Annotated in this window: 49 protein-coding genes (1 of these 49 running past the window's edge); 28 read left to right on the top strand and 21 right to left on the bottom strand. The window is 62.1% G+C overall.

Annotated features, from left to right (window positions below; translation table 11 throughout):
- Positions 1-596, bottom strand: partial view of a DeoR/GlpR family DNA-binding transcription regulator gene (locus A3722_RS21560; RefSeq protein ID WP_067628842.1) — the 5' portion only. The gene continues 172 nt to the left of window position 1, outside the view; only the first 596 of its 768 coding nucleotides appear in the window; it begins with the start codon at positions 594-596; the stop codon falls past the left edge of the window.
- Positions 597-792: 196 nt separating this feature from the next.
- Between A3722_RS21560 and glpD the strand changes: the two genes are divergently transcribed.
- The 9 genes from glpD to A3722_RS21515 all read left to right on the top strand — a co-directional run bounded on the left by glpD (position 793) and on the right by A3722_RS21515 (position 11,125).
- Entirely contained in the window at positions 793-2,406 is a 1,614-nt protein-coding gene (gene glpD / locus A3722_RS21555) for a glycerol-3-phosphate dehydrogenase (RefSeq protein WP_236627495.1), read from the top strand.
- A 13-nt stretch (positions 2,407-2,419) separates the two neighbouring features.
- A complete protein-coding gene (locus A3722_RS21550) occupies positions 2,420-3,505 on the top strand; it encodes an ABC transporter ATP-binding protein (RefSeq protein WP_067628791.1) in 1,086 nt (361 codons plus the stop codon).
- Positions 3,505-4,590 carry an ABC transporter ATP-binding protein gene (locus A3722_RS21545; RefSeq protein ID WP_067628792.1) on the top strand — a complete coding sequence of 362 codons (1,086 nt, stop codon included), beginning with the start codon at positions 3,505-3,507 and terminating at the stop codon, positions 4,588-4,590. The genes A3722_RS21550 and A3722_RS21545 overlap by 1 nt, the downstream gene beginning before the upstream one ends.
- Positions 4,587-5,459, top strand: coding sequence for a carbohydrate ABC transporter permease (locus A3722_RS21540; RefSeq protein WP_067628794.1), 873 nt, complete (start codon positions 4,587-4,589; stop codon positions 5,457-5,459). Before A3722_RS21545 ends, A3722_RS21540 begins: the two co-directional genes overlap by 4 nt.
- Entirely contained in the window at positions 5,459-6,346 is an 888-nt protein-coding gene (locus A3722_RS21535) for a carbohydrate ABC transporter permease (RefSeq protein WP_067628796.1), read from the top strand. The genes A3722_RS21540 and A3722_RS21535 overlap by 1 nt, the downstream gene beginning before the upstream one ends.
- Before the next feature lie 13 nt (positions 6,347-6,359).
- On the top strand, positions 6,360-6,632 hold the full coding sequence (locus tag A3722_RS21530; RefSeq protein WP_007121386.1) for a DUF2160 domain-containing protein: 273 nt from the start codon (positions 6,360-6,362) through the stop codon (positions 6,630-6,632).
- Between the two features lie 85 nt (positions 6,633-6,717).
- Positions 6,718-8,415: an ABC transporter substrate-binding protein gene (locus A3722_RS21525; RefSeq protein ID WP_067628797.1), complete on the top strand. Its 1,698-nt coding sequence runs from the start codon at positions 6,718-6,720 to the stop codon at positions 8,413-8,415.
- 77 nt (positions 8,416-8,492) lie between these two features.
- Positions 8,493-9,989, top strand: coding sequence for a glycerol kinase GlpK (gene glpK / locus A3722_RS21520; protein ID WP_067628799.1), 1,497 nt, complete (start codon positions 8,493-8,495; stop codon positions 9,987-9,989).
- Positions 9,953-11,125, top strand: coding sequence for an iron-containing alcohol dehydrogenase (locus tag A3722_RS21515; protein WP_082849579.1), 1,173 nt, complete (start codon positions 9,953-9,955; stop codon positions 11,123-11,125). The genes glpK and A3722_RS21515 overlap by 37 nt, the downstream gene beginning before the upstream one ends.
- A gap of 36 nt (positions 11,126-11,161) precedes the next feature.
- Here A3722_RS21515 and A3722_RS21510 read toward each other — a convergent pair whose 3' ends face one another.
- The 7 genes from A3722_RS21510 to A3722_RS21480 form a co-directional block, all read right to left on the bottom strand.
- Positions 11,162-12,556 carry a M20 family metallopeptidase gene (locus tag A3722_RS21510; RefSeq protein ID WP_067628801.1) on the bottom strand — a complete coding sequence of 465 codons (1,395 nt, stop codon included), beginning with the start codon at positions 12,554-12,556 and terminating at the stop codon, positions 11,162-11,164.
- A complete protein-coding gene (locus A3722_RS21505) occupies positions 12,553-14,142 on the bottom strand; it encodes a gamma-glutamyltransferase (protein ID WP_067628802.1) in 1,590 nt (529 codons plus the stop codon). Before A3722_RS21505 ends, A3722_RS21510 begins: the two co-directional genes overlap by 4 nt.
- Before the next feature lie 4 nt (positions 14,143-14,146).
- Positions 14,147-15,142 carry an ABC transporter ATP-binding protein gene (locus A3722_RS21500; protein ID WP_067628805.1) on the bottom strand — a complete coding sequence of 332 codons (996 nt, stop codon included), beginning with the start codon at positions 15,140-15,142 and terminating at the stop codon, positions 14,147-14,149.
- Positions 15,139-16,137 (bottom strand): ABC transporter ATP-binding protein, encoded by a 999-nt coding sequence (locus A3722_RS21495; RefSeq protein WP_067628807.1) that lies wholly within the window; start codon positions 16,135-16,137, stop codon positions 15,139-15,141. Before A3722_RS21495 ends, A3722_RS21500 begins: the two co-directional genes overlap by 4 nt.
- Positions 16,138-16,140: 3 nt before the next feature.
- On the bottom strand, positions 16,141-17,043 hold the full coding sequence (locus A3722_RS21490) for an ABC transporter permease (protein WP_150120255.1): 903 nt from the start codon (positions 17,041-17,043) through the stop codon (positions 16,141-16,143).
- Position 17,044: 1 nt separating this feature from the next.
- Entirely contained in the window at positions 17,045-17,962 is a 918-nt protein-coding gene (locus tag A3722_RS21485; RefSeq protein ID WP_067628809.1) for an ABC transporter permease, read from the bottom strand.
- Between the two features lie 114 nt (positions 17,963-18,076).
- On the bottom strand, positions 18,077-19,594 hold the full coding sequence (locus tag A3722_RS21480; protein WP_067628811.1) for an ABC transporter substrate-binding protein: 1,518 nt from the start codon (positions 19,592-19,594) through the stop codon (positions 18,077-18,079).
- A 165-nt stretch (positions 19,595-19,759) separates the two neighbouring features.
- Here A3722_RS21480 and A3722_RS21475 point away from each other — a divergent pair, with 165 nt between their 5' ends.
- Positions 19,760-20,542: an IclR family transcriptional regulator gene (locus tag A3722_RS21475; protein ID WP_067628813.1), complete on the top strand. Its 783-nt coding sequence runs from the start codon at positions 19,760-19,762 to the stop codon at positions 20,540-20,542.
- Positions 20,543-20,580: 38 nt separating this feature from the next.
- On the opposite strand, the gene A3722_RS21470 is transcribed toward A3722_RS21475, so the two are convergent.
- The 6 genes from A3722_RS21470 to A3722_RS21445 form a co-directional block, all read right to left on the bottom strand.
- A complete protein-coding gene (locus A3722_RS21470) occupies positions 20,581-22,644 on the bottom strand; it encodes a catalase (protein WP_067628814.1) in 2,064 nt (687 codons plus the stop codon).
- A gap of 101 nt (positions 22,645-22,745) precedes the next feature.
- Positions 22,746-23,792 carry a glycosyltransferase gene (locus A3722_RS21465; protein ID WP_067628817.1) on the bottom strand — a complete coding sequence of 349 codons (1,047 nt, stop codon included), beginning with the start codon at positions 23,790-23,792 and terminating at the stop codon, positions 22,746-22,748.
- A complete protein-coding gene (locus A3722_RS21460) occupies positions 23,789-24,352 on the bottom strand; it encodes a class I SAM-dependent methyltransferase (protein WP_067628818.1) in 564 nt (187 codons plus the stop codon). The genes A3722_RS21465 and A3722_RS21460 overlap by 4 nt, the downstream gene beginning before the upstream one ends.
- Positions 24,352-25,050, bottom strand: coding sequence for a PIG-L deacetylase family protein (locus tag A3722_RS21455; protein WP_067628819.1), 699 nt, complete (start codon positions 25,048-25,050; stop codon positions 24,352-24,354). The genes A3722_RS21460 and A3722_RS21455 overlap by 1 nt, the downstream gene beginning before the upstream one ends.
- Positions 25,047-26,135: an acyl-CoA dehydrogenase gene (locus A3722_RS21450; protein WP_082849578.1), complete on the bottom strand. Its 1,089-nt coding sequence runs from the start codon at positions 26,133-26,135 to the stop codon at positions 25,047-25,049. Before A3722_RS21450 ends, A3722_RS21455 begins: the two co-directional genes overlap by 4 nt.
- A gap of 173 nt (positions 26,136-26,308) precedes the next feature.
- Complete coding sequence (locus tag A3722_RS21445) at positions 26,309-26,938, bottom strand: glutathione S-transferase family protein (protein WP_067628821.1); 630 nt, start codon at positions 26,936-26,938, stop codon at positions 26,309-26,311.
- Between the two features lie 134 nt (positions 26,939-27,072).
- Here A3722_RS21445 and A3722_RS21440 point away from each other — a divergent pair, with 134 nt between their 5' ends.
- Entirely contained in the window at positions 27,073-27,576 is a 504-nt protein-coding gene (locus A3722_RS21440; RefSeq protein ID WP_067628822.1) for a CinA family protein, read from the top strand.
- Positions 27,573-29,636, top strand: coding sequence for an NAD(+) synthase (locus A3722_RS21435; RefSeq protein ID WP_067628824.1), 2,064 nt, complete (start codon positions 27,573-27,575; stop codon positions 29,634-29,636). Before A3722_RS21440 ends, A3722_RS21435 begins: the two co-directional genes overlap by 4 nt.
- Positions 29,637-29,642: 6 nt before the next feature.
- Here the strand turns inward: A3722_RS21435 and A3722_RS21430 are convergent, their stop codons facing one another.
- The gene (locus tag A3722_RS21430) at positions 29,643-30,863 is read right to left on the bottom strand and encodes an MFS transporter (RefSeq protein ID WP_067916452.1); all 1,221 of its coding nucleotides are present in this window, start codon (positions 30,861-30,863) and stop codon (positions 29,643-29,645) included.
- A gap of 256 nt (positions 30,864-31,119) precedes the next feature.
- Between A3722_RS21430 and A3722_RS21425 the strand changes: the two genes are divergently transcribed.
- The 3 genes from A3722_RS21425 to A3722_RS21415 all read left to right on the top strand — a co-directional run bounded on the left by A3722_RS21425 (position 31,120) and on the right by A3722_RS21415 (position 37,063).
- The gene (locus A3722_RS21425) at positions 31,120-32,289 is read left to right on the top strand and encodes an efflux RND transporter periplasmic adaptor subunit (RefSeq protein WP_067622747.1); all 1,170 of its coding nucleotides are present in this window, start codon (positions 31,120-31,122) and stop codon (positions 32,287-32,289) included.
- A complete protein-coding gene (locus A3722_RS21420; protein ID WP_067622744.1) occupies positions 32,286-35,405 on the top strand; it encodes an efflux RND transporter permease subunit in 3,120 nt (1,039 codons plus the stop codon). Before A3722_RS21425 ends, A3722_RS21420 begins: the two co-directional genes overlap by 4 nt.
- A gap of 92 nt (positions 35,406-35,497) precedes the next feature.
- Entirely contained in the window at positions 35,498-37,063 is a 1,566-nt protein-coding gene (locus A3722_RS21415) for a phospholipase D-like domain-containing protein (protein ID WP_067622741.1), read from the top strand.
- Here the strand turns inward: A3722_RS21415 and A3722_RS21410 are convergent.
- From A3722_RS21410 to A3722_RS21390, 5 genes are all read right to left on the bottom strand, one after another.
- A complete protein-coding gene (locus tag A3722_RS21410; RefSeq protein ID WP_067622738.1) occupies positions 37,060-38,322 on the bottom strand; it encodes an OpgC family protein in 1,263 nt (420 codons plus the stop codon). The two genes, A3722_RS21415 and A3722_RS21410, sit on opposite strands and share 4 nt — an antisense overlap.
- A complete protein-coding gene (gene mdoH, locus A3722_RS21405) occupies positions 38,309-40,114 on the bottom strand; it encodes a glucans biosynthesis glucosyltransferase MdoH (protein WP_067622735.1) in 1,806 nt (601 codons plus the stop codon). The genes A3722_RS21410 and mdoH overlap by 14 nt, the downstream gene beginning before the upstream one ends.
- Positions 40,115-40,119: 5 nt before the next feature.
- Positions 40,120-40,308: a hypothetical protein gene (locus A3722_RS21400; protein WP_067628129.1), complete on the bottom strand. Its 189-nt coding sequence runs from the start codon at positions 40,306-40,308 to the stop codon at positions 40,120-40,122.
- Positions 40,305-41,804, bottom strand: a complete 1,500-nt coding sequence (locus A3722_RS21395; RefSeq protein ID WP_150120203.1) for a glucan biosynthesis protein — start codon at positions 41,802-41,804, stop codon at positions 40,305-40,307. The genes A3722_RS21400 and A3722_RS21395 overlap by 4 nt, the downstream gene beginning before the upstream one ends.
- A gap of 397 nt (positions 41,805-42,201) precedes the next feature.
- Positions 42,202-43,230, bottom strand: a complete 1,029-nt coding sequence (locus tag A3722_RS21390; protein ID WP_067916450.1) for an Ldh family oxidoreductase — start codon at positions 43,228-43,230, stop codon at positions 42,202-42,204.
- A 105-nt stretch (positions 43,231-43,335) separates the two neighbouring features.
- Here A3722_RS21390 and A3722_RS21385 point away from each other — a divergent pair, with 105 nt between their 5' ends.
- From A3722_RS21385 to A3722_RS21330, 12 genes are all read left to right on the top strand, one after another.
- Entirely contained in the window at positions 43,336-44,853 is a 1,518-nt protein-coding gene (locus tag A3722_RS21385) for an aldehyde dehydrogenase (NADP(+)) (RefSeq protein WP_067624954.1), read from the top strand.
- Between the two features lie 244 nt (positions 44,854-45,097).
- Positions 45,098-45,904 carry an ABC transporter substrate-binding protein gene (locus A3722_RS21380; protein ID WP_067624957.1) on the top strand — a complete coding sequence of 269 codons (807 nt, stop codon included), beginning with the start codon at positions 45,098-45,100 and terminating at the stop codon, positions 45,902-45,904.
- Between the two features lie 60 nt (positions 45,905-45,964).
- A complete protein-coding gene (locus A3722_RS21375) occupies positions 45,965-46,630 on the top strand; it encodes an amino acid ABC transporter permease (RefSeq protein ID WP_067624959.1) in 666 nt (221 codons plus the stop codon).
- Between the two features lie 13 nt (positions 46,631-46,643).
- Positions 46,644-47,297, top strand: a complete 654-nt coding sequence (locus A3722_RS21370) for an amino acid ABC transporter permease (protein ID WP_067624962.1) — start codon at positions 46,644-46,646, stop codon at positions 47,295-47,297.
- Positions 47,290-48,012: an amino acid ABC transporter ATP-binding protein gene (locus A3722_RS21365; RefSeq protein ID WP_067624965.1), complete on the top strand. Its 723-nt coding sequence runs from the start codon at positions 47,290-47,292 to the stop codon at positions 48,010-48,012. Before A3722_RS21370 ends, A3722_RS21365 begins: the two co-directional genes overlap by 8 nt.
- Complete coding sequence (locus tag A3722_RS21360; protein ID WP_067624968.1) at positions 48,012-49,235, top strand: NAD(P)/FAD-dependent oxidoreductase; 1,224 nt, start codon at positions 48,012-48,014, stop codon at positions 49,233-49,235. The genes A3722_RS21365 and A3722_RS21360 overlap by 1 nt, the downstream gene beginning before the upstream one ends.
- An 8-nt stretch (positions 49,236-49,243) precedes the next feature.
- On the top strand, positions 49,244-50,245 hold the full coding sequence (locus A3722_RS21355; RefSeq protein ID WP_067916445.1) for a 4-hydroxyproline epimerase: 1,002 nt from the start codon (positions 49,244-49,246) through the stop codon (positions 50,243-50,245).
- 16 nt (positions 50,246-50,261) lie between these two features.
- Positions 50,262-51,959 carry a cis-3-hydroxy-L-proline dehydratase gene (lhpI, locus tag A3722_RS21350; RefSeq protein WP_067628402.1) on the top strand — a complete coding sequence of 566 codons (1,698 nt, stop codon included), beginning with the start codon at positions 50,262-50,264 and terminating at the stop codon, positions 51,957-51,959.
- Positions 51,952-52,983, top strand: a complete 1,032-nt coding sequence (locus tag A3722_RS21345) for a trans-3-hydroxy-L-proline dehydratase (RefSeq protein WP_067916437.1) — start codon at positions 51,952-51,954, stop codon at positions 52,981-52,983. Before lhpI ends, A3722_RS21345 begins: the two co-directional genes overlap by 8 nt.
- A gap of 202 nt (positions 52,984-53,185) precedes the next feature.
- The gene (locus A3722_RS21340; RefSeq protein WP_067625843.1) at positions 53,186-54,802 is read left to right on the top strand and encodes a peptide ABC transporter substrate-binding protein; all 1,617 of its coding nucleotides are present in this window, start codon (positions 53,186-53,188) and stop codon (positions 54,800-54,802) included.
- A 92-nt stretch (positions 54,803-54,894) separates the two neighbouring features.
- Entirely contained in the window at positions 54,895-55,812 is a 918-nt protein-coding gene (gene oppB, locus A3722_RS21335) for an oligopeptide ABC transporter permease OppB (protein ID WP_067625840.1), read from the top strand.
- Between the two features lies 1 nt (position 55,813).
- Complete coding sequence (locus tag A3722_RS21330) at positions 55,814-56,686, top strand: ABC transporter permease (protein WP_067625837.1); 873 nt, start codon at positions 55,814-55,816, stop codon at positions 56,684-56,686.
- A 51-nt stretch (positions 56,687-56,737) separates the two neighbouring features.
- Here the strand turns inward: A3722_RS21330 and A3722_RS21325 are convergent, their stop codons facing one another.
- A complete protein-coding gene (locus A3722_RS21325; RefSeq protein WP_037955014.1) occupies positions 56,738-57,298 on the bottom strand; it encodes a recombinase family protein in 561 nt (186 codons plus the stop codon).
- Positions 57,299-57,432: 134 nt separating this feature from the next.
- Between A3722_RS21325 and A3722_RS23695 the strand changes: the two genes are divergently transcribed.
- A partial coding sequence (locus A3722_RS23695) for a DUF4158 domain-containing protein (RefSeq protein WP_150120574.1) occupies positions 57,433-57,671 on the top strand: 239 nt, incomplete at its 3' end.

Here is a 57,671-nt window from a genome sequence, read left to right as displayed (position 1 = left end):
GACTGCGCGATGATACATTGGCTGACCCCCACTTCTTCGATGTCGAAGTCGAGCAGATCACCATCCGCGTCCATGGCCGAACAGCCGATCACCGCGATGTCGAACTTGAACTGGCGGATCGTTTCGATTGTCAGATTGCCGACCAGCCCACCATCCATGCGGCGCAGCGCCCCGCCCGTGAGCACAATGCGGCATTCGGGATTGTCGACCAGAATATTGGCGACATTCATGTTGTTCGTCACCACCATCAGATCGCGGTGATGCAGCAGAGCGCGGGCCACCGCCTCGGTGCTGGTGCCGATATTCAAAAAGACCGAGCAGCCGTCGGGAATATGTTCGGCACAGGCGCGGGCAATGCGATTCTTGGCTTCTTCGTGCAGATTGCGCCGCTCGGCATAGCCGATGTTGCTGGCCCCCGAAGGCAGCACCGCGCCGCCATGCACCCGCTCAAGCTTACCACTATCGGCCAGTTCCGTAAGGTCACGGCGGATGGTCTGATGGGTCACGCCGAAATGTTCGGCCAACCCGTCAACGGTGACTTTGCCTTCGCGCCGGGCGATTTCAAGGATGTCGGGATGGCGGAATGTCTGTGAAATGGGTGTCGCTCCTGCCTGCTGTTGGCGCATTATCTCCAGTGTTTTGGCTAACGCAAGCAATCGCGCAGCAGGTTGTGGTTAGCATGTTCGATATACTGGTGAAACGAACATAAACGAAAATAAAACTTGTGCAGATGAGAGTCGTTTCGTAACACTGCCCCCAATTGGACAGTCTGAGCTGGGGGAGGGCCGGATTTTGAACCAACAGCCCGAGAGCCATGTGCCCGCTGCCCCGGTCGATCTTTTCGTCATCGGTGGGGGCATCAACGGCGCCGGGATCGCGCGCGACGCCGCAGGACGGGGTCTGAGCGTGACCTTGGCCGAGATGAACGATCTGGCCTCCGCGACCTCTTCGGCCTCGACCAAACTGTTCCACGGCGGGCTGCGCTACCTTGAGTATTTCGAGATCGGCCTCGTGCGCCACGCGCTGACCGAGCGCGAAGTGCTGCTGAAAGCGATGCCACATATCTCTTGGCCGATGCGTTTCGTGCTGCCCTATCACCGCGACATGCGGTTCGAGGGGGACACGCCGACCTCCAAATTGCTACGGCTGTTCATGCCTTGGATGCGGGGCCGCCGCCCGGCTTGGCTGATCCGCTTGGGCCTGTTTCTCTATGACAACCTCGGTGGTCGCGAGATCCTGCCCGCCACCCGCAGCCTTGCGCTGCGCGGCACGCCCGAAGGGGCACCGCTGGAGGATCGCTTCGAGAAAGCCTTTGAGTATTCCGACTGCTGGATCGAGGATTCGCGCCTTGTGGTGCTGAACGCCCGCGATGCGGAATTGCGCGGCGCACGCATCATGACCCGGACCAAGGTGATCTCGGCCGACCGCAATGCCGAAGGTTGGGCTGTCACGGTGGAGCATGGCGCCGATGGTCAGCGCGAGGTGATCCAAGCGAAGATGCTGGTCAACGCGGGCGGCCCGTGGGTGGGTGAGATCATCCACAACACCGCGCGGCTGAACTCCTCCGAAGGGGTGCGGCTGGTGCGCGGCAGCCATATCGTGACCAAGCGGCTTTACGATCACGACAAATGCTATTTCTTCCAAGGCACCGATGGGCGGATCATCTTCACGATCCCCTATGAGCAGGATTTTACCCTGATCGGCACCACGGACGCGGATCACCCTGATCCATCCGTCACCCCGGAATGCACCCCCGAAGAGCAGGATTACCTGATCAACTTCGTGAACGGCTATCTCAAGCAGGACATCACCCGCAAAGATATCGTCTGGACCTATTCCGGCGTCCGCCCGCTTTATGACGATGGGGCCAGCAGTGCCACGGCGGCCACGCGGGACTATACGCTCAAGGTGGACGAAACCGGCGGCGCGCCGATCCTCAATGTCTTTGGCGGCAAGATCACCACATACCGCAAACTGGCCGAAGACGCGCTGGATCTGATCGCCCCGCATTTCGGCGGGCTGTCGGATCATTGGACCGCTGGCGTGGCGCTGCCCGGCGGTGATTTCCCGGTGGACGGTGTCGCGCAGTTGATCGCGCGGCTGAATGCGGATTATGACTTTCTTGATGAAAGCTGGGCAGCACGGCTGATCCGCGCCTATGGTACCGATGCATGGGCGATGATGGGCGCGGCGAAAACGCTCGCGGATATGGGCGAGCATTTCGGCGCGACTCTCACGGCGGGTGAGGTCGCGTGGCTGATGAACAAAGAGTATGCTCTCAGCGCAGAGGACGTCGTTTGGCGCCGCAGCAAGTTGGGCCTGCGAATGGATGAGGCGCAGATCGCGCGTCTTGATGAATGGATGCAGATGCGCGCGGCGAAACAAGCCGCCTCTGCGGCGGAATGAGGGGAGGACGAACGTGAGTTTGATCCTAAAAAACGTGTCGAAAACGGTGGGCGGTCAAACGCATATCCACCCGACCGACCTGACCTTGGAAAAGGGCACGATGAACGTGCTCTTGGGGCCTACGTCTGCGGGCAAGACCTCGCTGATGCGGCTGATGGCGGGGCTTGATGTGCCAAACACGGGCCAAGTGATCTGGAACGGCGAAGATGTCACCGGCATGCGCGTTCAAGACCGCAAAGTGGCGATGGTCTATCAGCAGTTCATCAACTACCCCTCGATGACCGTCTATGACAACATCGCCTCGCCGATGAAGCTGGTCGGTAAATCCAAAGACGAGATCGACCGCGCGGTGCGCGAAACCGCCGAGCTGATGCAGCTAACCCCGATGCTTGACCGCAAACCGCTGGAACTTTCGGGCGGTCAGCAACAGCGTTGCGCCTTGGCGCGGGCGCTGGTGAAAAACGCAGGTCTCGTGCTGCTGGATGAGCCGCTGGCGAACCTCGATTACAAACTGCGCGAAGAACTCCGCGCCGAGATTCCGCGCATCTTTGAACGCGCCGGGTCGATCTTTGTCTACGCCACGACAGAGCCGGAAGAGGCGCTGCTTTTGGGCGGCAACACCGCGACGCTTTGGGAGGGCCGCGTCACGCAATTCGGCCTGACGCCAAGCGTCTACCGCCGGCCCGAGAATGCCACAACGGCGCGTGTTTTCTCTGACCCGCCGATGAATTTTCTCAGCATGACCAAATCGGGCAACACGCTGCGGTTTGACGGCGGTGAAATGCCCGCGCCTGCCACGATGGCAAGCCTGAAAGACGGTGAATATACCGCCGGTTTCCGCCCCAACCACCTGACACTCGCAGCGCAGACCCCCGGCGCGATCGGCTTTGACGCGAAGCTGAATGTGACCGAGATTACCGGGTCGGAGACCTTTATCCACCTCGACTATCACGGCGCGAAATGGGTCGGGCTGGTGCATGGCATCCAGCACTTGCAACCGGGTCAGCCGCTGCCGGTCTATCTGGATCCGGCGCATATTTATCTCTTTGACGCGAACGGGGCGCTCGTCTCTGCCGCGCCCTATGCGGAGGCGGCATAATGGCCAAGATCACGCTTGATAACCTTGCGCATTCCTATCTGCCGAACCCCGGCCATGAGGATGATTTCGCCCTCAAGGAATTGAACCACGACTGGATCGACGGCGAAGCCTACGCCCTTCTGGGCGCGTCGGGCTGTGGCAAGTCTACGCTGCTCAATATCATATCGGGCCTGTTGCAGCCTTCGCAGGGCCGCATTCTGTTCAACGATGTGGACGTGACCCACGCCCCCACGGCCGAGCGCAACATCGCGCAGGTGTTCCAGTTCCCGGTTGTCTACGACACGATGACGGTGCGCGATAACCTCGCCTTTCCGCTGCGCAACCGGGGCGCGGATGCCTCTTATGTTGCAGATCGCGTGCAGCAGATCGCACAGATGATCGGCATGGAAGACGAGTTGAACCGCAAGGCGCGCGGCCTCACGGCGGATGCCAAGCAGAAGATTTCACTGGGCCGGGGCATGGTACGCGAAGACGTGAACGCCCTGTTGTTCGATGAGCCGCTGACCGTGATCGACCCGCATATGAAATGGGAATTGCGCACGCAGCTCAAATCGCTGCACCACGAATTTGGCCACACGATGATCTATGTGACCCACGACCAGACCGAGGCGCTGACCTTCGCCGATAAGGTTGTAGTGATGTATGATGGCCGGGTGGTGCAGATCGGCACGCCGCAAGAGTTGTTCGAGCGGCCCGCGCATACTTTCGTGGGCTATTTCATCGGCTCGCCGGGGATGAACCTGTTTGATGCGCAGATCGCGGGCAATGCCGCGCAGGTTGCAGGCACAAGCATCAACTTGAATAAAACTTACGCCCCCAAGGGCGGCAAAACTCAGCTGGGCGTCCGGCCCGAGTTTATCCGCCTTAACGGCGAAGGGCTGGGCCTGCCTGCCAAGGTGACGCGCGTCGAAGATGTGGGCCGTCACAAAATCATCCGTCTCGACGTGGCAGGCCAGCCGGTCAGCGCCATTGCGGAGGAAGGCGCCACGGTGCCAAGCGAAAACACCGCGATCAGTTTCGATCCGGCGGGCATCAATGTCTATGCCGATGATTGGCGCATCAGCGCAGAGGGAGAGGCCGCATGAACAAGACCGTCAACCAAAAGGCATGGTTCCTTGTCCTGCCGGTTCTGATCCTCGTGGCCTTTTCGGCTGTGATCCCGCTGATGACCGTGGTGAACTACTCGGTGCAAGACACCTTTGGCCGGAATGAATTTTTCTGGGCCGGGCTTGAGTGGTTTTCCGACATGCTCGACAGCGACCGGATGTGGGATGCGCTTGGCCGACAGTTGATCTTCTCGGGTGTCATTCTGGCGATCGAAATTCCGCTGGGCATCTTTGTTGCGCTGAACATGCCGAAAAACGGGTTCTGGGCGAGCTTCTGTCTTGTGCTCATGTCCCTGCCACTGCTGATCCCGTGGAACGTGGTCGGCACCATCTGGCAAATCTTTGGCCGCGTCGACATTGGCCTTTTGGGCTACACGCTCGACAAGCTCGGGATCACCTATAACTACACCCAAGACATTACCGCCGCTTGGATTACCGTTGTGGTTATGGATGTTTGGCACTGGACCTCGCTGGTTGCGCTCTTGGCCTATGCCGGGCTGCAATCCATCCCGGACGCCTATTATCAGGCCGCCAAGATCGACCAAGCCAGCCGTTGGGCCGTGTTCCGCTATATCGAACTGCCCAAGATGGCAGGCGTGCTGATGATCGCCATTCTGCTGCGCTTTATGGACAGTTTTATGATCTATACAGAGCCGTTCGTCGTGACGGGTGGCGGGCCGGGCAATGCCACGACCTTCCTGTCCATCGACTTGGTGAAAATGGCCATCGGCCAGTTTGACCTCGGCCCCGCAGCGGCGTTCAGCCTGATGTATTTCCTCGTTATCCTGTTGATTTCATGGGTGTTCTACACCGTGATGGTCAACCTCGACAAAAGGGATGGTGTGTGATGACCGACACAACCGTGCAAGCCCCCGGTGCCGCGCCCATTCCGGGTGACGTGACCACCGACAAACGCGCCCGCCGCAGCCGCTTTCGGCCCAAAGGGTCTGTGGTGGTGATGACCCTCTACCTGCTTTTCCTGCTGCTGCCGATCTACTGGCTGATCAACATGAGCCTGAAGACCAACGCAGAAATCTTGGGGAGCTTCTCGCTCTATCCGCGTGATTTGACGCTGGCGAACTACGCCAAGATCCTCACCGATCCGAGCTGGTATATGGGCTATGTCAACAGCCTGATCTATGTTGTGCTGAACACCGTGATCTCGCTCGCTGTGGCGCTGCCTGCGGCCTATGCTTTCTCGCGCTACAGCTTCATGGGCGACAAGCATCTGTTCTTCTGGCTGCTGACCAACCGCATGGCCCCTCCGGCGGTCTTCGCGCTGCCGTTCTTCCAGCTTTATTCCTCCGTCGGGCTGTTCGACACGCATATCGCCGTGGCGCTAGCACATTGCCTGTTCAACGTGCCGCTGGCGGTCTGGATTTTGGAAGGCTTCATGCGCGGCGTGCCGAAGGAGATCGACGAGACGGCTTACCTTGATGGTTACTCTTTCCCGCGCTTCTTCATCCGTATCTTCACCCCGCTGATTGCCTCCGGCATCGGTGTCGCGGCCTTCTTCTGCTTCATGTTCTCATGGGTGGAACTGCTGCTGTCGCGGACCCTTACTTCGGTCGACGCGAAACCCATCGCCGCCACCATGACCCGTACTGTTTCGGCCTCGGGCCTCGACTGGGGTGTTCTGGCCGCCGCCGGGGTGCTCACAATCGTACCGGGCGCTTTGGTGATCTATTTCGTCCGCAACTACATCGCCAAGGGCTTTGCCCTCGGGCGCGTATAAAGGGAGACCGCTCATGTCTTGGATGGCTTGGACCATGCCCACCGCGATCTTCTTCGGTGTCATCGCGCTGTTACTCGTGACCTTCACGATCCTTGCGATCAAATTTCCTGAGACGCCCCGCACCGGCATTCTCAGGATTGAAACAACCCGTGGTGACCGTCTGTTCATCACGCTTCTCGGCTCGGCCTTTATCAATTTGATCTGGCTGGGTTTCGAGGCGGGGCCGCAGCCCTATGCGCTGCTGGTCTGCCTTGCCTATGCCGCAGCCGTATTTCGCTGGGTCTAGGCGCTATCACGGCTGATCCCGGTTAATCGGGGCAGCCATACGACACGACCAAATGTCTAGGGAGGACATAATGAAACGATCTGTCATGAAATCGAGTACCGCACTTGCGGTCACGCTCGGTCTGCTCGCCGGACCAGTATTTGCGGATATGGAAGCCGCGAAGAAATTCCTCGACGAGGAAATCGAACGCTCCGCGCTGAGCCGCGAAGAGCAGGAAGCGGAGATGCAGTTCTTCATCGACGCTGCTGAGCCGTTCAAGGGCATGGACATCAAAGTGGTGTCCGAGACAATCACCACCCATGAATACGAGGCCAACGTGCTGGCCCCGGCCTTCACCGCGATCACGGGCATCAACATCACCCACGACCTGATCGGCGAAGGTGATGTTGTTGAGAAGCTGCAAACACAGATGCAGTCGGGCGAGAACATCTATGACGCCTATATCAACGACTCTGACCTGATCGGCACCCACTGGCGCTACAAGCAGGCGCGCAGCTTGACCGACTGGATGGCGAATGAGGGCAAGGACGTGACCAACCCTGGTCTCGATCTCGACGATTACATCGGCCTCGACTTCACCACCTCGCCCGACGGCGAGTTGTACCAGCTGCCCGACCAGCAGTTCGCGAACCTTTACTGGTTCCGTCAGGACTGGTTCACCGATCCTGAGTTGATGGCCGAGTTCAAAGAAAAGTACGGCTATGATCTGGGCGTGCCGGTCAACTGGTCTGCCTATGAGGACATCGCTGAGTTCTTCACTGGCCGCACCATCGACGGCGTCGAAGTCTTTGGCAACATGGACTACGGCAAAAAAGACCCGTCGCTTGGCTGGCGCTATACCGATGCGTGGATGTCCATGGCTGGCATGGGCGATGTGGGTGAACCCAACGGCCTGCCGGTCGACGAATGGGGCATCCGGGTCAACGAAAATTCGCAGCCGGTCGGCTCCTGTGTGACCCGTGGCGGTGCGACCAACGATGCGGCGGCGGTCTATGCGATCACCAAATCCATCGAATGGCTTGAAAAGTACACGCCCCCCGCAGCCGCTGGCATGACCTTCGGCGAAGCCGGTCCGGTCCCTGCACAGGGCGCAATTGCCCAGCAGATGTTCTGGTACACGGCCTTCACCGCGGACATGGTGAACGAGAATGCCACTGCCGTGCTGAACGACGATGGCACGCCCAAGTGGCGCATGGCCCCCAGCCCGCATGGTGCCTACTGGAAAGAAGGGCAGAAGGTTGGCTATCAGGACGTGGGCAGCTGGACGCTGATGGAAAGCACCCCCGTCGACCGCGCCAAGGCCGCATGGCTCTACGCGCAGTTCGTGACCTCGAAAACCGTCGATGTTGAAAAGGCCCATGCCGGTCTGACCTTCATCCGCGAATCGACCATCCAGCACGAAAGCTTCACCGAACGCGCGCCGAAACTCGGCGGTCTGGTGGAATTCTACCGCTCCCCCGCGCGCACCGCATGGTCGCCCACCGGGACGAACGTGCCGGACTACCCCAAGCTGGCACAGCTGTGGTGGCAGAACATCGGCGACGCAATGTCCGGTGCGAAAACCCCGCAAGAAGCACTCGACAGCCTCTGCGCCGAGCAGGAAAAGGTCATGGAACGTCTTGAGCGCGCAGGCGTCCAAGGCGATCTGGGTCCGAAGATGAACGAAGAGCAGGAAGCCTCCTACTGGCTGGAGCAGGAAGGTTCGCCTGTTGCCAAGCTCGACAACGAAGACCCAGAGCCTGAGACCATCAGCTACGAAGAGTTGATCAAGTCCTGGCAGTAAGCCAAACTTTGGGGGCCGGGGCGTATTAGCGTCCCGGCCCCTTTTTCATGTCCAAACCATTATCCGGGGGCTGCGCCATGACCCATATCCTCGCCATTGATCAGGGAACCACCTCTTCGCGGGCGATCATTTTTGACGGCAACATGTCGGTGACGGCCACGGCCCAAGAAGAGTTTCCGCAGCATTTCCCCCGCTCCGGCTGGGTCGAACATGATCCGGGCGATCTATGGTTCACCACCGCGGGCACCTGCCGCGCGGTGATCGAAAAGGCTGGTCTGCGCCCCGATGACATCACCGCCATCGGCATCACCAACCAACGTGAGACGACGCTGGTCTGGGACGCGAAAACCGGTAAGCCGGTGCACAACGCCATCGTTTGGCAAGACCGCCGCACCAGCGATTTCTGCCGCGAACTGCGCGAGCGTGGCGACGACAAGATCATCACCGAACGCACGGGCCTGTTGGCCGATCCGTATTTTTCGGGCACCAAGCTGAAATGGATTTTGGATAACGTCGATGGGGCGCGCGACCGCGCACAGGCGGGCGAGTTGCTTTTCGGCACGGTCGACAGCTACCTGATCTGGAAGCTCACAGGCGGCGCGCGCCATGTGACTGATGCCACCAACGCCGCGCGCACCATGCTTTATGACATTCACAAGGGCCGATGGAGCACGACGATCTGCAAGATGTTCGACATTCCCGTCGAGATGCTGCCCGAGGTCAAAGACTGCGCCGCCGATTTCGGCATGACCCGTCCCGATCTGTTTGGCCGCGAGATTCCGATCCTTGGTGTGGCAGGCGACCAGCAGGCGGCGACCATCGGGCAGGCTTGTTTCCAGCCCGGCATGATGAAATCGACCTATGGCACGGGCTGTTTTGCGCTGCTAAATACGGGCGAAACGGCGGTGACTTCAACCAATCGCCTGCTGACCACCATCGCCTATCAACTCGACGGCAAGCCAACCTATGCGCTCGAAGGGTCGATTTTCGTCGCTGGTGCCGTGGTGCAATGGCTGCGCGACGGGCTCAAGATGATCCGCGAGGCGAGCGAGACTCAAGCACTGGCCGAACAGGCCGACCCGCATCAAAACGTCGTGCTGGTGCCCGCCTTCGTGGGCCTCGGTGCGCCTTACTGGAACGCCGAATGCCGTGGCGCGATCTATGGGCTGACGCGCAACTCCGGCCCCGCGGAACTGGCCCGCGCGGCGCTGGAAAGCGTCGGCTACCAGACCCGCGATTTGCTGGAGGCGATGCAGGCGGATTGGGCCGCGCAGGGGCAGGCGGGCGAGATCGCTACGCTGCGTGTCGACGGTGGGATGAGCGCCAGTGACTGGGCGATGCAGTTCCTGTCCGACGTGATCGGCGCCTCGGTCGACCGTCCTGATGTGCTGGAAACCACGGCGCTTGGTGCGGCATGGTTGGCGGGGCAGCGGGCGGGCATCTATCCGGACATGGAAGGCTTTGCCCGCGAATGGGCGCTTGATCGGCGGTTTGAAACACAAATGGATGCGGCGACGCGGGATGAGAAATACGGCGCATGGAAGCGCGCTGTGAACGCCACGTTGCAATTCTGATGGAGGAGGTCGCAGCCTTTGGTTTCGCCACCGCCGGGCGCATCCGCTTTGGCCGTGGGACCGCTACAGAAGCCGTCGGCGCCGCGCTCAGCTATGGCCGCCGGGTGCTGATTTTACGCGGTGGTTCCGTCGCTTGGGTCGATGAGCTTAGCCGTGACCTGACGGCGGCTGGATGTGACGTGACCGAGGTCCGCAGCAGCGGCGAACCCTCTGTCGATGATGTCCGCTCTGCCGCTCTGGCAGGGCGCGGGGCGCAGGTGGTGCTGGGCGTGGGCGGCGGCGCGGTTATTGACCTTGCCAAAGCCGCAGCGGCGCTGATCCCGTCGGATTGCGACGTGATGGAACATCTCGAAGTCGTGGGTGCGGGCCAGCCGTTGCAAGCCGACCCGCTGCCGATGATCGCGATCCCCACCACCGCAGGCACCGGAGCCGAGGTGACAAAAAACGCCGTCATCGCCGTGCCAGACGCCGCGCGAAAGGTCAGCCTGCGCGACGACCGCATGCTGCCGCGTCTGGCTTTGATCGATCCGGCATTGACCGATGGCGCGCCGCGCGACGTGACCTTGGGCTCCGGCCTCGACGCGCTGGTGCAGGTGATCGAGCCCTATCTTTCGAGCAAGGCCAACCCGCTCAGCGATGCGCTCTGCCGGGCCGCGATTCCGCAGGGGATTGCCGCGCTCAAACGTCTGGCGGCGGGCGAAGACCCTGCCGCGCGGGATGCGATGGCCTATGTCAGCCTGTCGGGCGGTTTGGCGCTGGCGAATGCGGGCCTCGGCGCGGTGCATGGGCTGGCCGGTGTGATCGGCGGGCAGTTTGGCGCGCCGCATGGGTTGATCTGTGGGCGTCTGCTGGGGCCGGTTCTGGCCGCCAATAGTGATGTGCTCGGTGCCTCCCGGCGGTTTTCAGAAGTGCAGACATGGCTGGCAGAGGGTTTTGATTTGCCCGAGACCGGCACATTCACCGCCCTCTCGGCCCTGCTTGACGATTGGGGGCTGGAGCGTCTGAACCGCTGGATCCCCGAAGGGACCGACCTTGTAGAGACTGCGCAGGAAGCGGCGGCGTCTTCCTCCATGCGGGCAAACCCCTGCGCCCTGAGCCAAGATGCGCTGGAAAATTGCATCCGGGCTGCATTGTAAGTCGGGCAGGGGCCAGATGCCCCCGCCCGTTTCTTCTCACGTGGCGCGCGGCGGTGTATTGCCGTCGCCCAGGTCCCAGAACACGCCCGCCATCACCCGCAGCGCATCGCGGCAGACGGGTTTCAGCACATGTTCATCCGGCGCGTGCTGCGAACAGCTGCGATAGGAATGCGGCACCCAGACCGTCGGCAGACCCAGAATATCGCTGAAACTGTCGTTGGGCAGGGAGCCTGCAAGGTTCGGCAGGATATGTGGCGCTTTTCCGGCGCTTTTCGTGAGGGAGGCGGCCACGAACTTCACCCAAGGGTGATCCGCATCCAGCCGCGTGGCGCGGAAGAAGCCGCGGTCATGCGGCTCGATCCGCACATCCTCGAACCCGTGTTTATCAAGGTGACGCCGCAGCGCGGGCAGAATGTCTTCGGGATCGGTGCCGACGACATAGCGCAATTGGCAGGTCGCGGTGGCGTGGGCCGAGATCGCATTGACCGGCGCTTCGGGGACGCCGCTTTTCATCGCGAGAATGGCAAAGCTGTTCCAGCCATAGGCGCGCTCGACCGGGGTCAGGTCTTTTTCGCCCCAATCGTTGTCGATGGCGGGGCCATCGTCGCTTTCGATCGGCAGGTCTTTCAACGCCGCGCGGACCGAGGGGGTCAGGCTGTCGGGCCGCCACTCGGAGATCTGGATTTGCCCGCGTTTGTCGGTGATGGTCGCCAGCGCTTGGGCCAAGATCATCGCCGGATCGGCCAGCAAGCCACCCCAATTGCCCGAGTGATGCGCCCCGTCGCGTTTGTCGATGATCAGATCAAAAGAGACCCCGCCGCGCGAGCCCATGAACATGGTCGGCACATCGGGTTGCAGGCGCGGCCCGTCCGAGGCGATCAGCACATCCGCCGTCAGCTTCTCGCGATGTTCGGTAAAGAACTCTGGCAAGCCCGCGCTGCCGGTCTCTTCGCTCATCTCGATCACGATGCGGCAGTTGAACCCCAGCTTGCCGCGCGTTTTCAGCACGGCCTCAAGAGCGGCGATATTGATCAGGTGCTGACCCTTGTTGTCGGCAGTGCCGCGGCCATAAAGCTTGTCGCCTTCTTCGACGAGTTTGAAAGGATGCAGCCCTTCGCGCCACTGGTCGGTCTGGGCGCGGATCACGTCGCCGTGGCCATAGGTCAGCACGGTCGGCAGGTCATCGCCCTCGCGGCGCTCGCCCACCAGAAAGGGGCCTCCGCGCGGGTCGGGATTGTCGTGAAAGCTACAGGCAAAGCCCATCGCGGTCAGCCGCGGCTCCATCGTCTCGACCAGATAGCGTTTGAGCTCGGGGGCTTGGTCGGGGTTCTGGCTCTCGGTCTCGTACGAGACGAGGTTGGCCAGTTCGGCTTGGAATGTCCCCTCATCGAAATAGGTCGAGATCGCTTCGATCGCGCTGTCGCGGGTCATGCTTCAATGTCCTTTGTCATATCTTCGGAAATGGCGTCGCCCCAAGGCGACATGATCTCGGTGCAGCCGGAATTCTGCCCGTTCGCGCGCATCACGCCTGCGGGACAGGCGAAAGCGTAGGGAAAGATCGTGCGTTTGGTCTCGGCGACCTCATTGTTCTCGCGCAGCCGGTCGAGCACATCGCGCGGCAGACTTTCATCGGCGATGAGCTGGTTGGTGTCCGAGGCGTCGATGCGGGGGGCGTGGAAACTGTCTTCGAGCGACATGTCGAAATCAGTGACGAAGGAGGACAATTGCGCCACCGCGCCGAGAATTTTGCGCCCGCCGGAGGCGCCGAAGGCGAAGCGTTTGTCGGCCTGTTCGCCGATCACCGGGCAGACATTCATCAGGCAGCGTTTGTTCGGGCCGAGCGAGTTTGGGCGGCCCTGAACCGGGTCGAACCACATGATGCCGTTGTTCATCAAAAACCCGGTCGAGGGCGAGACGACGCGGGAGCCGAAGATCGACAAAAGCGTCTGCGTCTGCGCCACCATATTCCCGTGACGGTCGACGACCGAGAAATGCGTCGTGCAGCCCGGGGCCTCGGGGCTTTCGCCGGTGTCGCCCATCGATCCGAGCCGCCGCGCATAAGCGCCCTTCAGCGCCGCAGCCATCGCGGCATAGCTGTCGGGGCCGGGAGCGCTGCCGAGGTCTTCGGTTTCCAGCGAGGCAAAGGTGTCGCGGAAAGTCGGGCCAGCGGTCAGCCCCGGGACGACATGGAACCGCGCGTCGCGGTAGGCGAAGTCAAGCGGGGCGTGGAACTCGGCGCGGTAGGCTTGCAGGTCGTCGCGGCTGAGGCAGCCGCCTTTCTCCTGCACATCCCGCGCCATGGCCGCGCCAAGGTCACCGTCATAGAGCGTGCGCGCCCCATGCCGCGCGATCTGGTCAAGGCTGTCGGCCATGCGCGATTGATCCAGCCGTTTTTCGGCCAGCGCGGTCCAACCGCTGATCGTCGGCCATTGCCCATCATCGAGGAAAACCGCCGCAGCGTCGGCATCTTTGGCCAATTCGCGGGTGCAAGAGGCAATGACGAGCGCGGCATACCAATCCACCGTCAGCCCCCTGCGGGCGTGGTCAATCGCCGGCGACAGCAGTTCGCCCCAAGGCATCTTCCCAAAGCGCGCGTGTGCTTGGCCCAGCCCATCGACCACACCCGGCACGGCAATTGCCGTAGCACCCTGCACGTTGCGGTCGCCTTCGACATGCTCCCACGGGAACAGATCGCCCGCCTTGCCGCGCCCGCTGAGCGGATAGTTCGCCGGGTCAAGCGCGCCGGGGCTGCGCATGCCGTGGTTCAATGCGTGGGCCTGACCTTCGTCAGCGCGCCAGAGCATCATTGCCCCGCCGCCTGCCGGGCCGCTCATCCACGGTTCCAACACGCCGATGACGAATGAGGTGGCGACGGCTGCATCTACCGCGTCCCCTCCCGCCGCGAGAACTTCGGCCCCCGCGATTGCCGCCAGACGGTGCTGTGCGGCAACGACGCCATGTTCGGTTTCGATGACGGTTTTGCGGGTTTGGCTGCTGTGCGACAGGTTCGATGACATGGGATTACTCTTGCTCGTACATGGGGGTTTCCGGATCGTGCAGATGGCAGGCCACATGCCCCTGCGGAATCGGGGTGTGACGTGGGGCCTTTTGCGTGCAGAGGTCCGTCGCACGCGGGCAACGGGGATGGAAGTGGCAGCCCGGCGGCGGCGCGATCGGATTTGGATAGGCCATGCCAAGCTGCGTGTCAGGCACACCCAAACCCGGCTCGGGCGTCAGCACGGATTTCAGCAGCGCCTGCGTGTAAGGGTGGCGCGGCGCGTCAAAAAGGCCCGCCACCGAGTTCTGCTCGACGATCTCGCCCAGATACATCACCGCCACGCGGGTCGCGAGGTGTTCGACCACCGCGAGGTCGTGGCTGATGAAAAGGTAGGTCAGGCCAAACTCTTCGCGCAGCTCGCCCAGAAGGTTGAGGATCTGGCTTTGTACCGACACATCCAGCGCCGAGGTCGGTTCGTCGCAGATCACCACTTCGGGCTTCATGATGAGCGCGCGCGCAATAGCGACGCGCTGGCGCTGGCCGCCTGACATCTGGCTGGGGTAGGTGTTCATCACCCGCTGTGGCAGGCCGACAACGTCGAGAATTTCCTTAACCTTCTGCTTGCGGCTGGCCTCATCACCGATGCCATGCACGCGCAGGGGCAGGGAGATCACGTCATAGATGCTTTTGCGTGGGTTGAGCGAGGAATAGGGGTCTTGAAAGATCGGCTGGATCCGCCGCGCCAGCGCCAGACGGCCCTGCTGCGTGATCTCTTCACCATCGATTTTGACATGACCTGCGGTCGGCTGCTCCAGCCCCAATAGGATCTTGGCGAGTGTTGATTTACCGCAACCGGATTCACCGACCAGTCCCAGCACTTCGCCTTTGCCCAATTGCAGCGACACGTCATTCACCGCCGTCAGCGGTTTGACCTTGCCGAACATGCCCTGTTTCACCCGGTAGGTCTTGCTGACGCCCGAAAGCTCCAGCACCGGGGGGGTGTTTACGCTGTCCTTCATACGGTCAGCTCCTTCTCGGAATGGCGTTTGCCATCGGGGAAAATGCAGCGGAAGGCGTGGCTGCCGTCCTCTCTTTTCGGGATCTCGCCCCGGCATTCGGCAACCGCATGGGGGCAACGGGTGCGGAAGACACAGCCCTCGACCTCGCCCACGAGCGAGGGCACGATGCCCGGGATGGTGCCCAGTTTCGCGCCGCGGTCGGTCTTGCCGGGCAGGGGAATGCAGCGCAGAAGGCCACGGGTGTAGGGATGCGACGGCGCGTTAAAGATGTCGGCTACCGGGCCGGTCTCAACCAATTCGCCCGCATACATCACGGCGACCTTATCGGCCACGCGCGCCACGACGCCGAGATCATGGGTGATCAGGATCACGGCCATGTTCATCTCGCGTCCCAGATCGTGCAGCAACCGCAGGATTTGCGCCTGAATGGTCACGTCAAGCGCGGTTGTCGGCTCGTCCGCGATGATCAGTTCCGGCTCGCACATCAGCGCCATGGCGATCATCACACGCTGGCGCAGACCGCCCGAGAGCTGGTGCGGATACTGCGAAAGACGGCTCTCTGCGGCGGTGATGCCGACTTTCTCCAGCAGTTCAATCGCCCGGTCCCGCGCCTGCTGGCGGCTGACCTTGCGGTGCAGCAACAGCGCCTCGGCCAGTTGATCGCCGATGGTGTAGGCGGGGTTGAGCGAGGTCATCGGCTCTTGAAAGATCATCGCCATCCGCGCGCCGCGCAGCTTGCGCATCTGGCCTTGGCTGGCGGTGGTCAACTCGGTGCCATCAAAGGTCATCCGATCCGCGCGGCGGTTGATGGATTTGCCCAAGAGCCCCATCAGCGCGAGCGAGGTGAGCGATTTGCCCGACCCGCTTTCGCCAACGATACACAGGGTTTCGCCACGGTTAAGGTCAAAGTCGATCCCACGCACCGCATGCAGGGTGCCGCTGCCCGTGGGGATGTCGAGCCGCAGGTTGCGGACGCTCAGAAGTGGTTCTGTCATGGGTCAGCTCCGGTTTTCGGGGGCGGTCACGTCGCGCAGGCCGTCACCCATCAGGTTGATCGCCAGCACCAGCACGAAAAGGACAGCGCCGGGGATCAAGACGAGCCACGGCTCGAACAGCATCATGTTCTTGCCTTCGGAGACCATCAGCCCCCAGCTTGGCGTCGGCGGTTGCACCCCAAGGCCAAGGAAGGACAGGGCCGCCTCGAGCAAGATCGCATGGGCCATTTCCAGCGTCACGACGACGATCAGGTTGTTGGCGATATTGGGCATGATCTCAGACAAAAGGATGCGCGGTGTGGAGGCGCCGATGACCTGAGCCGCCGCCACATATTCGCGCCGCCGCACCTGCATGGTCGAGGCGCGCATCACCACGGCAAAACGGTCCCAAAGCAGCAGGCCCAGAACGCCGATCACGACCTGAAGCGAGCCGCCGAGGATTGCGACGACCGCGAGGGCCACCAGCACCACGGGCATCGCCAGACGCACGTTGATAAGAAAGGTCACGACCGCATCGACCTTGCCACCGAAGTAGCCCGCAGCCACGCCCATGGCCGTGCCAATCACGCCAGAGATCAGCGCCGCCACGGCCCCGATCAACAGCGAAATTCGCGCACCGTAGATCAGGCGCGACAGGTAATCGCGGCCCAGATGATCGGTGCCCAAGGGATGCTCCCAAGTGCCGCCCATGAAAACGGGGGGCTCCATCCGGGTCATCAGGCTTTGGGCATAGGGATCATGCGGGGCTATCCACGGCGCGAGGATCGCAATGATCGTGAGGATGATCAAAACGATCGCCCCGATTAGCAGACCTTGGTGCCCAAAGACGCGTTTGCGCAGCATTTGACCGGGGGTCGGGCCGGTGATTTCGTCCAAAAGGCTGTCATGTGTACCAGCGGTGATCATGTCAGCTGCTCCTCATGCGGGGGTCGAGCCATGCGTTCAGCACGTCTGCGAGGAAGGTGAAAACGATGTAGAACATCGAGAAAATCAGGATCAGCGCCTGCACGGTGGGCAGGTCGTTGCGCGCAATGCTCTCCCACGCCAGATAGCCCGCGCCATGCAGGGCAAATATCGATTCAACCACGATGGAGCCGCCAAGCATGAAGCCCATCTGCACGGCCGCAAGGCTGACGACCGGGATGATCGCGTTGCGCAGCGCATGGCGGAACAGAACGCGGCGTTCATTGGCCCCCTTGGCCCGCGCGGTCCGGATGTAGTCCGAGTTCAGCACGTCCAGCATCCCGGCGCGCGTCAGGCGCATGATGGCGGGCATGGCGTAATAGCCCAGCACGATAGTCGGCAGGATGAAATGCCGCCACGTGTCGGTGCCCGAAGGCGGCAGCCAGCCCAGTTGGATCGCGAAGACTACGATCAGGATTAGGCCGAACCAAAAGCTCGGCATCGCTTGCCCCGCGACCGAGATAAACAGGGCCACACGGTCAATGATCGAATTGGGGCGGATCGCGGCGACCACGCCAAGCGGCACGGCTGTCAGCAGGGCAAATACAATGCCACAGACACCCAGCGTCATGGTCACGCTCAGACGGTCGGCAATCAGCGAGGCGACGGGCAGGCGGAAATAATAGCTCTCGCCGAAATCGCCCTGAAGGGCTGAGAACAACCATTCGCCGTATTGTACCAACATGGGCCGGTCGAACCCGTAGAGACGGCGCAGCGCCTCGATATCTTCGCCACTGGCGGTTTCGCCCGCAAGTGCTGCGGCAGGGTCGCCCGACAGGAACAGCAGGCTAAAGCTGATAAACGACACGGTAAAGGCCACGAGAAGGGCCAGTCCCAAGCGTTTGAGAATGAATTGAAGCACGGGTGCAACTACCTTGAGGCTGCGCCGCAGGCGGATGGCCTGCCGCGTGGGTCTGGGTGGGGTGCGGAAAAAAGCAGGGCAGGGGCACCGATCACGGCGCCCCTGCAGATTGGTTTACTTCCAGCTGGCCGTGGTGAAGCGCAGAACTTCGTCGGCTGTGGGCGTGTAGTCCACCTCATTGGTGGTCACGTAGTTGGTGTTGTAGGAGAACATCGGCGCCCAATAGGCTTCCTCGGTGATGCGCTCAATCGCCTTGGAGTAGTTCTCTTTGCGGACCTCTGGGTCGGTCGAGCTGTCGGCTGTGTTGAGGTATTCCAACGTCTCATCGTCCATCGCATAGTCGAGCGAGCCATGTTTGAAGAACTGGCTGACCATGGCAGAGGCGTCGTTGATCGAATAGCTGCCCCATGTCTGGAACGACACGGCGGTTTCACCCTTCATGTTCTGCTCGCGCAGGGCGGAATACTGCAACATCTTGAAGTTGGTATCGATGCCCACGGCGTTGAGATAGCTGGTGATCGCCTCGGCATATTCACGGTCGCGGTAGGCATAAAAATCGATGGTCAGACCGTCTTCATAGCCCGCTTCGGCCAGCAGTTCTTTGGCCTTCTCGGGGTTGTACTCATATTCGACCGCCGCCTCTTCGTCGCAGCCAAACTGGCTGGGGAAGCAGGGGGTGTAGACGACTTTGGACTTACCTTTGAGCAGCGCGTCGACCAGTTCCTGACGGTTGATCGCGTAGTTCACGGCCTTCCGCACGCGGATATCGGTGAAGGGGCTGTCCTCGGACCGGCCCGCCGCATCCAGCGTCAGATAACCCACACGCATGGTGGATTCATTGGAGACCTGAAACTCATCCCGCTCGGCCAGTTTTTCGGCTTGGTCCGAAGGCACCTGCCAGATCAGATCGAGCGACCCGCTGAACAGTTCGGCCATCTGGGTGTTAACATCCGGAATGGTGCGGATATCTACGTTTTTGATGCTGGGCTTGCCTTTGGGGCTGTCGTGATAGCCTTCATAGGCTTCCAGTTTGAAGTGCTGGCCGGGGACGACTTCGGTCACTTTATAGGGGCCGGTGCCGACGGGTTTCAGGCCCATGCCTTCGGGACCAGCTTCTTCGTAGTAGTCGCTGGGGTACATCGACACGGGGCCGGAGAGGAATTCGATGGCCGCCGGGAATTTCTCTTTCAGCATGATGCGGACGGTGTAATCGTCGATCTTCTCGGCCGATTTCATCCAGTTCACGTTGCGCTGCGTTTTCACGCCATTGGCCTCATCGGCCACGTAGTTGACGGTGAACACCACATCATCGGCAGTGAAGTCCGACCCGTCGTGAAATTTCACGCCTTCGCGCAGTTTGAACTCGATGGTCGTGTCGTCGATCCATTCCCATTCGGTAGCGAGGTTGCCCATGTATTCGTTGCTGACCGGATCGCGGTAGATCAACCCGTCCCAGACCGCGCGCTGCAGCACAACGCCTTCGCGCGATGAGTTGAAGTAGCTGTCGACGTTCTCAAGCTCTTTTGTGAAGGCGACGTTCAGCGTGTCGTCTGCCTTGTCCGCCCAAGCCGCACCCGTGGCGGCGGCAAGGACAAGCCCGGTGATGGTAGATTTCAGGACCGTGGATTTCATGGTCAACTCCCCTGTTGGTTTACGAATTTAGTTCCGTATCGTTTTTGACTTGCGAAGCGTATCATATAATAATACTTGATATCGCTATACGATTAGTAAACGCAATGAGCTTGGCATACGTCAAGCCCCGGTTTGAACAATTGGGCCGGTTTCAGGGGTAGGTGATTGGAAAATAAGCAAAATACGCTCTATGTGGGATCACTTGCCAAGGGGCTGCGACTGCTCCGCGCTTTTGATGAATCGCATACGGAATTGTCACTGGTAGAGCTGGCCGCGCGCAGCGGGCTGGACAAAAGTGCCGTGCAACGCCTTGCGAATACGCTGCATATCGAAGGCATGTTGGAGAAGGATCCGGCCACCCGGCGCTATCGCCCCTCCCATGCATGGCTCGAACTGGCCTATGCTTATTACTGGTCAGATCAACTGGTCGGGCAGGCGATTCCCAAGCTGATCGACCTCAGCCAAGAGATCGGTGAGACGGTGAATCTGGCCGAGCTTTCCAAGGACCATATCATCTACGTCAGCCGCTTGCCCTGCCAACGGACCTACTTCGCGGCGACGGTGATCGGGCGGCGGTTGCCTGCGCTTTCGACATCGGCGGGGCGGGCGATCATCTCGACCTTCTCGCCCGAGGATCGGGAAGAGGCGATTGAGACTTGGCCGCTCAAACCCTTTACCGCGCGCACCACGATGGACCGCGCCACGATCCGCAACAGCATCAATGAGGCCGTCCAACATGGCCATGCGATTTCAAGCGATCAGATGATTCTGTCAGAGATCGGTGTGGCTTGCCCGATCACCGGCCCCGACGGGCGCGCCTTTGCGGCGGTGCAATGTTCGGTCTCGGCTCACACCTGGACGCGCGAGCGGATCAGGGCCGAAATTCTGCCGCGGTTGCAGGACACGGCGAACGCGATTTCACCATCCTCACAGGTGCATCGGCGCTAGAAAAAGGCCGGAGCATTTCTGCCCCGGCCTTTGATTTCTTATTCCCAGTTCAGCTTTTCTTCGCGCTGCCAGAACCGCAGCTTGCGGCAGGATTGAAGGAAATCACCCGCATTCTCGGCAGAGACTTCCACCGTGCCCTCGTCCTTCTCAACACCGGCGGCATTGAGCAGCGGGTCCGCGGCTTTGGTCCACGCGATGAACTTGTTATGCGCAAAGGCGTCCGAGACGAAATCCTGCGAGGGTTTGTTCTTGGCGATCTTGTCGGCCTTTTCTTCGCCAAAGACCAAGGCCACCGCGTCAAAGACCACCGACGGCCCACCGTCGATCTTCTCATCCGCCGCGCGGGTGCTGCCATCTGACAGGGCCACCCCTTGGATATGCGGCGTCACGATCGCGACCATCGCACCTTCATCGGCGAATGTTTTCTCCAAGGCTTCCACGATCGACGCATCGGCGCCCTCCGTCAGGAACAGACCCAGCTTGCGGCCCGCGAAGGTGTTCGGCGGGTTTTTCAAAATGCTGAGCGCATCCGAAGGCGGCAGATCGGTGATTGGTTCCCGCGCGGGTGTGGCCGGTTCCGGCATCTCGGTCACGCCAAGGCCTTCGGCCACTTGTTTGGCCAGATCGTCATGCACGTTCATCAGGTGCGAGAGCATCCGCAGACGAATGCGCTCTTCCTGACATTTCGACAGCTCGAACGTATAGGCCGCCGCGATATGCTGCTGTTCGATCTCGGTCTGGCTGATGTAGAACTGCCGCGCTTGGCTGTAGTGGTCGGCGAACGTCTCAGAGCGCACGCGCTGCTTGGTGCCGCTGACCTCTTCGGGGTAGCTTTTGAACCCAATCTCAGGGTTTTCACGCGGGCCACCATCGTCGCCCCAGCTGTTGGGCTCATAGTTCACGCGGCCCTTGGGGTTGTGCATCGCCATATGGCCGTCTTGCTGAAAATGGTGGAACGGGCATTTCGGCGCGTTGATCGGAATATGGGGGAAGTTCGGCCCGCCGAGGCGTTTGATCTGCGTGTCGAGATACGAGAAGTTCCGCCCCTGCAACAATGGGTCGTTGGTGTGGTCGATCCCGCGCACGATATTCTGCGTACAAAAGGCAACTTGCTCGGTCTCGGCAAAGAAGTTGTCGACATTCGCATCCAGCGTCAGCGTGCCGATGATGCGCACCGGCACCTGTTCTTCGGGGATAAGCTTTGTGGCGTCGAGGATGTCGAACTCAAAGTTATCGGCAAAGTCGTCATCAAAGACCTGAATGCCCAGATCCCACTGCGGGTAATCGCCCGCGTCGATTGCATCCCACATGTCGCGGCGGTGGAAATCAGGGTCCGCGCCGTTGATCTTGAGCGCTTCGTTCCAGACCACTGATTGCACGCCCTGCTTGGGCTTCCAGTGGAACTTGACGTAGTGGGATTTGCCCTCGGCATTGACCAGCCGGAAGGTGTGCACGCCAAAGCCTTCCATGAAGCGGAAGGAGCGTGGGATCGCCCGGTCGGACATCTGCCACAGCGTCATGTGGGTCGCCTCGGGAGAGAGCGACACGAAATCCCAGAAGTTGTCATGCGCCGATTGCGCCTGCGGAAAGCCCCGGTCGGGGGCGGCTTTGACGGAGTGGACGAGATCGGGGAATTTGATCGCGTCTTGGATGAAGAACACAGGGATGTTGTTGCCCACCAAGTCCCAGTTGCCCTCTTTGGTGTAGAACTTCGTCGCAAAGCCGCGCACGTCACGGGCCAGATCGAAAGAGCCTTTGTTGCCCGCGACGGTTGAGAAACGGGTGAAGGTCGGGGTCTTTTCGCCGACGCGCTGGAAAATATCGGCGGCAGAGAGTTCGGGGATCGCTTCTTTGAGTTCGAAGTGCCCATGCACCCCGTAGCCGCGGGCGTGAACGACACGCTCTGGAATGCGCTCGTGATCGAAATGGAACATCTTTTCGCGGAAAACATGGTCTTCCATCAAAACCGGGCCGCGCGGGCCTGCTTTGAGCGAGTTCTGATCATCCGCGATTGGACCGCCCTGCGCAGTCGTCATCGTCATTTCGCGGTCCGTGGTTTGCTGGCGGGGTTCACCGCCTTTGCCAAGTTCTTTGTCTGTCATGATCTTTCTCCACAGCGCCCCCGGAAATAATCGGGAGGATTTCTTGCTAATATGTGGCGGGCACAGATGGCCGCTCCTGAGGGGGCGGTAATCGCCCGACCCTATGAAAGTTCAACAGCCCCGGCGGTGCGGGGTTCCGATGTTTCTGCGACCTGAGCGGGAAAGTTCTCGCCCCTCCAGCAATTGGTTGGTGCCTGACCGGGCGACACGGGTGCTTCCTCTTCCTCTGGCAGGTTTAGAAAGGCGCGCAGCTTCGCGATATGCGCAGGCAGTTCTCGGACCGGGACGCGCTGCGGTTGCGGAACCTGTGCGGGCCAGCACCCCAAAGTGCCGCGCTGCACCTGATCAAGAAAGGTCGCTGCATTCGGCAAACAGTCGTCGGCCAGATATTCCGTTCCGGTCAGCCGAATGCGAAGCGTATCCGCCATTCCGCCCGCCGCCCGTCCGACAAGCCTGCAAGAGGCTTCGACCCAGATGTCATCCGCGTGATGCACCCGAAGGCCCGCCGCCCGCGCGGCGCGGATGATCGCGCGGTCCTCGCCGCAGGGGATCGGGGCGAAGCCGCCGACGGCCTCATAGGCCGCGCGGGTAAAGCCAAGGCTGGCCCCCGGCGCTTCGCCGTGGCTGTTTTGCAGATCGGCGCAGTTGGGGGCATGGCGGGCGTAGCACTCCAGCACCAAGCGGCGATAGGCAGTTTCATGGGCCTCTAGGCCGGGGTCTTGCCCCGCCAAACAGACGGCCTCATCCGGGTTCAGCGTGACCTTGCCACAAAGGGCATCGTAGCGGTGCAGGTGTTGAATGCTGCGGGCGACCCAATCGGGGCTGACGCGGCAATCGGCATCGGTGGTCAGGATCTGGCGCAGATGGGGCATCTGCTCCATGGCCACGGCGCAGCCCTTCCGCCGCGCCGCCCCGACCCCCATGCCGGGCGGAAAGGTGAGGTCGAGCACAGAAAAGTCGATGCCATGTCGCGCCGCCGCAAGCGTGGCAATCTTGGCGGTGTCGTCGTCGGTGTTGTTCACCACAAGGATCACGCGAATACGGTCATTGCACTGCGGGGCAAGAGCGCCCAGGCAGGCGCCGATCCGCTCCGCCTCATTTCGGGCGGGGATGATGATTGCGGTGTCCTTCCAGCGCTCGAAACTCATGCCCGCTCCCCCGGAAACGCGCGGTCGATGCGGTAGTTCTCGGTCTCACTCACGCAGGTGAATTCATGGGTGCTGAGCGCACGTGCAAAGCCCTTGAGCGCCTCTTCTCCCTGAAGCGGGTTCCCGGTGTCACCGCGCCAGGTCACACAGATGATCTCGGCCTGCGGCCAACGGGTCGCGATGTCGGAGGCCAGATGCTCCAGCCCCGGATGATCCAGAAAATAAAGCACCTCTGACAGGATCAGCAGATCAAAGTCACCCTCGGGCAGGGGGCCGGGATAGAAGCCTTGAATGAACCGCCCCTCAGGCACCGCTTGCCGCGCGGCGATGAGGGCGCTGGCCACGGCGTCCATCCCGGTATAGCGCGCACAAAGGTCAATCAGGTGCCGCGCCAATTGCCCATTGCCGCAGCCCAACTCAAAGGCCGAGCGGTAGCCATCTTGCGCAAGCGCCGCCCGTGTCGCCGCGAATTTGGCCTGCTCATAGGCGCTGTGCTCAAACCCCCAAGGATCGCTCGTCTCGGCATAGAGACCTTGAAGGTGATCCAACCCCACGCCCATCACGGCATCCTCCAGAAAATCTCATCTCGCTGCGCGAAAAGGTCGATCATCGCATCGGGCAGGACAAAGCCTTGGGGGTCGTCTTGCACGACCTCCCCAAGCTGGCTGCGATGCGCGCGGATCGCGGCGGTTTTGGCCCCACGGTAGGTGGCGGTGTCGAGGGTGAGGGGGGCGTAGCCAGCGGTGTTTGCTGCGAAGTTCGGATCGTCAAAACGGCTCCAGACCGGGTAGCTGTGGAAATGCAGATCGGGGCGCTGCGCCCGCAACGCCTCGGCCAGTTTTGCGGTTGTCTGATGATCGCAATGTTTGTCTTCGCGGGCGGGAACAAAGACGTGCCGCGCGGCTTGGCCGTCGATCAGCGCTGTCAGCGCGGGCAGGATGTCGGCGGCGAAAACCTCATGCAAACGGCTGTCAGGGTGGCCGAGCCACGTCAGGTCCGCCGCCCCGCCGCCGAGAATTTCAAGCGCCTCAATCAACTCGCCGCGGCGCGTTTCGGCCAATCGTACCGGGGGCCAGTCGCGAGAGGCGGGGTGGCTGGCGCTGCCATCGGTCACGCAGACAACATGCGCCCCGGCGCCTGCAAAGGCACGGGCCAAAAGGCCGCCGCAGCCAAGTGTTTCATCGTCCGGATGCGGTGCCAAGACCACGATCTTTTCACGGCCCGACAGGGCATCGGCCAGAGGCGCGTTGCGGCTCATCCAAAGACACCCCAAGTCGCTTTTTCGCTGGAAAGTGCCTGGCCCGCGGCACGTTGCAGAAAGGCGTCCCGTGCCGCTTGGCGCAGGTAGACCGACAGGTCTCGCGCCATGCGGCCAGTCTCGGAAGAGGCCGTGAAATGCCGCAGGCCGAGGCTTTGCTCAACCGCTTTGATCGTGTCGAGGGCGACTTCCTCGGTGTAGAGCCGCGCCGCGATGGAGGTGCCGACGATGGTCTCTCCCTCGTGGTCGCCCACGTTGGCCTGACCTGCGCGTTCGACCAGTGCCATCCCGGCCCAGACCCGCATCAAGACCTGCATCAGCCGCGCCAATTGGGCTTCGGCTTCAAGCCGGTCCATATCGCGCAGGGTGCTGGCCGCCGCATCGATCAACCCCGCGGCCGCGCCAGCCTGAAGCGCCGCGATCCGCCAGACCCCGCCGATGAAATGCGGCTCTTTCAGGTAGTCACCCGGGGCACCGATAAGGGCGTCCTCGCCCAAGGGCAGCCCGGAGAAATTATACGTCCCCGAGGCCGTGGCCCGCATCCCCAGCATGTCCCATTGCGTGGCATCGCCCCGTTTCGGGGCGGTCACATCGATCAGCGCAAGCTGCACCTGCGCGCCGGAATTGAGCGTGATAAGCGCGTGCGTGACGGTACCGAGACCAGAGGCGAAGATCTTCTCACCTTGCAACACCCCGTACTCGGCCGTTGTAGGCGTGCCGCCATTGGCCCCCCAAACCCCCAACAGTCCCCCGTCTTTGATCACCTGTTTTGCGTGTTCTGCCTGTGCCGGACTGCCGTAGAGCCGGATCAGGCGCAGCGCGTTAACGTGGCCTTCCCACAAACGCCCCACGCTAAGATTGGCCGCGCCGATTTGCATCAGCGCATGGGCGGTGCGCAGGGGGGAGGCAGCACCGTCTTCGAGCATCAGACCCGCGTCGCGCAGAATGTCGATGGAGGCGCTGATCGGTGCCGTGCCCGCCTCCTCGTCCGGCGCCGCTTTGCGCAATGCGCTTCGGGCCGCTTGAGAAAGGACATCCGGTTGAGAACTGGGCGGAAAAGGATCGAAACGCGGCGCACTGTTCATGGCAGTTTCCGACAGCCGCTCACGGGTATCATCATCAGATCAAGCATCACGATTCAGCCCCCATTCATGAAACGGGCAGCCTGCGCGGTCGGTAGCACTGCCTTTGACAGTGCAACCGATCAACTTATGCCTTGGTTCCCCCTTACGTTGCAGCCGCGAGGGGGGAGCCGATTTCAGCCCTCAGGAATCTCGCCCATCACCTTGGGCACATGGTATCCCTTTTGCACTGCCTCGCGCGCGCGCAGCCGCTGGTACCACGCCCGGACATTGGGGTAATCGGCAAGGTCGATCTGCTGCCATTCATAGCGCGACACCCAAGGCCAGCAGGCCATATCGGCGATGGAGTATTCGCCGCAGATGTGATCACGCCCCTCAAGCTGTTTGTCGAGCACGCTGTAGAGGCGTTTGACCTCGGCGCCGAAGCGTTCTTCGGCATAGGCGGCCTTGCCGGGATTGAAATGCAAGAAATGATGCGCCTGCCCCGCCATGGGGCCAAAGCCGCCCATTTGCCACATCAACCATTGCATCACCTCGGCCCGCGCGGCCTGACCTTCGGGCAGAAAGCGGCCATATTTCTCAGCGAGGTAGACCATGATCGCGCCGGATTCCATCAAGCTCACCCCGGTGTCATGGTCCACGATGGCGGGGATTTTGTTGTTGGGGCTGATTTTGAGGAAGGCGGGACTGTGCTGCTCATCCTTGCCGATGTTGATGGAATGGACGTTATAGTCGATCCCCAATTCTTCCAGCAGGATCGAGACCTTGCGGCCGTTCGGGGTGGTCCATGTGTAAAGGTCAATCATCGCTTTGGTTCCATATGCAGATGCGCGGTTTAATTTCTTGCAATGTTAAGCAGGCAGTTTGCGGCGGGTCAACGTAAGGAACCGCGGGGGTGGCAGGAGGTTTGCTTGACAAGGCACCAATTTGCGGAGCGAAGATGCAGAAAAGTGATCCCCTATCGCAGCCCGACATCGCTGATCGCGCGCAATCCGTTTTGGAAAAGCTTTGCGCGCGGGACCTCCATATCGTCACCGCCGAAAGCTGTACCGGCGGGCTGGTTGCCGCCCTTCTGACGGATATCGAAGGTTGCTCTCATGCGTTTGAGCGTGGTTTCGTCAGCTATACGGATCAGTCTAAACACGAGCTTTTGGGGGTTGACCGGGCGCTTTTGAACGCATGCGGCGCGGTCTCCCGCCCTGTGGCGATTAAGATGGCCGAAGGGGCAATGGCGCGCTCAGGTGCGCAGATTGCCGTCTCGACCACCGGATTTGCCGGACCGGGACGCCCCGAGGACGAAGAGGGACTTGTGCATTTTGCGCTTGCACGCGAGGGATGTAACACGGTTCATCGGGCCGAGTCCTTTGGGGCCATTGGCCGCGATGCGATCCGGCAGCGATGCCTTGAAACGATATTGGATATGTTGGAAGAGAGCCTGACGTGAGCAAGAGCCAAGCCGCCGCCTTTACCGCCTACCACCGTCACGGCTTTGTCCGGGTGGCGACCTGTACACCCCATGTGCGGCCTGCTGATGTGGCCTTCAACCGCGATAGCCTGCTGGACGAAATGCGCCGCGCCGATGCGGCACGTGTCGATCTGCTGGTCTGTCCCGAACTGTCGCTCTCGTCCTATGCCATTGACGATCTGCACATGCAGGATGCGCTGTTGAATGCGGTGGAAGAGGCGCTTGGCGTGCTTGTCGAAGCCAGTGCCGAGATGACCCCCGTGATCCTGCTTGGCGCGCCGCTGCGTCGGGAGGGGCGGCTTTATAACTGCGCTGTCGTGATCTCACGCGGGCAGGTGCTGGGCGTCGTGCCAAAGTCTTACCTGCCCAATTACCGCGAGTTCTATGAGAAACGCTGGTTCGCCCATGGCCGTGACACTGGCGGAGAGATCACCGTCGCGGGCTGCCGCGTGCCCTTTGGCGATGATCTGATTTTCGAGGCGACGGATCTGCCCGGTATGATCTTCCACGCCGAGATCTGCGAAGACCTTTGGACGCCCGCGCCGCCCTCGTCGGAGGCCGCACTTGGGGGGGCGCTGATCCTCGCCAACCTTTCGGCCTCCAACATCGTGATCGGGAAATCCTCTGACCGCCATCTGCTGTGCCGGTCGCAATCCATGCGCGCCTTTGCGGCCTATGTCTATTCCGCCGCCGGGCCGGGAGAGAGCACGACCGATCTGGCTTGGGACGGGCAGGGGATGATCCATGAGTTGGGCGACCTTTTGGCGGAATCCACCCGCTTCTCGCTTGAGCCGGAACTGACCATCGCTGATGTGGATTGCGGGCGCATCCAGTCCGAGCGGATGCGGACGGGCAGTTTCCACGACGCCGCGCGGCACCGCGCGCCAGAGTTTCGCCGCGTCACCTTCGCCCATCAGCCGCATCATGAAAACGCCGGGCTGATCCGCCCGCTGCGCCGTTTTCCCTATGTGCCGAACCGCGAGAGCCACCTCGACCAAGACTGCTACGAGGCGTTCAACATTCAGGTCGAAGGGCTGCGCCGCCGGTTCGAGGCGACCAAGGGCAAGACCATGGTGATCGGCATTTCCGGCGGGCTGGATTCGACCCATGCGCTGATCGTGGCGGCCAAAGCCTGTGACCGTATGGGCATCCCGCGCGACCGTATTCTTGGGTTCACCATGCCCGGCTTTGCCACCTCCGAAGGGACCAAGTCCAACGCTTGGAAGCTGATGAAGGCGATGGGCATCACCGCCGATGAGATCGACATCCGCCCCGCCGCGCGGCAGATGCTGGAGGATATGGATCACCCCTTTTCAGACGGGGAGCCGGTCTATGACATCACCTTTGAAAACGTGCAGGCCGGGCTGCGCACCGATTACCTTTTCCGGCTGGCCAACCAGCGGCAGGGCTTCGTCATCGGCACTGGCGATCTGAGTGAGCTGGCGCTTGGCTGGTGCACCTACGGCGTCGGCGACCAGATGAGCCATTACGCGGTGAACACCGGCGTGCCGAAGACGCTGATCCAATATCTGATCCGTTGGGCCACCCGCTCGGGCCAGTTCGACGCAGAGACGGACGGGGTGCTGCAAGCCATTCTGGACACCGAAATCTCGCCCGAATTGGTGCCCGCAGGCGAAGATGAAGAGATCCAAAGCACCGAGGCGATGATCGGCCCCTATGAGCTGAACGACTTCTTTCTCTTTCACACCATGCGCTACGGGCTCGCCCCATCAAAGGTAGCCTTTCTGGCGTGGCACGCATGGCACGACATCGAAGAAGGGCGCTGGCCTGAAGGCTTTCCGCAGGCCAAGCGCAACGCCTATGACTTGGAGACCATCCGCCATTGGCTCGAAAAATTTCTGCACCGTTTCTTTGCCACCAGCCAGTTCAAACGCTCGGCCTTGCCGAATGGGCCCAAGGTCAGCGCCGGGGGCGCGTTGTCGCCGCGCGGTGACTGGCGCGCGCCTTCGGATAGTGTGGCAACCCCGTGGTTGGAAGAGTTGCGCAGCAACGTGCCGGAAAGCTGGCCGAAAGGCTAAGCCGCGCTATTCCTCGCGGCTCAACTCGCCTTCGACAAAATTCGGGGTCAGCGGCGGTGCCGCGTGCCGCTCTTGGGTTTCGGGATCGCTGCGCAGGGTCATGCGCAGCAGCCCCCATGCCACGATGATAAGTTGAAAGCCGCCAAGCGCCAGCGGCAGGCCGCGCGGCCCCAGCGTATCCAGCAGCACACCCGCCAGCAGCGGGCCGATTGCCGCGCCAATCCCCTGCATCAGCACCAAACCGCCCGAAACCGCCACCACCGCCGAGCCGGGGGCGCGGTCGTTGACATGGGCGATCACGATGGACTGCGCAGGCAGGACCAGCCCGCCTATGGCGAACCCCAGAACCAGCAGCATCGTCCCCGTCGGCGCCGGGATCGGCAGGGTCAGCAACATCAAGGCGCTGCCTGCGGCGGCTAGCCCCACGCCAAGACCGCGGCGGCTCATCCGGTCGGACATCCAGCCCAGCGGGAACTGAAGCACCAAGCCGCCGATCGTAAAGGCCGCGATCAGCAGGGCGATGCGGGACTGCGTGTATCCCATTTCCTGAGCAAAGAGCGGTGCCAGCCCGTAGAATGTCCCGATGGAGGCCCCGACCAGTCCGGCGGCCACCGCGCCATAGGGCGAAAGGCCCCAAAGGCGGCGGAGCGAAGGCGGCTCTTGCGCGCCCTCAGAGCGCGGCCCTTCCACGCGGCTTAGCGAAATTGGCACCAGCGACAGTGACATGACGATCGAGACGAGCACGAAGAGGATGAACTCAGCCGGATCCCCAAGGTTAAGCAGGAACTGCCCCGCCGCCCCCGACGCCATGCCGACCATGCCATAAACCGCCAGCAACTTGCCCCGCTGCGCGGAACTGACCGACGCATTGAGCCAGCTTTCCGTGACGATGATTAACCCGGCAAAGGCGAAACCCGTCAGGCAGCGCACCGCGATCCAGACCCAAGGATCGACAAAGGCCAAATGCATCAGCGCCGCCGCAGAGGCAACAGAGGCGAGCGCGGCAAAGGTGCGGATGTGCCCCACGCCGCTGATCAGCCGCGGCGCGACGAAAGACCCAATGCTCAGCCCCGCGAAAAAGCCCGACATGATCAGGCCGGTGGTCGCCCCGCCAAACCCCTCAAGCCCCGCGCGCACGGCCAAAAGCGTGCCTTGCAGCCCGTTGCTCATCTGCAAAAGCGAGAAGCCCAGTAGCAGTGTCGCCAGTGGTAGAACCGTCGCGCGCATGATGTCCCCTTTGGTCTTTTGTCTGGCCTTGGCCCCGGTGATTGCCTGGCCTTTGGGCCGGAATATGTGCGGCGGCAATCGAATTTCTAGTAATCAAGCCCCCCGCCCTTTCACCGGGCTGGGTTCCGCGCCATAGTGGTAGCAGCCAGCGGCCCCGTCAGGGAATGCCCGGCCATTGATCAAGCAGATTTGACGTGCCTTTTTCGGGGGGATGCTCAATTATGCGCCTTGTGAAACAATTTGAAAGCGCATCCCCGTGAAATCCCTGCGCCAATTTTTCGTATTTTTGCTGGTTCTCATTGCTGGTCTTTACATGATGTTGACCTTCGTCCCCGCCTCCCGCCCCTATGTGGCTGAGACGGGTCTGCTCGATCTTTTGGGGATCGAGGTCGCATCGCAAGAGCCGGGGTCGTCAGGCCGCGGTTGGGGTGGCGGCGGGCCATCGCTGGTTGTCACGGCAGCGGTCAGCCAAGAGACCTTGGCCGACCGGATCACCGCCATCGGCGACGGGCACGCGCGCCGCTCGGTCACGCTGCGCTCCAACGCCGTCGGGGTCATCACCGATCTCAACCTGCCCGCCGGACAGTTGATCGAGGCGGGCACCGTGGTCGCCCTGCTTGAGAATGAGGCCGAGCAGATTGCCCTGAAACAAGCCGAATTGCAGCTTGAAAACGCCCGGACCGAGCAAGACCGGGTGAAGCGGTTGCAAAATACCGGTGCCGTCAGCGAAGTGCGCCTACGCGAGACGGAATTGGCCCTGCAAAGCGCTGAACTTGCGCTCAGCCAAGCGCAGTTCGATCTGTCGCAACGCCGCATCCTCGCGCCGATCTCGGGCTGGGTGGGGATCACCGACATCGAAGAAGGCGACCGGGTGAGTGCGCAGGATCAACTGGCCACCATCACCGACCGCAGCGAGATCCTGATCGATTTCCGCGTGCCCGAGCGGGTGGTGGGCAAGCTGGACCTTGGCAAAGAAATCACGGTCACCCCGCTTGGGATGCGTGATTTGACGCTGACGGGCGAGGTCAGCGCCATCGACAGCGTGATCGACCGCGCCAGCCGCACGCTTTTGGTCCAAGGCCGGGTGCCGAACGCAGACGACCAGTTGCGCGCGGGCATGGCCTTTTCGGTCAGCCTTACCTTTGTCGGCGACCCTTTCTTGGCGATCCCGCCGCTCGCGGTGCAATGGTCCTCGGACGGGCCATTTGTCTGGGCGGTGCGGGAGGGCAAGGCGCATCAAATCGCGGTCGAAATCGCGCAGCGCAACAGCAATTCCGTTCTTGTCCTGTCGGAGGGCCTGACCGCCGAAGATGTGGTGGTGACCGAAGGCGTGCAAACCCTGCGCGAAGGTGGAGAGGTGCGCGAGACAAACCGCTCGGGCCGTGCTCAATCGGGTGCCGCCATTTCTGAAAAGACAACCCTATGAGCGCCCCGCCCTCTGATGAAGGCGCCCCGCCGCCTGCCACCGCGTCGGGCACAGCGCTTTTCGTACGGCGGCCTATCCTCGCCTTTGTGCTGAACGCGCTGATCGTGCTGGCGGGGATTGCCGCGCTTTTTGGCGCCGAGGTGCGTGAGCTTCCCAATGTCGACCGGCCCGTCGTTACCGTCACCACGACATTCTCGGGCGCGTCCCCGGAATCCGTGGATCAGGAATTGACCGGTCGGATCGAAGGGGCCGTAGGCCGCGTCTCGGGTGTGCGGGCGATTTCTTCAAACTCCCGCTTTGGGCGCAGCCGGGTCACGCTTGAGTTCAACGACAGCACCGATATCGACGTGGCTGCCACCGATGTGCGCGACGCGGTGGCGCGGATCGTGAACCAACTGCCCGAGGGCGCCGAGCAGCCGCAGATCGTCAAAGCCGACGCCAACGCCCAGCCGGTGATGCGTATCGCCGTGACCTCCATGGGCCGCTCGCCCGAAGAATTGACCAAACTGGTGCAGGACCGCGTCGAAGACCGGCTGATCTCGGTCAACGGGGTGGCGGATTTGCAGGTCTATGGCGACCGCGAACCGTTTTTCCGCGTCGATATTGATCAGTTGGAACTGGCCAGCCGGGGCCTGACCTTGGGCGACATCCAGCGCGCCTTGGCCGATGTCGCCTATGACGCGCCTGCGGGTGATCTGGCCGGGGACCGGCAGTCGATCAACGTGCGCACCACCGCCAGTGTCGCGACCACGCAGGCCTTTGAGGCGATGGAGATCAAAGAGAATGTCCGGCTCGGCGATGTGGCCACCGTGACGCTCGGCCCCGCCGATGGTGAGACGATCCTGCGGGCCAATGGGCAGTTGGGTCTGGGCATCGGCATCATCCGACAGGCGACCTCGAACACGCTTGAGATTTCGCGCGATGTGCGCGCCGTGGTGGCAGAGTTGAACGAGACGTTGCCCCAAGACGTGCGGATTTTCGTGACCTCGGATGATGCGACCTTTATCTCTGGCTCGATCCGCGAGGTGCTGTCGACGCTGGCCTTTGCCGTGGGCATCGTGGTGGCGGTGATCTTTATCTTCCTGCGCGATTTCCGCGCCACGCTGATCCCGGCGCTGACCCTACCCGTGGCGCTGATCGGCACTTTGGCGGCGATCTATCTGGTCGGGTTTTCGATCAACATCCTGACTCTTTTGGCACTGGTTCTGGCCACTGGCATGGTCGTGGATGATGCGATTGTGGTGCTAGAGAACATCGTGCGCCAGCGGGCGGCGGGGATGGGGCCACGGGCGGCGGCGGTGCTGGGCAGTTCGCAGGTGTTCTTTGCCGTGGTCACCACCACGGCCACGCTGGCGGCGGTCTTTATCCCGCTGTCGTTCCTGCCCGGTCAGGCGGGCGGGCTGTTTCGGGAGTTTGGCTTTACCCTCGCCATTGCGGTGATGCTGTCCTCGGTGGTGGCGCTGAGCCTTTGTCCGGTGCTGGCCAGCCGTCTGCTGACCAAACCCGCGGCGGAGAACCCACGCGGCCCTGTCGTGGCGCTTGGCAATGCGTTGTTTCGGCTCTACGCCGCGACCCTCAAAGGGGCGCTGGCGATGCCCTATGTCGTGGTACTGATCGCCGCCTTCGTCGCGTTGACGGCAGTGCTGGTGGCGGGCGAAATTCGCCAAGAGTTAACCCCGCGCGAAGATCGCGCCGTGGCGCTGCTCAGCGTGTCGGCTCCGCAGGGCGTCTCGCTTGATTATACCCAAGCCAAGATGCGCGAGATTGAAGACCTGATCACCCCACTGCAAGAGGCGGGCGAGGTGACGAACATCTTCTCCATCACCGGGTTTGGCGCGGATAATCGCGGGTTCATGGTCTTCACCCTTGCCGGTTGGGAAGACCGCGCGCGCAGCCAAGATGAGATCGTGGGGCAGATCAACGGCAAGCTGCGCGGCATCGTCGGCGTGCGGGCTTTTGCGATCCAGCCCAACTCCCTCGGTATTCGCGGCGCGGGGCGGGGGCTGTCTTTCGCGATCACGGGCAACAATTATGAGCAACTGTCGCAGGTCGCGCAGGCCATGGTGGACCGGCTGAGCACTGACCCCGCGATGGGCCAAGTGCGGCTGGAATATGAGCGCACGCAACCGCAGCTTTTCGTGCAGATCGACCGGACGCTCGCGGCTGATTTGGGCGTCGACATCACCGGGCTGGGCCAAGCCTTGCAAGCCATGCTCGACGGGCGCGAGGTGGCATCGGTCTTTATCGACGACACCAGCTACGGCGTGCAGATGTTGTCGACCTCGGACCCGGTGAACGACCCGCGCGACCTTGAGAACGTCTTTGTCCAATCGGGCAACGGACAGATGATTTCGCTGGCCAGTTTTGTCACCCTCGAAGAGCGCGCCGTCGCCCCTGAGTTGGACCGGGAGGGGCAGAACCGCTCGGTCGAGATTTCCGCCGGGCTGACGCCGGGCCTGTCGCTGGGCGATGCGTTGGAACAAGTGCGCGCGGTCGGACAAGAGGTGTTGGACGACGAAAACCTGATCGTGCCATTGGCCGAGGCCGCGGCGTTGGATCAAACCAGTTCCGGGCTGTTCGTGACCTTCGGCTTTGCGATCCTTGTGGTTTTCCTTGTCCTCGCTGCGCAGTTCGAGAGTTTCGTCTCTGCCATCGTGGTGATGGCCACGGTGCCATTGGGCCTTGCCTGCGCGATTTTCGCGCTGCTGATGACGGGGCAAAGTCTGAACGTCTATAGCCAGATCGGGCTGGTCATGCTAATCGGGATCATGGCCAAGAACGGGATTTTGATTGTCGAATTCGCCAACCAGCTGCGCGATCAGGGGGCGGATATTCACGATGCGATCTTCGGGGCCTCTACCATCCGTCTGCGCCCGGTGATGATGACGATGACCTCGACCGTGCTGGGGGGCGTGCCGCTGATCCTGTCCTCGGGCGCGGGGGCCGAGGCGCGCGAGGCGCTCGGCTGGGTCATTGTCGGCGGCTTGGGCATGGCCACGCTTTCGACGCTCTATCTCACGCCCGTCGCCTATTTCTTGCTGGCACGTTTCACCACGCCCAAAGCCGCCGAAGAAGCCCGCCTTCAGGCCGAATTGTCCGAAGCGCAATTGGTCTGAGCGGCCGTTGCCGCCGATATTTCTGCGCCCATGCAACTTCCCACCGCACTGGGCGTTTAGCCATGTAGGATCGAACCGAAAGGGACAGACACGTGCGTGGCGATTTGGATTTAGCGAAGGCGGACCAGCAGCATCCGACTGACGCGGCAACGCGCCAGAGCCTGTTTACCGATAAGTCCACATGGCGCGTTGCACGGGCCGAGCGTTTTGGCCTTGTGGTCGATGCGGCGGATTACTTCCGTGTCTTGCGCAAAATCTTTCTCGGCGCGCGGCAGCAGTTGATGCTGATCGGCTGGGATTTCGACTTTGAGCTTGAGATGCTGCCGGGCGAGAGCGATGAGGACGGCAATGCGCCGGACGGCTATCCCAACCAACTCGGCGCCTTTGTAGAGGCGGTGGTTGAGCGGACGCCGGAGTTGCATGTCTACCTGCTGAAATGGAACGGGGCCGTGCTGGCTGCGCCGGGGCGGCTGGTGCCCTCACTGGCGCTGAGCCTGTTTGGCGGTGACCGGATCCATTTCGCTTTGGACGGGCATCACCCCTTTGGCGCCTGCCACCACCAAAAGATCGTCGTGGCCGATGATGCCTTGGCCTTTTGCGGCGGCATCGACGCGACCGAAGACCGCTGGGACACGCCCGATCACCTGCCGCATGATCCACGCCGGGTGCGCAAAGACGGCTCTCCCTCCGACCCATGGCACGATGCCACCTCGGCGATGTCCGGCCCTGCCGCTGCGGCCTTGGGCGAACTGTCGCGCCGGCGTTGGTTGCGAGCCACAGGGGATGAGATCGCGCAGCCCAAGGGCGCGCCGAAGTTTGAATGGCCCAACGACCTGCCGGTGGATGCCGAAGACATTGATGTGGGGATCGCCCGAACCGAGCCGCCCTTCGACGAAGAGCCGCTGATCAATGAGATCGAACAACTCTACCTCACCGGGATCAGATCGGCCCGCGACTATATCTATATTGAATCGCAGTACCTCGCTGCAGACTCGGTCTGTGATGCGCTCAAAGCGCGTTTGGCCGAAGAGGGCGGGCCCGAGATCGTTATCATCAACCCGCGCGATGCGGAATCGCAGCTGGAAGATGACGCCATGCATGTCCTGCGTGAACGTCTGGTCGAAGACTTAAAACGGGCGGATCACCAAAACCGCTTCCGCATCTATTTCCCCGTCACCGACGAGGGGGAACCGATTTATGTGCATGCGAAGATCATGATCATCGACGACCATCTTCTGCGTCTCGGCTCCAGCAACCTCAACAACCGCTCCATGGGGTTTGACACCGAATGCGACGTGGCGATCGAGCGCCCCGCGCAGGTGATCGAAGGGTTCAGGACCCGCCTCATCGCCGAGCACTTGGGCCTGCCGCCCGCCCGTGTGGCCGAGGTGATGGCCGAAAAGGGGTCGATGATCGGAGCAATTGAAACCCTGAACCGCAAGAAAGGTCGCGGCCTGCGTGCCGTGTTCCGGGGCAGCGAGACGGTTGTCGGCGGCTTTCTGGCAAACACCCGGCTGCTTGACCCGCGCTATCATCCCGGAGAGGGCACCACGACCGGGCGCGGCATTCGCCCGCGTCACATGGCGTTGATCGCAGGGGGGCTGGGCCTTGCGTGGCTGGCATGGCGCAAATGGGGCCGCCGCGATCCTGAGGTCTAAGGTCTGGGCTCGGCGGCAGGTGCCGCGAAACGCGCGCTATCTTGCACAGGGTTGCGCTCGGCCGGTGCCGCTGGCGCGGTGAGCACGCGCCGCGATGTTTCGGCAGTCCAAGCGATCCCATAGAGGGCCGCCGTTCCCACCGCAGGCAGCACCCATGGCATCCAAGCTGCCTCGGGCCGTGCCATCATCAACGCCTGACAGACCAGTGCGAGCACCGTGCCACTGGCAAAGATCAACAGCCCATGCCGACCAATCAGCCGGAAGGGGCGCGCCATCTGGTGACCAGAGAGGCGGGTCACGCTTGGCAATTGCGACAGAAAATACCCCAAAGCCAGAATATGGATGAACCGCGGGGCGGAGAGATAGGTCTTGTCATGGGAGGTGATGTTGAAGGGAACCCCGGCTTCGCGCAGGTGATGCATCTGTAGGTTCAGGAATTTGCCCAAGCCCGGCACATAGCGCCATGCCAGCACCCCTAGCAACACCGCGACGGACAGCCAAAACAGCGCTTTCGACGCGGGAAAGAACCGATAGCCCTGCCGTTGGCTGAGCCCAACCAGCAGGCCGCAGACAAAGATTGCCTGCCACGCAAAAGGGTTAAAGAACCAGCCGCCCGGATTGGGGTAGTTCGGCAGGTTCAGTCGGAGAACGCCGGTCAGCAGCCAAAGGGTCAGCGACAGCGCCAAAAGCAGCCGCGGCCAGCGCAGCCCCAGCATGATCGCCGCAGGGGCACAGACCAGCAGAACCGAATAGGCAGGCAGGATGTTCACATAGCCAAACTGATGCGTCAAAAGCGGTATCCCGATCAGGGATTGGGTCGGGTTTTGAAAGACCTGCCGCATGTTGATCTTGGTCAGAAACTCGGCCTCTGTCGTGATCTGGAAAGCGGCGGCAAAGATGCCCAAAGCCGCGGCCGAAAGCATGATCTGCACGAGATAAAGCGACCATGCCCGCTTCCACAGGGGGGCGACCGCGCGCCAGAGGCCATGCCGCAGGCGGTCTCTCTCAATGAACCGGGGCGTATAGGCCAAGCCCGCTGCGATGCCCGACATCAAAAAGAACGCCTCTGCAGCGTCGGCAAAGCCTAGGTTGCGGATGGTCAGAGCTTCATAGGGGTTGCCGGGGACGTGGTTGATGAAAATCATCACCAACGCCAGACCGCGAAACACATCGATGCGCGGGTCGCGGGCAGGTTTGGCCGTGGGGGCAGAGCCGAGCGATCTCGCCGCAAGCGACAGCCCGGTGCTAGGCTGGGGCATGGGTCAGATCCGCCGCTTTGGGTTTCGCCATCAGATGTTCGTCATTCCACGTCAGCCGCCAGACATCGCAGATACTGTCGTATTCCGCGACGACATCCAGCGGTGCCGCATCCTCCGGCACGGCAAAGAGCGTGCGAGGCAGGGGGCGGGAGGTCCATGCAATTAGCAGCGGGGCCAGCAGCATCGGAACCGCCACGGGCAGCAGCCAGATCGTCAGGTCAGGTGCGACCCATTGCACCGCCGCGATGATCGCAGCGCCAATGAAAACGATCCACCGGCCCGCCGCCCAGCCATCCGCCAAGCTCAACCGGCCTTCGTTGCGTTGGTTGGCAGGCCAGCCCCCGTCTTGGCCCGAGAGCACCTGCAACACCGCGCGGCTGTGATAGAGCAGCATCAAGGGGGCCAAAAGCGTGGTCAGCACGATCTCGGTCAGAACCGAGAGCGACATGCGCAGGCTGTGGCCAAAGTCGCGTGCGCGTTTGGTCAGGGTCGCGTGCAGCAGGATCAGCAGCTTCGGCACCACCAGCAGACCCAAAACGCCCAAGGCCAGCAGCGTGATCTCGCGCGTGCTGGTGTCGGGGAAGACGGGGAAAAGCTGATAGGGGCCGGGGAAATACTCCGGCGGTGGCGCGTAAAGCGTGCTGATGGCCGAAGTGATCAGAAACGCCGCCCAGAGAAGAGAGACGACATAGGCGGTGACGTTCTGCAAAAAGACAAACCGGCTCCAACCCGCCAGCCCGGGGGCAAAGATCAGCCGCGCATGTTGCAGGTTGCCTTGGCACCAACGCCGCTCTCGCCGCGCAAAGGACAGGACATTCTCAGGGCCTTCTTCGAAAGAGCCGCCCAAGGTTTCGTCTACCTCAACCTTCCAACCGGCGCGAGCAAGCAACGCCGCCTCGACATAATCGTGGCTGAGGATATGCCCGCCCAAGGGCGGGGGGCCGGAAAGCTCGGGCAGCCCACAGCTTTCGGCGAAGGCGGGGACGCGAATGATTGCGTTATGGCCCCAGAACGGCCCCGTCGGGCCCTGCATACGGGCAAGGCCACGGGTGAAGATCGGGCCATGAAACCACGAGGCGAATTGCAGTGCCCGGCCAAAGAAAGACCGCGCGCCGATGATCTTGGGCAGGGTCTGTAGCAGCCCCAGTTGCGGATCGGCTTGCATCCGCGCGATCATGGCGCGGATCGTCTCGCCCTCCATCAGACTGTCGGCGTCAAGGATCACCGCAAGGTCATAGGCCCCGCCGGAGCTGCGAATGAACTCTTCGATATTGCCCGCCTTGCGGCCCGCATTGTCGCGCCGTCTGCGGTAGAAAATACGCCCTTGGCCATCTGTCTCGCGCAGCAATCGGGCAAAGGCGAATTGCTCTTTCCCGGCGAGTGCGTCATCGCGCGTGTCCGACAGAACGACGAAATCCGCCATCACACCGGCCCGGGTGACAGAACGGTCAATGGCGGCGATGCGGGCAAAAGTGGTCAGCGGGTCTTCGTTGCAGATGGGTACCGCGATCACGGTGCGCGGCTGCGGCGCGTCCAGCGCGGGGCGGGGAGGCGTTGGCCTGCCGCCGAAAAGCCCGATCAGCGCCAATGACGCCCCCCAAGCCAGCCAAGCCGTGGTCGCGAAAACGAGCAGGGCGCGGATGCCGTCCCACCCGCTGAACCCATCGCGCGCCGCCGCCTCGGCCAAAAGCATTGACGCAAGGGCCGCACAGCCAAGAGACAAAAAGACGGCGACCGCCCGTGCAAAACGGGTCGCCCCGTCCGCCGCAAGCTGCCTTTGCTGAAGTGTCATTGAACCTAGGCCTTGCGCCGCAGCAGGAACGCCCGCGCGACATCGGCCAGCCCGGCCAGCCCGGCCAGCCCGGCCAGATGGCCGCGCCGTTCCAAAGTCTGCCGTGGCATGGCAAGGGGGGCGGCGGGCGGCATCCAGGTCTCGGCCTCAACCGTCATTGCGGAGTAGGGGGTCGTCGCGTCTTGAAGGGTCATGCGTTGATCCATTGGTACACCCATGTCTCTGTAAGATTGCGGTCATATCCCGATAGAACTGCCTTGATCTCGACGATGGCGTCAGGCGCTGCACGTAGTTCCAGCACCAGCCGCCATTCGTCTCTGCCATCTACCCGGCTCAGGATCGCCTCGACGATTTCGCCGTTCTGCGCGCTGGCGATCGGCTCCAACTCTGCGTCGCTTGGCATATCGCTCAGCTGTCCGCCGGCAAAGTCGATGACGAATTTGCGGGTTTGCGTATCTGCCTCTACCCCCGCAACCCCGCCGTGGCCCGAACGCAGCCGCACCACGCGGCCAAGGGTCTGCGGGGTCGTGCCCGGTGGGTTCATCCCCCAGTGCATGCGGTAGTCATAAGCCAATTCATCCCCGGCACGGGTTTCGCCCTCGGGAATCCAATAGGCGACGATGTTGTCATTGCCCTCCAGATCGGAGGGGATTTCGACCAGTCGCACCGTGCCCTTGCCCCAGTCGCCCATGGGTTCGATCATCAGCGAGGGGCGCCGTTCGTAATGGGCCTGCGCATCGAGGTAATGCTCAAAGTCCCGGTTGCGCTGTGCCAGCCCGAAGGAGCGCGGGCTCTGCGCCCCGAAATAGGAACTCGCCAAACGCGGCGGATTGTTCAGCGGGCGGCAGAGGGTCGCATCCTTGCCCGCGTTCAGCACCAAGACTTCGCTGTCGTGGACTGAGGGGCGGAAATCGTCAAAGCTGCCCTTGTCCGCGCCATTGTGCAGGAACATCGAAGTCAGCGGCGCGATGCCAAGCTGCTTGATGTCTTTGCGCAGGAACAGCCGCATGGTGACCTCGACGGTGGTGTCGTCGCCCGGTGTGATCACGAACCTATAGGCGCCGGTCACCGACGGGCTGTCGAGTGCGGCATAGATCGTGGCGCTGCTATCGCCCGGTTCGGGGCGGCGCAGCCAGACCTCGCTGAAACGGGGGAACTCCTCGCCTTCGGGCAGGCCGGTGTTGACGGCAAGACCACGCGCGCTCAGTCCATAAAGCGTGTCTTTCCCCAGAGCGCGGAAATAGCTCGCGCCTTGGAAGACGATCAATTCGTCGAAAATATCGGCGCGGTTGAGTGGGGTGTGCAGACGGAAACCGGCAACGCCCGGCATCTCGGCATTGGGGGGGATCGACTTGGCAAGCGCCGTGTCGTCATACTCAAAATCCGCAGTGGTAAAGCTCATGGGCTCAACCGTCTCGCCCCGGACCTCGTTGATCTTCACCGCTTCTTTGAACAGCCAGCCGGGGTGGAAGGCGTGCAACCTAAAGGTAACGCCCTTTTCCTGCCAGCGCGCCTGTTCGGGTCGGAATCGAATCCGTTGGTAAGCGTCGTAATCAAGATCGGCGAGGAACCCTTTGACCGGCTTCGGAGCCGCATAGGACGACTGCGCCAAGTCCCGCATGTCATTGACCAGATTGTCGAATGTGAAGGAGGCGGCAGGCACCTCTTGCGCGCGACCGCGCAGCGGCATCAGCGCGGCGGCAAAGGACGCGGCTGAGAGGGTCAGAAACTGACGCCGCTCTAAGCCTTCGGTCCGCAATTTTTTCGATCGTGTAGTAGAAGAATTTGGCAAAACAATACCCCGAGAGACACGTTAAGAGTGTGCAATTTTTTCCCTATCTAATCCTTTCGGCGGCGCTGGAAACTTGATTCAGTAACTTTCAGCGGAATGCTGCAGAGCAGCGCGGAAAGTCGCCTATCCGGGCTTTGTTTGACTGGGTCTGCACAAAATTTTGCCCAGATTACCGTAGCATCGCCGCTTTTTTGTGACATTCGATCCTGTGAAGCGGCGCGGTCGGATGAGGCTTTGGGGCATGCCACGGCTCTCAACGCTCCAACCTCAGGCGGGGCCGGAGCGCGGGAGGGGGTCAAACTGCGTCGAGCCCGTTGGCCAACAGGCGCTCTAGGCTTTGCCTTTCCGCCTCCGTCAGGGGAATCCCCTTTGCGCGGGTTTCCGCGCGGGCCTTGAACCGGCGCTGCGAGGGCAGCCGCGCCCCTTGGCCCATGATCGCGGCAAAGAGCGTTTCCGCCCGCGCAAAGGGATCGCCGGGGCGGCCAGCGGCAAACTTTGCCGGGTCGAAGGCGATGATCAACTCACCATGCGCCGGCGCGAGGGTGAGAGAGCCCAAGGCGTCGCGCGCCTCTGGGCTGGTCAGGTCGCCGATCATCACCCCGGCGAGAAGTTCGATCATGGTGGAAATGGCGGATCCCTTATGTCCGCCAAAGGGCAGCATGGCCCCGGCAAGGGCGGCTTCGGGATCGGTTGTGGGCGCGCCGTCGGGCGCGACGGCCCAGCCTTCGGGCAGGGGCGTGCCCGCGCGGCGGTGAAGTTCGATCTCTCCTCGCGCGGCGACGCTGGTGGCGAAGTCGAAGACGTAAGGGTTGCCCTCTGCCCGTGGCCAGCCAAAGGCGAAAGGGTTGGTCCCCATCAAGGGGTCGGTGCCGCCCGACGGGGCCACGCTGGCATAGCTGGGGCACATCGCCATGGCGGCGAGGCCCATATCGGTCAACGTCTCAATCTCGGGCCAGAGGGCGGCGAAATGGGTGCAATCGTTGATCACCATGGCGGCGATCCCGGTCGTGCGGCAACGCTCTGCCAGCACCGGCGCGCCCGCGTCGAATGCAGCGTTGGAAAAGCCGCCGCCCGCATTTACGCGCACAATGGCGCTGTCATCTTGGTGCACCTGCGGCACCGCATCAGGCACCACTTTGCCCGCCTTGATCGTGCGCAGGCAGCCTTCGATCCGGTAGATGCCATGGGATTTGCAGGCATCGCCTTCGCCCGCAACGATCACCCGCGCGAGGGCGGCGGCATTCTGCGGCGACAGGCCCGCGCCTTGGAAAATCTGCATGACAATTCCGTTTAGGGCGTCGTGGGACAGGGTCGTATCGGTCATCTGGATCCTCGCAGGGCTTGGGTTGCAATCATGCATACATCATGTATTCAGTTGCGCAGAGACGCAAGCTGACACCGGGCCGCGGCCCGCATGAAAGGATAGACGATGGCCTTTACCCCCCATGGCAAACACCTGATCGCTGGCGAATGGATCGCCACCGACGACCGCTTTAGCTCTAGCCCTGCCCATGGGCCTGTGCATGACTTCTCGGTCGGGACGGTGGATTTGGTCGACCAAGCCTGCGAAGCTGCCGAAGCGGCGTTTTGGGACTTCGGCTATTCCAGCCGGGCCACCCGCGCCAAGTTTCTGAACGCCATCGCCGATGAGATCGACGCCCGCGGTGCCCAGATCACCGAGATCGGCAGCCAAGAAAGCGGCCTGCCCACAGCGCGTCTGGAAGGAGAGCGGGGCCGGACCGTTGGCCAGCTGCGCCTCTTTGCCGCGCATATCGAAAAGGGTGAGTATCTCGACCGCCGGTTTGATGGGGCGATGCCAGAGCGTCAGCCCGCCCCGCGCCCGGCGATCACCATGGTGCAACGCCCGATCGGCCCTGTCGCCGTCTTTGGCGCGTCGAACTTTCCGCTGGCATTCTCGGTTGCGGGTGGTGACACGGCGGCGGCGCTGGCGGCAGGCTGTCCGGTCGTGGTCAAAGGCCACTCCGCCCATCCCGGCACGGGGGAGATTGTTGCAGAAGCGATCCATGCGGCGGTTGAAAGCTGCGGCATACCGCGCGGGGTGTTTTCGCTGATCCAAGGCGGCAGCCGCGCGGTTGGTCAGGCCGTGGTGCAGCATCCGCGGATCAAGGCCGTGGGTTTCACCGGCTCTCTCGCCGGGGGCCGGGCGCTGTTCGATCTCTGCGCCGCGCGGCCCGAGCCGATCCCCTTCTTTGGCGAATTGGGCTCGGTCAACCCGATGTTCATGCTCCCCGCCGCGATGGAGGCACGGGCCGAGGAACTGGGCAAAGGCTGGGCCGCGTCCCTGACCATGGGCGCAGGCCAGTTCTGCACCAATCCGGGCATTGCCGTGGTGATCGACGGGGCAGGGGCAGACGCCTTCGTGAAAAGTGCCGCCACCGCACTGCAAGACGTGGCCCCGCAGGTCATGCTGACAGACGGTATTGCGGATGCCTATTGCGCAGGTCGGGACAAGTTCAAATCCGCGCCAAGCCTGCGCCAAGTACATGTGGCCGACAGCACTGGCCGCAACGCCGCCCCGGCCCTGTTCGAGACCACGGGCGCAGAGTTCAAAGCGAACCCGGCGCTGCATGAAGAGGTCTTTGGCCCGCTGGGGCTGGTGGTGCGGGTTGCTTCGCTGGAAGAGATGCGCGCACTGGCGGTTGAGCTGGATGGGCAGCTGACCATCACCCTACATATGAACGACGCGGATGTCGACGCCGCACGAGACCTCATGCCGGTGCTGGAACGCAAGGCGGGTCGCCTGTTGGCCAACGGTTTCCCGACAGGGGTCGAAGTGGTGGATTCTATGGTGCACGGCGGGCCATATCCGGCCAGCACCAACTTTGGCGCGACCAGCGTAGGTACCCTGTCGATCCGGCGTTTCCTGCGGCCTGTTTCCTATCAGAACCTGCCGGAGGCGCTTCTGCCCGAAGACGCGGCGAAGTGACACCAGACCGAGAAAGCCGGGCCGCGCGTCCGGCTTTCTCATTTCAGCCTGAAAAGGGAGCGGCTGCGGCTCTATCCCATCCCCAAACAACGACGATAGCGTCTCAATAGTTCAAAAATATGTCGACACACCGATAAAAGTTAAAAATACATATTGTATTTTTAATGAGGACATAGTTCCTTCATACCACCCCGTACCCCGCCCAGAGAGAGTCGGGGGCGACCAACCCAAGAGGGAGATATCTATGAAATTCACGCAACTCGCCGGGAGCCTCGTGGCTGCGACCGTGATCGGCACCGCCGCTCAGGCCGACAAACTGGACGACATCATTTCTTCGGGCACGCTGCGCTGCGCCGTGGTGCTGGACTTCCCGCCCATGGGCTCGCGCGATGACAGCAACACGCCCGTCGGCTTCGACGTGGATTACTGCAACGATCTGGCCGCAGCACTTGGTGTCGAGGCCGAGATTGTTGAGACGCCTTTCCCTGACCGTATCCCCGCGCTTGTTTCTGGCCGCGCGGATGTGGGTGTCGCCTCTACCTCCGACACGCTGGAGCGGGCGAAGACAGTCGGTTTTTCCGTCCCCTACTTCGCCTTTACCAACGTTGTGCTGACGCGCGAAGACGCAGGCGTCGACAGCTTTGAAAGCCTCAAGGGCAAAACCGTCGGCTCCGTCGCGGGCACGTTTGAGGCCATCGCGCTGGAAGAGCAGGTCGACGCATGGGACGAGGGCAGCTTCCGCTCCTATCAGAGCCAAGCCGATGTGTTCCTGTCGCTGTCCCAAGGCCAGATTGATGCGACGGTCGTGACCTCCACCGTGGCCTCCTCCATCGTTAACGGCGGCAAATTCGAAGGTCTGACCATCGCGGGCGATGCGCCCTTTGACGTGGACTATGTCGGTCTGATCGGCCTGCGTCAGGAATACGGCCTGCTGAACTATCTCGACCTCTTCGTGAACCAGCAGGTCCGTTCGGGCCGCTACCAGGAACTCTTTGACAAATGGGTCGGCGGCGACGCGCCCGACCTGACCATCGCTAAAGCCTATCGTTGATGGATGCGGGGGCCGCAGCTTGCGGCCCCCACTGCCGATAACCGCTGATCGGAGCAAATGATGGGCAACTACACCTTTCAATGGCGACAGGCCTTTCGCGCTTTCCCAGAAATGCTGGAAGGCGCGCTGGTTACGCTGCAAATATCGATCCTGTCGATGCTCATCGGCGTAACGATCGCCGTGCTGCTGGCCGTAGGCCGCGATGCCAAGTCGCGCTGGCTGCGTGCTCCTGCGACCGCATGGGTCGAAGTGGCACGTAACACACCCGCGCTTTTCCAAATTTACATGGCGCATTTCGGGCTTGGGTCTTTCGGGATTTACCTCAGCCCCTATGCCGCATTGCTGGCCGGGATCGCGTTTAACAATGCAGGCTACCTGTGCGAGACGTTCCGCGGCGCGATGCGGGCCATTCCGGACACGCAGCTGCGCGCCGGTCGGTCACTGGGCATGGGGCAAGCAAAAGCGTTTCGCCTGATCATCGTGCCGCAGATGTTCCGCATCTCGTTTCTGCCAACCACAAACCAGATGATCTGGGCGATCCTGATGACCTCACTGGGGGTCACGGTGGGGCTGAATTCGGATCTCGCCGGGGTGACGCAAGACCTCAACGCGCGCAGCTTCCGGACCTTTGAATTCTTCGCACTGGCGGCAGTGATCTACTACGTGATCGCCAAAGCCGTGATGCTCGGTGCACGGCTTCTGGCCGCCCGCCTGTTTCGCTACTGAAGGAAGAGAATAGATGTTTGATACGGCTCTGACCTTCAACGACCTGTTGTTCATGCTCAAAGGCGCAGGCGTGACGCTATCGGTCACCGCATTTGCGGTGGTGGGCGGCACGCTGCTGGGGCTCTTCTTCGGGGTGCTGCGCAGCCAGATCAGCCCTTGGGCGGCCCTTCCATTGACCTTCGTGCTGGATATCTTCCGCTCGGTCCCGCTGCTGATCCAGTTGATCCTTGCCAACGCCTTTCAGGCCATCGCGGGCTGGGGGATTTCGCCCTTCGTGACCTCCTGCATCGTGCTGGGCCTCTACACGTCGGCCTATTGCACCGAGATCGTGCGCGGCGCGATTGAGGCGGTGCCTTCGGTCACCCGCCGTGCGGCGCGCTCGCTCGGCATGACATGGGGGCAGGATCTCACGCAGATCGTCTTTCCCATGGCGCTGCGGGTGGGCCTGCCCAGTTGGATCGGCCTCACGCTTGGCGTGATGAAAGACAGCGCGCTGGTGATGTGGCTAGGCATCATCGAATTGCTGCGCGCCTCACAGATTCTGGTGACACGCCTGCAAGAGCCGATGTTCATCCTGCTCGTGACGGGTGCGATCTATTTCGCGCTCAGTTTCCCCATTGCCCGGCTTGGCAGCCGCTTGGAAAAAAGGTGGCAAGAAAATGATTGAGATTGAAAACGTCCATAAATCCTTTGGCGCACTTCAGGTGCTCAAGGGCATCGACCTGACCGTGCAAAAGGGCGAGGTCGTGTCGGTGATCGGCGGCTCTGGTTCGGGCAAATCGACGTTGCTGACCTGCATCAACGGGTTGGAGCCGATCGACAATGGCCGCATCGTGGTCGACGGCACCGAGGTCCACGCCCGCGACACCGACCTGAACAAGCTGCGCCGCAAAATCGGCATCGTGTTCCAGCAGTTCAACGCCTTCCCGCATCTGACGGTGCTGGAAAACGTCACGCTTGCCCCGCGCAAAGTGAAGGGCATGGGCCGCAAGGAAGCCGAAGAGATCGCGGTGCAGCAGCTTTCGCACGTCGGTCTGGCGGACAAGTTGGGCGTCTACCCCAGCCGCCTGTCGGGCGGGCAGCAACAGCGGATGGCGATTGCGCGTGCATTGGCCATGTCGCCCGATTACATTCTCTTTGACGAGGTGACCTCGGCGCTCGATCCGCAATTGGTGGGCGAGGTGCTGGACACGCTCAAATTGCTGGCAGATGAGGGGATGACGATGATCTGTGTCACCCATGAGATGAGTTTCGCACGCGATGTGTCGGACCGTGTGGCGTTCTTTCACAAGGGCGTCATGGCCGAGATCGGCGCGCCGGATCAGATCTTTGGTGATCCGCAGCAAGAAGAGACCCGTCAATTCCTGTCGAGCGTCCGGTAATGAGCCAATCCCCGGTGACGGTTGTCGGCGCGGGCGTGGTGGGCCTGACCACCGCGCTGGCGCTTCAGGCGCGCGGGCTGCCCGTGCGGGTGATTGACCGTGAGGGTCCAGCGGCGGGCGCGTCGGCGGGCAATGCGGGCGCCTTTGCCTTTACCGAGATACTGCCGCTCGCCTCACCCCGGATGATCCGACAGGCCCCAAAATGGCTGCTGGATCCGCTGGGGCCGCTGTCCGTGCCACCGCGCTATGCCGCAAAGATAGCGCCGTGGATGTGGCGTTTCTGGAAGGCAAGCTGGCCCGCGCAGGTGCGGGCTTCGACCGTGGCGCAGACGGCGCTGATGAAGCTCTCGCAGGCCGCGCTCGACCCGCATCTGGAGTTGAGCGGCCTGGCCCATATGCTGCGCCATGACGGCCAGTTGCAGGTCTATGAAAGCGAGGCCGAGTTTCGCGCCTCGCTCCCCGGCTGGCAGGCCCGCGAAGAGGCGGGGATCGCCTTCAACCATCTCAAGGGCGATGAGATCGCGGCCTATCAGCCCGGTCTTGCGCCCAGCTTCACCTATGCGACCTTCACGCCTGAATGGCAGTCGATCTCGGACCCGCGCGACTATGTGTTGGCGATGGCCGAGCGTTTTCGCGCAGGGGGCGGTGAGATCACGATCACCCGCGCCGAACGTCTCGTCGCGGGCGGGGTCGAGACCTCAGATGGCTTCATACCGGGCCGCGTGGTGCTGGCCGCAGGGGCGCATTCGCATCACTTGGCCCGCACCGCTGGCGTAAAAAATCCGCTGGAAACCGAGCGCGGTTATAACACGACACTGCCTGCAGGCGCGTTTGATCTAAAACGACAGATCACCTTCGGCGGCCATGGCTTTGTCATCAGCAAAGTCGGCGACGGCCTGCGCGTCGGCGGGGCGGTGGAACTGGGCGGGCTAGACCTGCCGCCGAACTTTGCCCGCGCCGATGCGATGCTGAAAAAGGCCAAGCGCTTCCTGCCGGGGCTCGATACCTCGGGCGGCACGCAGTGGATGGGTTTCCGCCCCTCGCTCCCCGACAGCCTGCCTGCCATCGGGGCATTGCCAAACCGCCCGGATGTCTTCTGCGCCTTCGGCCACGGCCATCTCGGCCTCACGCAATCCGCGGGCACCGCCGCCATCATCGCGAACCTGTTGACCGGCCAAGACCCCAGCATCGACCTGACCCCATTCTCTCCTGCGCGCTTTTAGAGGCTGACATGACGCAACACACATTTCCTTGTATCGACGGCCATACCTGCGGCAATCCGGTACGGCTCGTCACCGGCGGCGCGCCACTGCTTAAGGGCGCGAACATGCTGGAAAAGCGCGCGCATTTTCTGGCTGAATATGACTGGATCCGCACCGGCCTGATGTTCGAGCCGCGCGGCCATGACCAGATGTCAGGCGCGATCCTTTACCCGCCAGCGCGCGACGACTGCGACATCGCCGTGCTGTTTATCGAGACCTCGGGCTGCCTGCCGATGTGCGGCCATGGCACCATCGGCACCGTCACCATCGCGCTGGAAAACGGGTTGGTCACGCCCGCCACCCCCGGACAGTTGCGCCTTGAGACCCCCGCCGGGCGGGTCGATGTGACCTACCGCCAAGAGGGGCGTTTCGTCGAAGAAGTACGGCTGACCAATGTGCCCGCCTTCCTCCATTCCGAAGGGCTGACGGCTGAGGTCGACGGATTGGGCGAAGTGGTGGTCGATGTGGCCTATGGCGGGAACTTCTATGCCATCGTCGAGCCGCAGAAGAATTTTCGCGACATGGCGGATTTTTCGGTTTCCGAGCTGGTCGGTCTCAGCCCCAAACTCCGCGCGGCACTCAATGCGAAATACGAATTCATCCACCCCGAACACCCGGCGATTAACGGGTTGAGCCACATCCTCTGGACCGGTGCCGCCCAAGCGCCCGAGGCCCACGCCCGCAACGCGGTCTTCTACGGCGACAAGGCGATCGACCGCTCCCCCTGCGGCACCGGCACCTCTGCCCGGATGGCGCAACTCGCGGCCAAGGGGAAGCTGAAGGTGGGCGACGACTTCGTGCATGAATCCATCATCGGGTCGATGTTCAAGGGCCGCGTCGAAGCGGCGGCGGAGGTGGCGGGAAAGCCCGCGATCATCCCCTCTATCGCAGGTTGGGCGCGGGTCACCGGCTTTAACACCATCTTTATCGACGAGCGTGATCCCTTCGCGCATGGCTTTGTCGTCACCTGACTTGGAAAGGCTCCCCATGGCGCAAGTTATCATTCCCGCCGAGGCCAAAGGCGCGGTGCTCGCATCCTCCGAGGGGCTGAGTTTCTGGGGTGGCGTCGATCCGGCCAGCGGCAAGGTCATCGACGCGCATCACCCGCTGTGCGGTCAGTCGCTGGCGGGGAAGATCGTGTTGATGCCCACCAGCCGGGGGTCTTGCACCGGCAGTGGCGTGCTGTTGGAACTGGCGCTGAATGGCCATGCCCCTGCTGCCCTCGTGTTTCGCGAGGCCGAAGACATCCTGACCTTGGGGGCGCTGATCGCGGGCAAAATGTTCGACAAGCCGCTCGCGGTACTGCGCCTCGGCGCAAAGGACTACGACCTGCTCGCCAAAGCGCGCAGCGCGCGGATTACGCCGGAGATGCTGAGCACGGATGAGTGGGTTCTGCCCCTGTCGGACAAGCCCGCCCGCGATCTGCATCTCACCGCTGAGGATCAAGCAATGCTGGACGGAGCCCACGGCCCGGCCGTGCAACTGGCGATGGAGATCACCTGCACCATGGCGCGCGGGCAGGGGGCCGAGCGGCTGGTCGACGTGACGCGCGTGCATATCGACGGCTGCATCTACGCCAGCCCCGCCAACCTGCTTTTTGCGCAGACCATGGCCGATATGGGATCACAGGTGCGCGTGCCGACCACGATGAACGCGATCTCGGTCGATCACGGCAATTGGCGCGCCCAAGGCGTGCCGCCAGATTTCGGCCTGCCCGCCAGCCGTCTGGCCGACGCCTATGTTACCATGGGCGCGCGGCCCAGTTTTACCTGCGCGCCCTACCAACTGCCCGCCCCGCCCGAGCGTGGCGAGTTCATCGCGTGGTCGGAATCCAACGCGGTGATCTATGCCAATAGCGTGCTTGGCGCGCGGACGGTGAAACATCCCGATTTCCTCGACCTGTGCATCGCGCTGACCGCACGCGCGCCGCTTTCGGGGGTATATCTGGATGAACACCGCGCCCCACGCCGGGTGATCGATGTGACATTGCCCGCGCAATATGACGAGGCGATCTGGCCGATGCTCGGCTGGCTGGCGGGGCAGGCGGCACCGGACCGGATCCCGCTGCTGCGCGGGCTGGAAACCGCTGCGCCGAACGAGGATGACCTCAAAGCGCTCTGCGCCGCCTTTGGCACCACCTCCGCCGCGCCGATGCTGCATGTGGCTGGCGTCACGCCCGAAGCCGATCTGCCCCCCGTGGCTAAGGCCGATACGCTGCGCATCACGCCCCAAGACCTGCGCCGTGTCTGGCGGCAATTCAACGCGGGGCCTGCGCAGGTCGATCTCGTGGCCTTCGGCAGCCCGCATTTCTCGCTCGCGGAATGCCGAGCTTTGGATGCGGCTCTGGCCGGGCGAAAACGTCACCCAGACACGGCGGTTATCGTTACCCTTGGGCATGACACGCTCACGGCGGCGCGTGACGACGGCACCGTGGCGCGGCTCGAAGCAGCAGGGGTGCAGGTCGTGCCCGACATCTGCTGGTGCTCGATTTCCGAGCCGGTCTTCCCGCCCTCGGCCAAGGTGTTGATGACCAACTCGGGCAAATACGCCCATTACGCTCCGGGGCTTTCGGGCCGTGCGGTGCGCTTTGGCAGTATCGCCGATTGCGTGGAGGCCGCCGTGACCGGGCAGGCCGGAGAGGCTTTGCCGAAATGGCTGGCCGAAGAGGAAACAAACGATGCGTAGCAGCAAGACCATTCACGTCATTTCCGCCCATGCGGAGGGCGAGGTCGGCGATGTGATCGTCGGCGGTGTCACCCCGCCCCCCGGCGACACGCTCTGGGAGCAAAGCCGTTGGATCGCGCGGGACCAGACGCTGCGCAACTTTGTGCTGAACGAGCCGCGTGGCGGGGTGTTTCGCCATGTGAACCTGCTCGTCCCGCCGAAAGACCCACGCGCCGATGCGGCCTTTATCATCATGGAGCCAGAGGACACGCCGCCGATGTCTGGCTCCAACTCGATCTGCGTGTCGACCGTCCTGCTGGACGGGGGGATCCTGCCGATGACCGAGCCTGTGACGGAGCTAACGCTCGAAGCGCCGGGCGGGCTGGTGAAGGTCCGCGCCGAATGCCGCAATGGCAAGGCGGAGCGTATATTCGTGCAGAACCTGCCGAGCTTCGCCGCCCGCATGGATATTCCGCTTGAGGTTGAAGGGCTGGGCAGGCTCACCGTCGATACCGCCTATGGCGGCGACAGTTTCGTGGTCGTCAACGCCGCCGCGATGGGGTTTTCACTGGAGGCGCATGAGGCCCATGACATCGCCCGCCTTGGCGTGCGGATCACCAATGCCGCGAATGCCGCGATCCGGTTTGAGCACCCCGAGAACCCCGATTGGCAGCATTTCTCATTTTGCCTTTTTGCCGGGCCAGTCACCCGCGACGCGACCGGTCTGCGCGCCGGGGCGGCGGTGGCAATCCAGCCGGGCAAGGTCGATCGCTCCCCCACGGGCACGGCGCTCTGCGCGCGGATGGCCCTGCTGCACGCGCGGGGGGAAATGGGGCTGGAGGACAGCCTGACGACTGTGTCGCTGATCGGCTCGACCTTTACCGGGCGGATCTTGGGCGAGACGCGCGTGGGCGATCATCCGGCGATCCTTCCCGAACTCTCTGGGCGGGGCTGGGTCACAGGCATCCACCAGCACATGCTAGACCCCGATGACCCGTGGCCCGGCGGCTACCGACTGTCCGACACTTGGGGGGCACGCGGTTAGGCGCCCATCCCTTTCGACCCCCGATCCCCTGGCCAGAGCGGGGTCGGGGCGCGGGGTGGATATGCGCCGCGCTACCGCCGCGCCGCCTCGGCGCGAAGCCGCGGTCCTTGGCTGACGCGAGGCAACGTCTTGCATGCGCTCTTCGTTTTCGATTGATTACTTTTCAATCAGAACACGAACTTTCAATCAACGGAGAGTCACCATGAAGCTACGCACCACACTTGCATCCTCCGCATTGGCGCTCGGCCTTGCGTTTCAGGCCCAAGCCGCCGATGTCCCCGAGGGTGTGAACCTTGCCGAAGATCAAAGCTATACCTTCTGGCTGCTTGACGCGATCAAGTCGATGGACCCGCAGATCAACACCGATGTCGAAGGTTCGGACGTGCTGCGCAACCTCTTTGAAGGGCTTTATAACGAAGACGGCAATGGCGAACTGGTCCCCGGTGTGGCGCTTGACCACGAAGTCTCCGAAGACGGCAAGACCTACACCTTCAACCTGCGCAAAGACGCCAAATGGTCCAATTGCGAGCCGGTCACGGCCAATGATTTCGTCTATTCTTGGCGCCGTTTGGCGGACCCGGCGACCGCGTCGGAATACGCATGGTATATGGAGTTGATGCAGGTCGAAAACGCGCCTGAGATCATCGCCGGGGACAAGTCGCCCGAGGAATTGGGCATCCAAGCCGTCGACGACCACACGCTTGAGGTCAAGATCACCACGCCGCTGCCCTATTTCCCGCAGATGCTGGTGCATGGGTCGACCTTCCCCGTGCTGCAAAGCGTGGTGGAAGAGCATGGCGACGATTGGACCGATGCGGGCACGCTCATCGGCAACGGCGCTTATAAACTGGTCGAGCATCAGTTGGGCGAACGTGTCGTGATGGAAAAGAACGACACCTATTGGGACGCCGACAACGTGGTTATGGAGAAGATCACCGCGCTCACGATCAATGACGTGAACCAAGCGCTGACCCGCTATCTGGCGGGTGAGTTGGACCGCGTGGATATCCCCGCCGGTCAATACCCTCGTCTGAAGAAAGAGTACCCCGAACAGGCGGTCTCAACCCCCTATAACTGCTCCTATATCTACATGCTGAACGTAGGGGAAAAGGGCCCCGAGGCGCTGAAAAACGTCAATGTACGCAAAGCCTTGGCCTATGCCATCGACCGCGACATCATTGTCGAGCGTATCCTGCAAGGCGGTCAGAAGCCGTCGTACAACTGGACCCACTGGGCGATCGCCGATTTCGAGCCTCCCGAGTTGGATTGGGCCGACAATATGGATCAGGCGCAGCGCGTGGAAAAGGCCAAAGAACTGTTGGCCGAGGCGGGATATGGCCCCGACAACCCGCTGGACCTGACGCTGCAGTACAACACATCGGAAGATCACAAAAAGATCGCCATCGCGGCCTCGCAGATGCTCAAACAGATCGGCGTGAACCTGACGCTGGATAACTACGAGTGGAAAGTGCACACCGACCGGATGCAGAACCAAGACTACGACATGGCGCGTTACGCTTGGTGCGGCGACTACAACGAGGCCTCGACCTACCTTGATCTGCTGACCTCCTACTCGGGCCACAACAACGGCGAGTTCTACAATGAGGCCTATGACAAGCTCATGAAGGACAGCAAAACCGCCGAAGATCCGCAGCCGCTTTACAAAGACGCGGAGCGTATCTTGGCCGAGGAAATGCCGATCATCCCGATCTACCACTACGCCAACGTCGACATGATCGCGGAAGACATCGAAGGTCTGCCCGAGAATAACGTCAACAACACGTGGTACGGCAAAGACCTCTATCGTACCGCGGAGTAACCTCTCGACATTCGGGCAGCCCGGCGGTTAAGGCACGGGCTGCCCGATTCTATTCTACACCCCACAAACCCCGTATTCGGAGCGCGCGCCTCTTGCTCAGTTACATTCTCAAGCGCCTTGCGATTGCGATCCCTACACTTTTGGTGTTGATCGTGATTTCCTTCCTGCTGATGCATTCTGCGCCCGGCGGGCCGTTCACATCCGAGCGGGAATTGCCGCCGCAGGTGCTGGCCAACCTAAACGCGAAATACGGGCTGGATGATCCGCTGTGGAAGCAGATCGGTAGCTATGTCTGGGGCATCGTGACCGAGTTCGATTTCGGGCCGAGCTTTGTTTACAAAGACCGTTCGGTGAATGAGATCATCGCCCAAGGTTTCCCGATCACACTGACCTATGGGCTGTTGTCCTTTGCTGTCGCAGTGATCGTCGGCGTTGGCCTTGGCGTGGCCGCAGCGGTGCGGCACAACTCGCTGCTCGATTATGTCGCGGTTGGGGTCTCCATCGGGGCGCAGGTGCTGCCGAATTTCGTCATGGCGCCGATCTTGGTGCTGGTCTTTACGCTCTGGCTTGGTTGGTTGCCCGGGGGCGGGTGGCAAGGGCCGGAGTATTGGATCATGCCGGTGATCGCGCTGTCGACATCCTTCATGGCCTCGATTGCGCGGATCACCCGCTCGTCGATGCTTGAGGTGCTGACCTCGAACCACATCCGCACCGCGCGCGCCAAGGGGCTGCCCGAACGCCGTGTGATCCTGCGCCATGCGCTGAAACCCGCGATGTTGCCGGTGATTTCCTATCTGGGGCCCGCTTTCGTGGCCATGATCACAGGCTCTGTGGTGGTCGATATCTACTTCTCCACCGGCGGCATCGGCAAGGCTTTCGTCGATTCTGCGCTGAACCGCGACTACGCGGTGATGATGGGGGTGACGATCCTCGTGGGCGCGCTGACCATCTTCTTTAACCTCGTGGTCGATATCCTCTACGGGTGGATCGACCCCAAGATCCGGTACTGACATGGTGATGACATCCGAACAACGGGTCGAGGCCAGTGAGATCGCAGGCAAGGGCCGCTCGCCTTGGGCCGATGCGCGGCGGCGGTTCTTTCGCAACAAGGCGGCGCTGATGGGGCTGGTGATCCTCGGCTTCGTCGTGGCCTTTGCGGTTTTTGGCAACAGCTTTGCGCAGTGGTCGAACGAGGAATTGGACTACAACGTCATGGGCCAGATCGTCGAATTGGGTGGGCCGTCGATTGAAAGCGGCCATTACTTTGGCACCGACGATCTGGGGCGCGATTTGTTCGCCCGCACCGTGCAAGGCACGCAGGTCAGCCTCGCGGTGGGCCTTGTCGGCGCGTTGATTGCCTGTGTGGTCGGCACGCTTTACGGCGCGGTGGCGGGCTACTTCGGCGGGCGCACCGACAGCATCATGATGCGGCTTGTCGATATCTTCATGGCCGTGCCTTACATGTTCGTGCTGATCCTTCTGTTGGTCATGTATGGCCGCTCGATCACCATCCTTTTTGCAGGCGTCGGACTGATCTCTTGGATGGAGATGGCCCGCATCGTGCGCGGCCAGACGCTGACCATCAAGGGCCGCGAGTTTGTCGAGGCCGCCCGCGCCACCGGCGTCTCGGCCCCGGTCATCATCCTGCGCCATATCGTACCCAACCTCTTGGGCGTGATCGCGGTTTACGCCACGCTGCTGGTCCCGCTGATGATCCTGACGGAAAGCTTCATTTCGTTCCTCGGGCTTGGCATTCAGGAACCGCTGACCTCCCTCGGGGCGCTGATCTCCGAAGGGGCGGGCACCATCGCCTATGGCACCACTTGGCAGTTGGGTTTCCCGCTGCTGTTCTTCTGTCTCACGCTCTTTGGGGTCACTGCATAAAAGTGACGTTATCGTCCGGCTCGTGCGAACTTTACGGGAACATTCGCGGTTTCAGTCGGGTTTCTGACCTCTGAGGGCATTGTAGAGGCTTGTTTTGCTGATTTTGAGGCGCGCTGCGGCCTCTCGGACGGTCAATCCATCGCTGATATGGGCTTTGGCTTGCTCCAGCTTCTTGAGCGTGACGACAGGCTTGCGCCCTCCTTTTCTGCCGCGCGTTGCAGCAGCCTTCAATCCGGCCTGCGTGCGCTCGACAATGAGGTCACGCTCAAACTCGGCAAGCGCACCGAACAGATGGAACACCAAAGTGCCGCCGGTAGTTGTTGTGTCCACGCCTTCGGTCAGGGATTTGAAGCCAACACCGCGGTCGCCGAGGTCTGTCACTGTTTCCACCAGGTGCTTCATGGAGCGGCCCAGACGGTCGAGTTTCCAGACCAAAAGCGTGTCGCCCTTGCGCAGAAAGGCCAGGGCATTATTCAGGCCAGGGCGTTCGGCTTTGGCGCCGGAGATGACATCTTCAAACACAGTTTCGCAGCCCGCAGCTTTGAGCGCATCCACCTGCGGTTCCAGCTTTTGCTCAGTGGTCGAGATCCGCGCATATCCAATCAGAGCCATGAAGATAGCCTTGTCCGTTTTCCTGTCCATAAATCAACTTGTCCGACTTCCCGTTGTCAAGCCATATTGGCGGACGGAACGGGTCGTTCCGCCTAACGAGCGTTTCACGGACTTGGGACAAAAGAGGGTATTTTATGGCACGGCGACAAATATTGACGGCAAGTTTTTGGTCTCGGCTGATGGCACCACCCTCGAAGGATCGAGAAGTCGCGATGTATTGCACGCTCACCCCGGATGAGATCGAGGTTGTCGCCAGAAAGCGAACAGCTGCTGCGCGTCTGGGCTATGCCGTATCATTGGCTTATCTACGCCATCCCGGGCGGGTTCGTAATGTTGGAGAACAGGCCAACGACGTGATGCTGGCCTTTCTTGC

This window comes from Sulfitobacter sp. HI0027 (genome assembly GCF_001634775.1).
Classification (GTDB): domain Bacteria; phylum Pseudomonadota; class Alphaproteobacteria; order Rhodobacterales; family Rhodobacteraceae; genus Sulfitobacter.
Note: the sequence above shows the minus strand (reverse complement) of the source record. Positions and strands in the feature narration are given on the sequence as shown.

Bases quoted from the DNA above. Each gene is read 5' to 3' on its own strand.
- A3722_RS21460 (WP_067628818.1), bottom strand. From the start codon at position 24,352: ATGGGCGTGGGGTTGGATCACCTTCAAGGTCTCTATGCCGAGACGAGC.
- glpK (WP_067628799.1), top strand. From the start codon at position 8,493: ATGACCCATATCCTCGCCATTGATCAGGGAACCACCTCTTCGCGGGCG.
- A3722_RS21355 (WP_067916445.1), top strand. From the start codon at position 49,244: ATGACGCAACACACATTTCCTTGTATCGACGGCCATACCTGCGGCAAT.
- A3722_RS21545 (WP_067628792.1), top strand. From the start codon at position 3,505: ATGGCCAAGATCACGCTTGATAACCTTGCGCATTCCTATCTGCCGAAC.
- A3722_RS21395 (WP_150120203.1), bottom strand. From the start codon at position 41,804: ATGCCGCTGCGCGGTCGCGCGCAAGAGGTGCCTGCCGCCTCCTTCACA.
- A3722_RS21440 (WP_067628822.1), top strand. From the start codon at position 27,073: ATGCAGAAAAGTGATCCCCTATCGCAGCCCGACATCGCTGATCGCGCG.
- A3722_RS21505 (WP_067628802.1), bottom strand. From the start codon at position 14,142: ATGTCATCGAACCTGTCGCACAGCAGCCAAACCCGCAAAACCGTCATC.
- A3722_RS21370 (WP_067624962.1), top strand. From the start codon at position 46,644: ATGTTTGATACGGCTCTGACCTTCAACGACCTGTTGTTCATGCTCAAA.
- A3722_RS21535 (WP_067628796.1), top strand. From the start codon at position 5,459: ATGACCGACACAACCGTGCAAGCCCCCGGTGCCGCGCCCATTCCGGGT.
- A3722_RS21430 (WP_067916452.1), bottom strand. From the start codon at position 30,863: ATGCGCGCGACGGTTCTACCACTGGCGACACTGCTACTGGGCTTCTCG.
- A3722_RS21465 (WP_067628817.1), bottom strand. From the start codon at position 23,792: ATGAGTTTCGAGCGCTGGAAGGACACCGCAATCATCATCCCCGCCCGA.
- A3722_RS21400 (WP_067628129.1), bottom strand. From the start codon at position 40,308: ATGACCCTTCAAGACGCGACGACCCCCTACTCCGCAATGACGGTTGAG.
- A3722_RS21495 (WP_067628807.1), bottom strand. From the start codon at position 16,137: ATGACAGAACCACTTCTGAGCGTCCGCAACCTGCGGCTCGACATCCCC.
- A3722_RS21510 (WP_067628801.1), bottom strand. From the start codon at position 12,556: ATGACCCGCGACAGCGCGATCGAAGCGATCTCGACCTATTTCGATGAG.
- A3722_RS21330 (WP_067625837.1), top strand. From the start codon at position 55,814: ATGGTGATGACATCCGAACAACGGGTCGAGGCCAGTGAGATCGCAGGC.
- A3722_RS21515 (WP_082849579.1), top strand. From the start codon at position 9,953: ATGGAAGCGCGCTGTGAACGCCACGTTGCAATTCTGATGGAGGAGGTC.
- A3722_RS21385 (WP_067624954.1), top strand. From the start codon at position 43,336: ATGGCCTTTACCCCCCATGGCAAACACCTGATCGCTGGCGAATGGATC.
- A3722_RS21340 (WP_067625843.1), top strand. From the start codon at position 53,186: ATGAAGCTACGCACCACACTTGCATCCTCCGCATTGGCGCTCGGCCTT.
- A3722_RS21375 (WP_067624959.1), top strand. From the start codon at position 45,965: ATGGGCAACTACACCTTTCAATGGCGACAGGCCTTTCGCGCTTTCCCA.
- A3722_RS21420 (WP_067622744.1), top strand. From the start codon at position 32,286: ATGAGCGCCCCGCCCTCTGATGAAGGCGCCCCGCCGCCTGCCACCGCG.
- mdoH (WP_067622735.1), bottom strand. From the start codon at position 40,114: ATGACACTTCAGCAAAGGCAGCTTGCGGCGGACGGGGCGACCCGTTTT.
- A3722_RS21490 (WP_150120255.1), bottom strand. From the start codon at position 17,043: ATGATCACCGCTGGTACACATGACAGCCTTTTGGACGAAATCACCGGC.
- A3722_RS21450 (WP_082849578.1), bottom strand. From the start codon at position 26,135: ATGAACAGTGCGCCGCGTTTCGATCCTTTTCCGCCCAGTTCTCAACCG.
- A3722_RS21390 (WP_067916450.1), bottom strand. From the start codon at position 43,230: ATGACCGATACGACCCTGTCCCACGACGCCCTAAACGGAATTGTCATG.
- A3722_RS21530 (WP_007121386.1), top strand. From the start codon at position 6,360: ATGTCTTGGATGGCTTGGACCATGCCCACCGCGATCTTCTTCGGTGTC.
- A3722_RS21360 (WP_067624968.1), top strand. From the start codon at position 48,012: ATGAGCCAATCCCCGGTGACGGTTGTCGGCGCGGGCGTGGTGGGCCTG.
- A3722_RS21445 (WP_067628821.1), bottom strand. From the start codon at position 26,938: ATGATTGACCTTTACACATGGACCACCCCGAACGGCCGCAAGGTCTCG.
- lhpI (WP_067628402.1), top strand. From the start codon at position 50,262: ATGGCGCAAGTTATCATTCCCGCCGAGGCCAAAGGCGCGGTGCTCGCA.
- A3722_RS21540 (WP_067628794.1), top strand. From the start codon at position 4,587: ATGAACAAGACCGTCAACCAAAAGGCATGGTTCCTTGTCCTGCCGGTT.
- A3722_RS21480 (WP_067628811.1), bottom strand. From the start codon at position 19,594: ATGAAATCCACGGTCCTGAAATCTACCATCACCGGGCTTGTCCTTGCC.
- A3722_RS21380 (WP_067624957.1), top strand. From the start codon at position 45,098: ATGAAATTCACGCAACTCGCCGGGAGCCTCGTGGCTGCGACCGTGATC.
- A3722_RS21470 (WP_067628814.1), bottom strand. From the start codon at position 22,644: ATGACAGACAAAGAACTTGGCAAAGGCGGTGAACCCCGCCAGCAAACC.
- A3722_RS21500 (WP_067628805.1), bottom strand. From the start codon at position 15,142: ATGAAGGACAGCGTAAACACCCCCCCGGTGCTGGAGCTTTCGGGCGTC.
- A3722_RS21525 (WP_067628797.1), top strand. From the start codon at position 6,718: ATGAAATCGAGTACCGCACTTGCGGTCACGCTCGGTCTGCTCGCCGGA.
- A3722_RS21365 (WP_067624965.1), top strand. From the start codon at position 47,290: ATGATTGAGATTGAAAACGTCCATAAATCCTTTGGCGCACTTCAGGTG.
- A3722_RS21345 (WP_067916437.1), top strand. From the start codon at position 51,952: ATGCGTAGCAGCAAGACCATTCACGTCATTTCCGCCCATGCGGAGGGC.
- A3722_RS21325 (WP_037955014.1), bottom strand. From the start codon at position 57,298: ATGGCTCTGATTGGATATGCGCGGATCTCGACCACTGAGCAAAAGCTG.
- A3722_RS21410 (WP_067622738.1), bottom strand. From the start codon at position 38,322: ATGCCCCAGCCTAGCACCGGGCTGTCGCTTGCGGCGAGATCGCTCGGC.
- A3722_RS21455 (WP_067628819.1), bottom strand. From the start codon at position 25,050: ATGAGCCGCAACGCGCCTCTGGCCGATGCCCTGTCGGGCCGTGAAAAG.